The sequence below is a fragment of the Streptomyces sp. NPDC001407 genome (assembly GCF_042895325.1).
Lineage (GTDB): Bacteria > Actinomycetota > Actinomycetes > Streptomycetales > Streptomycetaceae > Streptomyces.
In genome coordinates this window covers 113,399-171,069 of sequence record NZ_JBIAWF010000012.1, presented here as the reverse complement: position 1 = coordinate 171,069, position 57,671 = coordinate 113,399, and the positions used below count along the sequence as shown (strand labels likewise).

Annotated in this window: 45 protein-coding genes (2 of these 45 running past the window's edge); 17 read left to right on the top strand and 28 right to left on the bottom strand. The window is 71.5% G+C overall.

Going from position 1 to position 57,671, the window contains the following annotated elements; genetic code table 11:
• The 3 genes from pcaH to ACFY1P_RS18530 all read left to right on the top strand — a co-directional run.
• Window positions 1-470, top strand: the 3' portion of a protein-coding gene (pcaH, locus tag ACFY1P_RS18540; protein WP_390751141.1) for a protocatechuate 3,4-dioxygenase subunit beta. Its footprint begins 262 nt before the window's first position; 470 of the gene's 732 nt are visible here — the last part of the coding sequence; the start codon falls outside the window, past its left edge; the stop codon is at window positions 468-470.
• Window positions 471-1,040: a protocatechuate 3,4-dioxygenase subunit alpha gene (pcaG, locus tag ACFY1P_RS18535; protein WP_390751140.1), complete on the top strand. Its 570-nt coding sequence runs from the start codon at window positions 471-473 to the stop codon at window positions 1,038-1,040.
• 66 nt (window positions 1,041-1,106) lie between these two features.
• Window positions 1,107-2,471, top strand: a complete 1,365-nt coding sequence (locus ACFY1P_RS18530) for an FAD-dependent oxidoreductase (protein ID WP_361530476.1) — start codon at window positions 1,107-1,109, stop codon at window positions 2,469-2,471.
• A 174-nt stretch (window positions 2,472-2,645) separates the two neighbouring features.
• On the opposite strand, the gene hemE is transcribed toward ACFY1P_RS18530, so the two are convergent.
• Window positions 2,646-3,731, bottom strand: a complete 1,086-nt coding sequence (gene hemE, locus ACFY1P_RS18525; protein ID WP_361530467.1) for a uroporphyrinogen decarboxylase — start codon at window positions 3,729-3,731, stop codon at window positions 2,646-2,648.
• A gap of 90 nt (window positions 3,732-3,821) precedes the next feature.
• Here hemE and ACFY1P_RS18520 point away from each other — a divergent pair, with 90 nt between their 5' ends.
• The 5 genes from ACFY1P_RS18520 (at window position 3,822) to ACFY1P_RS18500 (ending at window position 10,630) form a co-directional block, all read left to right on the top strand.
• Window positions 3,822-4,511, top strand: coding sequence for a DUF3000 domain-containing protein (locus tag ACFY1P_RS18520; RefSeq protein WP_361530470.1), 690 nt, complete (start codon window positions 3,822-3,824; stop codon window positions 4,509-4,511).
• Window positions 4,512-4,678: 167 nt separating this feature from the next.
• Window positions 4,679-5,341, top strand: coding sequence for a response regulator transcription factor (locus ACFY1P_RS18515; protein WP_116214433.1), 663 nt, complete (start codon window positions 4,679-4,681; stop codon window positions 5,339-5,341).
• A 100-nt stretch (window positions 5,342-5,441) separates the two neighbouring features.
• Window positions 5,442-6,719: a ribonuclease D gene (locus tag ACFY1P_RS18510; RefSeq protein WP_361530473.1), complete on the top strand. Its 1,278-nt coding sequence runs from the start codon at window positions 5,442-5,444 to the stop codon at window positions 6,717-6,719.
• A gap of 567 nt (window positions 6,720-7,286) precedes the next feature.
• A complete protein-coding gene (locus tag ACFY1P_RS18505) occupies window positions 7,287-8,504 on the top strand; it encodes an acetyl-CoA C-acyltransferase (RefSeq protein WP_361530641.1) in 1,218 nt (405 codons plus the stop codon).
• Entirely contained in the window at window positions 8,501-10,630 is a 2,130-nt protein-coding gene (locus ACFY1P_RS18500; protein WP_390751139.1) for a 3-hydroxyacyl-CoA dehydrogenase NAD-binding domain-containing protein, read from the top strand. The genes ACFY1P_RS18505 and ACFY1P_RS18500 overlap by 4 nt, the downstream gene beginning before the upstream one ends.
• Before the next feature lie 471 nt (window positions 10,631-11,101).
• Here ACFY1P_RS18500 and ACFY1P_RS18495 read toward each other — a convergent pair whose 3' ends face one another.
• From ACFY1P_RS18495 to ACFY1P_RS18470, 6 genes are all read right to left on the bottom strand, one after another.
• Complete coding sequence (locus ACFY1P_RS18495; protein ID WP_361530635.1) at window positions 11,102-12,022, bottom strand: UTP--glucose-1-phosphate uridylyltransferase; 921 nt, start codon at window positions 12,020-12,022, stop codon at window positions 11,102-11,104.
• Between the two features lie 113 nt (window positions 12,023-12,135).
• Window positions 12,136-13,479 (bottom strand): UDP-glucose dehydrogenase family protein, encoded by a 1,344-nt coding sequence (locus tag ACFY1P_RS18490; RefSeq protein ID WP_390751138.1) that lies wholly within the window; start codon window positions 13,477-13,479, stop codon window positions 12,136-12,138.
• A 57-nt stretch (window positions 13,480-13,536) separates the two neighbouring features.
• Complete coding sequence (locus ACFY1P_RS18485) at window positions 13,537-15,378, bottom strand: glycosyltransferase family 39 protein (RefSeq protein WP_390751137.1); 1,842 nt, start codon at window positions 15,376-15,378, stop codon at window positions 13,537-13,539.
• Entirely contained in the window at window positions 15,378-16,373 is a 996-nt protein-coding gene (locus tag ACFY1P_RS18480; protein ID WP_390751136.1) for a glycoside hydrolase family 26 protein, read from the bottom strand. The genes ACFY1P_RS18485 and ACFY1P_RS18480 overlap by 1 nt, the downstream gene beginning before the upstream one ends.
• The gene (locus ACFY1P_RS18475; RefSeq protein WP_361530644.1) at window positions 16,370-17,785 is read right to left on the bottom strand and encodes a glycosyltransferase family 2 protein; all 1,416 of its coding nucleotides are present in this window, start codon (window positions 17,783-17,785) and stop codon (window positions 16,370-16,372) included. The genes ACFY1P_RS18480 and ACFY1P_RS18475 overlap by 4 nt, the downstream gene beginning before the upstream one ends.
• Window positions 17,786-18,346: 561 nt before the next feature.
• A complete protein-coding gene (locus ACFY1P_RS18470) occupies window positions 18,347-19,429 on the bottom strand; it encodes a hypothetical protein (protein ID WP_361530624.1) in 1,083 nt (360 codons plus the stop codon).
• Between the two features lie 145 nt (window positions 19,430-19,574).
• Here ACFY1P_RS18470 and ACFY1P_RS18465 point away from each other — a divergent pair, with 145 nt between their 5' ends.
• Window positions 19,575-19,976 (top strand): NTP pyrophosphohydrolase, encoded by a 402-nt coding sequence (locus ACFY1P_RS18465; protein WP_390751135.1) that lies wholly within the window; start codon window positions 19,575-19,577, stop codon window positions 19,974-19,976.
• Here the strand turns inward: ACFY1P_RS18465 and ACFY1P_RS18460 are convergent.
• The 3 genes from ACFY1P_RS18460 to dxs all read right to left on the bottom strand — a co-directional run bounded on the left by ACFY1P_RS18460 (window position 19,948) and on the right by dxs (window position 25,240).
• Window positions 19,948-21,489 carry an ArnT family glycosyltransferase gene (locus tag ACFY1P_RS18460; protein ID WP_390751134.1) on the bottom strand — a complete coding sequence of 514 codons (1,542 nt, stop codon included), beginning with the start codon at window positions 21,487-21,489 and terminating at the stop codon, window positions 19,948-19,950. The two genes, ACFY1P_RS18465 and ACFY1P_RS18460, sit on opposite strands and share 29 nt — an antisense overlap.
• A gap of 89 nt (window positions 21,490-21,578) precedes the next feature.
• Window positions 21,579-23,075: an amino acid permease gene (locus tag ACFY1P_RS18455; protein WP_361530616.1), complete on the bottom strand. Its 1,497-nt coding sequence runs from the start codon at window positions 23,073-23,075 to the stop codon at window positions 21,579-21,581.
• A 224-nt stretch (window positions 23,076-23,299) separates the two neighbouring features.
• Window positions 23,300-25,240, bottom strand: a complete 1,941-nt coding sequence (dxs, locus tag ACFY1P_RS18450; RefSeq protein ID WP_390751133.1) for a 1-deoxy-D-xylulose-5-phosphate synthase — start codon at window positions 25,238-25,240, stop codon at window positions 23,300-23,302.
• A gap of 398 nt (window positions 25,241-25,638) precedes the next feature.
• Between dxs and ACFY1P_RS18445 the strand changes: the two genes are divergently transcribed.
• A complete protein-coding gene (locus tag ACFY1P_RS18445; protein ID WP_390751132.1) occupies window positions 25,639-27,663 on the top strand; it encodes a putative Ig domain-containing protein in 2,025 nt (674 codons plus the stop codon).
• A gap of 223 nt (window positions 27,664-27,886) precedes the next feature.
• Here ACFY1P_RS18445 and ACFY1P_RS18440 read toward each other — a convergent pair whose 3' ends face one another.
• The 6 genes from ACFY1P_RS18440 to ACFY1P_RS18415 all read right to left on the bottom strand — a co-directional run bounded on the left by ACFY1P_RS18440 (window position 27,887) and on the right by ACFY1P_RS18415 (window position 33,783).
• Window positions 27,887-29,227: a sugar ABC transporter permease gene (locus ACFY1P_RS18440; RefSeq protein WP_390751131.1), complete on the bottom strand. Its 1,341-nt coding sequence runs from the start codon at window positions 29,225-29,227 to the stop codon at window positions 27,887-27,889.
• Complete coding sequence (locus tag ACFY1P_RS18435; protein WP_361526129.1) at window positions 29,224-30,027, bottom strand: ATP-binding cassette domain-containing protein; 804 nt, start codon at window positions 30,025-30,027, stop codon at window positions 29,224-29,226. Before ACFY1P_RS18435 ends, ACFY1P_RS18440 begins: the two co-directional genes overlap by 4 nt.
• Window positions 30,028-30,070: 43 nt before the next feature.
• Window positions 30,071-31,174, bottom strand: coding sequence for a substrate-binding domain-containing protein (locus ACFY1P_RS18430; protein ID WP_361526127.1), 1,104 nt, complete (start codon window positions 31,172-31,174; stop codon window positions 30,071-30,073).
• 176 nt (window positions 31,175-31,350) lie between these two features.
• Window positions 31,351-32,550 carry an ROK family protein gene (locus tag ACFY1P_RS18425; RefSeq protein ID WP_390751130.1) on the bottom strand — a complete coding sequence of 400 codons (1,200 nt, stop codon included), beginning with the start codon at window positions 32,548-32,550 and terminating at the stop codon, window positions 31,351-31,353.
• Between the two features lie 139 nt (window positions 32,551-32,689).
• Window positions 32,690-32,938: a DUF397 domain-containing protein gene (locus ACFY1P_RS18420; RefSeq protein WP_361526121.1), complete on the bottom strand. Its 249-nt coding sequence runs from the start codon at window positions 32,936-32,938 to the stop codon at window positions 32,690-32,692.
• Window positions 32,935-33,783, bottom strand: coding sequence for a helix-turn-helix transcriptional regulator (locus ACFY1P_RS18415; protein ID WP_361526118.1), 849 nt, complete (start codon window positions 33,781-33,783; stop codon window positions 32,935-32,937). Before ACFY1P_RS18415 ends, ACFY1P_RS18420 begins: the two co-directional genes overlap by 4 nt.
• Before the next feature lie 155 nt (window positions 33,784-33,938).
• On the opposite strand from ACFY1P_RS18415, the gene ACFY1P_RS18410 reads away from it, so the two are divergent.
• Window positions 33,939-34,340, top strand: a complete 402-nt coding sequence (locus ACFY1P_RS18410; protein WP_390751129.1) for an ATP-binding protein — start codon at window positions 33,939-33,941, stop codon at window positions 34,338-34,340.
• A gap of 47 nt (window positions 34,341-34,387) precedes the next feature.
• On the opposite strand, the gene ACFY1P_RS18405 is transcribed toward ACFY1P_RS18410, so the two are convergent.
• Genes ACFY1P_RS18405 through ngcE form a run of 3 tightly spaced genes read right to left on the bottom strand, consistent with a single transcriptional unit; the run spans window position 34,388 to window position 37,725 of the window.
• Window positions 34,388-35,308, bottom strand: a complete 921-nt coding sequence (locus tag ACFY1P_RS18405; RefSeq protein WP_390751128.1) for a carbohydrate ABC transporter permease — start codon at window positions 35,306-35,308, stop codon at window positions 34,388-34,390.
• Between the two features lie 11 nt (window positions 35,309-35,319).
• The gene (locus ACFY1P_RS18400) at window positions 35,320-36,243 is read right to left on the bottom strand and encodes a sugar ABC transporter permease (protein WP_361526112.1); all 924 of its coding nucleotides are present in this window, start codon (window positions 36,241-36,243) and stop codon (window positions 35,320-35,322) included.
• A gap of 39 nt (window positions 36,244-36,282) precedes the next feature.
• Window positions 36,283-37,725 carry an N-acetylglucosamine/diacetylchitobiose ABC transporter substrate-binding protein gene (gene ngcE / locus ACFY1P_RS18395; RefSeq protein ID WP_361526110.1) on the bottom strand — a complete coding sequence of 481 codons (1,443 nt, stop codon included), beginning with the start codon at window positions 37,723-37,725 and terminating at the stop codon, window positions 36,283-36,285.
• A 449-nt stretch (window positions 37,726-38,174) separates the two neighbouring features.
• Between ngcE and ACFY1P_RS18390 the strand changes: the two genes are divergently transcribed.
• Both ACFY1P_RS18390 and ACFY1P_RS18385 read left to right on the top strand, forming a co-directional pair.
• Window positions 38,175-42,140, top strand: a complete 3,966-nt coding sequence (locus tag ACFY1P_RS18390; RefSeq protein ID WP_390751127.1) for a GH92 family glycosyl hydrolase — start codon at window positions 38,175-38,177, stop codon at window positions 42,138-42,140.
• A 91-nt stretch (window positions 42,141-42,231) separates the two neighbouring features.
• The gene (locus ACFY1P_RS18385; protein ID WP_361526105.1) at window positions 42,232-43,266 is read left to right on the top strand and encodes a VCBS repeat-containing protein; all 1,035 of its coding nucleotides are present in this window, start codon (window positions 42,232-42,234) and stop codon (window positions 43,264-43,266) included.
• A 66-nt stretch (window positions 43,267-43,332) separates the two neighbouring features.
• Here ACFY1P_RS18385 and ACFY1P_RS18380 read toward each other — a convergent pair whose 3' ends face one another.
• The 5 genes from ACFY1P_RS18380 to ACFY1P_RS18360 all read right to left on the bottom strand — a co-directional run bounded on the left by ACFY1P_RS18380 (window position 43,333) and on the right by ACFY1P_RS18360 (window position 48,629).
• Window positions 43,333-44,580 (bottom strand): hypothetical protein, encoded by a 1,248-nt coding sequence (locus tag ACFY1P_RS18380; protein WP_390751126.1) that lies wholly within the window; start codon window positions 44,578-44,580, stop codon window positions 43,333-43,335.
• Window positions 44,581-44,687: 107 nt separating this feature from the next.
• Window positions 44,688-45,029 (bottom strand): hypothetical protein, encoded by a 342-nt coding sequence (locus ACFY1P_RS18375; protein WP_361526100.1) that lies wholly within the window; start codon window positions 45,027-45,029, stop codon window positions 44,688-44,690.
• 32 nt (window positions 45,030-45,061) lie between these two features.
• Window positions 45,062-45,331: a hypothetical protein gene (locus ACFY1P_RS18370; RefSeq protein WP_361526097.1), complete on the bottom strand. Its 270-nt coding sequence runs from the start codon at window positions 45,329-45,331 to the stop codon at window positions 45,062-45,064.
• Between the two features lie 202 nt (window positions 45,332-45,533).
• Window positions 45,534-48,248 (bottom strand): aconitate hydratase AcnA, encoded by a 2,715-nt coding sequence (gene acnA, locus ACFY1P_RS18365; RefSeq protein ID WP_390751125.1) that lies wholly within the window; start codon window positions 48,246-48,248, stop codon window positions 45,534-45,536.
• Between the two features lie 210 nt (window positions 48,249-48,458).
• Window positions 48,459-48,629, bottom strand: coding sequence for a hypothetical protein (locus tag ACFY1P_RS18360; RefSeq protein WP_361526091.1), 171 nt, complete (start codon window positions 48,627-48,629; stop codon window positions 48,459-48,461).
• 321 nt (window positions 48,630-48,950) lie between these two features.
• On the opposite strand from ACFY1P_RS18360, the gene ACFY1P_RS18355 reads away from it, so the two are divergent.
• The gene (locus ACFY1P_RS18355) at window positions 48,951-50,480 is read left to right on the top strand and encodes a UDP-N-acetylglucosamine 1-carboxyvinyltransferase (RefSeq protein ID WP_361526090.1); all 1,530 of its coding nucleotides are present in this window, start codon (window positions 48,951-48,953) and stop codon (window positions 50,478-50,480) included.
• Window positions 50,481-50,520: 40 nt separating this feature from the next.
• Window positions 50,521-50,697 (top strand): Rmf/CrpP fold protein, encoded by a 177-nt coding sequence (locus ACFY1P_RS18350; RefSeq protein WP_361526087.1) that lies wholly within the window; start codon window positions 50,521-50,523, stop codon window positions 50,695-50,697.
• 8 nt (window positions 50,698-50,705) lie between these two features.
• Here ACFY1P_RS18350 and ACFY1P_RS18345 read toward each other — a convergent pair whose 3' ends face one another.
• Complete coding sequence (locus ACFY1P_RS18345; RefSeq protein ID WP_361526086.1) at window positions 50,706-51,134, bottom strand: RidA family protein; 429 nt, start codon at window positions 51,132-51,134, stop codon at window positions 50,706-50,708.
• The gene (locus ACFY1P_RS18340) at window positions 51,131-52,255 is read right to left on the bottom strand and encodes an acyl-CoA dehydrogenase family protein (RefSeq protein ID WP_361526085.1); all 1,125 of its coding nucleotides are present in this window, start codon (window positions 52,253-52,255) and stop codon (window positions 51,131-51,133) included. Before ACFY1P_RS18340 ends, ACFY1P_RS18345 begins: the two co-directional genes overlap by 4 nt.
• A gap of 141 nt (window positions 52,256-52,396) precedes the next feature.
• On the opposite strand from ACFY1P_RS18340, the gene ACFY1P_RS18335 reads away from it, so the two are divergent.
• Complete coding sequence (locus ACFY1P_RS18335) at window positions 52,397-54,037, top strand: AMP-binding protein (RefSeq protein WP_390751124.1); 1,641 nt, start codon at window positions 52,397-52,399, stop codon at window positions 54,035-54,037.
• Complete coding sequence (locus tag ACFY1P_RS18330; RefSeq protein WP_361526080.1) at window positions 54,030-54,866, top strand: PaaX family transcriptional regulator C-terminal domain-containing protein; 837 nt, start codon at window positions 54,030-54,032, stop codon at window positions 54,864-54,866. Before ACFY1P_RS18335 ends, ACFY1P_RS18330 begins: the two co-directional genes overlap by 8 nt.
• 15 nt (window positions 54,867-54,881) lie before the next feature.
• On the opposite strand, the gene ACFY1P_RS18325 is transcribed toward ACFY1P_RS18330, so the two are convergent.
• Together ACFY1P_RS18325 and ACFY1P_RS18320 are read right to left on the bottom strand one after the other, a co-directional pair.
• Window positions 54,882-57,140: a bifunctional salicylyl-CoA 5-hydroxylase/oxidoreductase gene (locus ACFY1P_RS18325; protein ID WP_390751173.1), complete on the bottom strand. Its 2,259-nt coding sequence runs from the start codon at window positions 57,138-57,140 to the stop codon at window positions 54,882-54,884.
• 2 nt (window positions 57,141-57,142) lie between these two features.
• Window positions 57,143-57,671 carry the 3' portion of an enoyl-CoA hydratase family protein gene (locus tag ACFY1P_RS18320; RefSeq protein WP_361526077.1) on the bottom strand. The gene runs 299 nt beyond the window's last position, so the window shows 529 of its 828 coding nt (coding positions 300-828); its start codon lies off the right edge, out of view; it ends in the stop codon at window positions 57,143-57,145.

Genomic DNA, 57,671 nt, shown 5'->3' with positions numbered 1-57,671 from the left:
TCCTGGACCGCGACGGCAGACCGGTGCGCGGCCAGCTGGTGGAGGTGTGGCAGGCCAACGCGGCCGGCCGCTACGCCCACCGGGCCGACCGGCACGCCGCGCCCCTCGACCCGAACTTCACCGGCGCGGGCCGCTGTCTCACCGACGACGACGGCCGCTACCACTTCACCACCGTGCGCCCCGGCGCCTATCCCTGGAACCTCCACACCAACGCCTGGCGCCCGCCGCACGTGCACTTCTCCCTCTTCGGCACGGCCTTCACCCAGCGGCTCGTGACGCAGATGTACTTCCCCGGTGACCCGCTGACGCCGCACGACGCGATCTGGCGGGCCACCGGCGACCCCGCCGCGAGAGCCCGCCTGGTCGCCGCCTACGATCCCGCGCTCAACGTGCCCGAGTGGTCGCTCGGCTACCACTGGGACATCGTCCTGGACGGGCCTTTTGCCACCCCGGCCGAAGGGAGCCGCTGAATGTCCCTGCCCGTCACGCCCTCGCAGACCATCGGCCCCTTCTTCGGCGAGGCACTGCCGGTGCCGGGCGGTGGTGAACTCGCGCCCGCCGGGCACCCGGACGCCGTCACCGTGCACGGGTATGTGTACGACGGCGAGGGCGCGCCCGTGCCCAACGCGCTGCTGGAGTTCTGGCAGGCGGCCCCGGACGGCTCACTCGCGGGCGCGCCCGGCAGCCTGGACCGCGACGGCGTCACCTTCACCGGCTTCGCCCGGGTGCCCACCCGCGCGGACGGCCGCTACGTCCTGCGGACGCTGCCGCCCGGCGGCGCGCCCTTCCTGTCCCTGTGCGTCTTCGCGCCGGGCCTGAACCGGGGCCTGTTCACCCGGGTCTACCTCGCCTTCCCGCAGGACGACCGGCTGCTCCAGGGCCTGCCGGCGGAGCGCCGGGCGACGCTCCTGGCGGCGCGGGCCCCTGGGGCGCACCGGGGGTACCGCTTCGACGTGCGCCTGAGCGGCGAGCGGGAGACGGTCTTCCTGACGTTCGCGAGCGCCGGCCCCGCGGAAGAATCGGGCCCGTCCGGCGGTTGAGGGCACATCAGCGCAGCCGCGTTCCAGGCACGGCGAGAGGGGACTGACGTGGTCGCACCAGAGCGCATGGTGGTCATCGGGGGCGACGCGGCGGGGATGTCCGCCGCCTCGCGGGCCCGGCGGCACAAGGGACCCGGCTCGTTGGAGATCACCGCCTTCGAGCGCGGACACTTCACCTCCTTCTCCGCCTGCGGCATTCCCTACTGGGCGGGCGGTGAGGTCGACGGCCCGGACGCGCTGATCGCCCGGACGGCCGAGGAGCACCGCGAGCGCGGCATCGACCTGCGGATGCGCACCGAGGTGACCGAGGTCGACGTGGCGCGGCAGCGCGTGCGGGCCCGCGACCTGGAGGTCGGCACGGACCGCTGGCACCACTTCGACCACCTCGTCGTGGCGACGGGCGCCCGGCCGGTGCGCCCGCGCCTCGACGGCATCGACGCCGCCGGGGTGTACGGGGTGCAGACCCTGGACGACGGCCAGGCCCTCATCGACGGGCTCACCCGGGCCGAGGGCCGGCGGGCCGTGGTCGTGGGCGCCGGGTACATCGGCGTGGAGATGGCGGAGGCGCTCGTGCGCCGCGGCTTCCAGGTGACCGTCGTCGACCGGTCCGCGCAGCCGATGGCCACGCTGGACGCGGACATGGGCGCGCTGGTGCACGAGGCGATGTGCGGGATGGGCATCGAGGTGGTGACGGAGGCCGAGGTCACCGGGATCGTCACCGGCCCGGACGGCCGGGTGAGCGCGGTCGCGACCGCGGCGAAGGAGTATCCGGCGGACGTGGTCGTGCTCGGCCTGGGCGTACGCCCCGAGACGACGCTGGCCGAGGCGGCCGGGCTGCCCCTCGGCGAGTCCGGCGGGCTGCTGACGGACCTGGCGATGCGGGTGCGGGGCCACGAGAACGTCTGGGCGGGCGGCGACTGCGTGGAGGTGCTGGACCTCGTCTCCGGCCGCACCCGGCACATCGCCCTCGGCACCCACGCGAACAAGCACGGCCAGGTCATCGGCACCAACATCGGCGGCGGCTACGCCACCTTCCCCGGCGTGGTGGGCACAGCCGTCAGCAAGGTGTGCGACCTGGAGATCGCCCGCACGGGCCTGCTGGAGGCCCAGGCGCGGGCGGTGGGCCTGCGCTTCGTGACGGCGACGATCGAGTCGACGAGCCGCGCCGGCTACTACCCCGGGGCCCGGCCCATGCGTGTGAAGATGCTGGCCGAGCGCGGTACGGGACGGCTGCTCGGCACGCAGATCGTGGGCCGGGAGGGCGCCGCGAAGCGGGTGGACGTGGCGGCGGTCGCGCTGACCGCCCGGATGACGGTGGATCAGATGACGGCGCTGGACCTGGGCTACGCGCCGCCGTTCTCGCCGGTGTGGGACCCGGTGCTGGTCGCGGCCCGCAAGGCGGCCACGGCGGTCCGGGAGGCGGGGGCGTAGCCGACCGGACCGGCACCGGACAGCCCGCACCCCGCTCATACGGTCCGCCGGACGGCCCGGCGAAGCGGTCTTGTCGAAGTGCAGTGCGGTACCGCGCCCCGTAAGGGGCGCGGGGAACTGCGCGACCAGCCCCCACCGGCCCGCAGCGACCGGACCGCACTTCCAGCGGAGCGCTTAGCGGGCCGTCCGCTCGTGGACGAACTCCACGAGGCGGGTCAGGGCGTCCGGGTCCGTCGTCGGGAGGACGCCGTGGCCCAGGTTGAAGACGTGGCCCTCCAGGTCGCGGGCGGCGGTGAGGACCTCGCCCGCCTTCGTCTCGACGGCCTCGCGGCCGGCGAAGAGGACGGCCGGGTCCAGGTTGCCCTGGAGCGCCTTGCCGGGGCCGACGCGGCGGGCGGCCTCGTCCATCGGGATCCGCCAGTCGACGCCGACGACGTCCGCGCCCGCCTCGCCCATGAGGCCGAGCAGCTCGCCGGTGCCGACGCCGAAGTGGATGCGCGGCACGCCGAGGCCGGCGACGGCGTCGAAGACCTTGGCGGAGGCGGGCATGACGGAGCGGCGGTAGTCGGCGGGGGCGAGCGCGCCGACCCAGGAGTCGAAGAGCTGCACGGCCGAGGCCCCGGCCGCGATCTGCACCTTCAGGAAGGAGGCGGTGATGTCGGCGAGCCGGTCGAGCAGGTCGGCCCACAGCTCGGGGTCGCCGTACATGAGCGCCTTGGTGTGCTCGTGGTTGCGCGAGGGCCCGCCCTCGACCAGATAGCTGGCCAGGGTGAAGGGCGCCCCGGCGAAGCCGATGAGCGGGGTGGCGCCGAGCTCGGCGGTGAGCATGCCGATGGCCTCGGTGACGTAGGGCACGTCACCGGCGTCGAGCGGACGGAGCCGGTCGAGGTCGGCGCGGGTGCGGATCGGCTCGGCGACGACCGGGCCGACGCCGGGCTTGATGTCCAGGTCGATCCCGATGGCCTTGAGCGGGACGACGATGTCGCTGAAGAAGATCGCGGCGTCGACGTCGTGCCGCCGGACCGGCTGGAGGGTGATCTCGGTGACGAGGTCGGGCCGCATGCAGGAGTCCAGCATGGGGATGCCCTCGCGGAGCTTGCGGTACTCCGGCAGCGAGCGGCCCGCCTGACGCATGAACCACACCGGTGTGTGCGGCACCGGCTCGCGTCGGCACGCCCTCAGGAACGCCGAGTCGTACGCCGCGGTGCGGCCGGTCTGCTGCTGGCTGGCGGGCTGGCTGGGCTCCCTGCGCTCACTCATGCCCCAAATCTTCGCACGGGCCGAACGAGTGACCCGCCCATGTGGGTGTCCTACCCGGAACAGGGCCACCTTCCGCCTAGTCTTCCGGGCATGGCTGCGGCGCAGGGACACCTCTCGGACGGTCCGGACGACGCGGATGGGGAGGACTCCCCGTCCGTCTTCCGGCAAGCGGTCGCGGGACTGCAAGGAGTGCGGCTGCGGCCCGAGATCGAGCTGGACGCGACGCCGCCGCCCCAGCGGCTCGCCCCCTTCTCGTACGCGCTGGAGGCCGCGGTCGTCGTCGACGACGAGGAGCTGGCGGACGGCCGGCTGATCCTGCTGCACGACCCGGCGGGCCACGAGGCGTGGGGCGGTACGTTCCGGCTGGTCACGCTGGTGCACGCCGATCTGGAGCCGGAGATGGCGGCGGACCCGCTGCTGCCGGAGGTGTGCTGGTCCTGGCTGACGGGGGCACTGGAGGCCCGGCGGGTGCCGTACGGGGCGCCGAGCGGGACGGTGACCCGGGCGAGCTCGCACTACTTCGGGGGGCTGCGGGAGCGGGAGCCGTCGACGCGCATCGAGATCCGGGCCTCCTGGTCGCCGGCGGAGCCGCCCGCGAGCCCGGCGGGGCAGGCCGCGGGCGGCCAGGGCGCGGCGGGGGCCGGCGGCGTGCCGGACACGGCGGCGCACCTCGCCGCCTGGTGCGACCTGCTGTGTCAGATCGCGGGACTGCCGCCGGGCGGGGGCCCGGAGGCCGGGGTGGTGACGCTTCCCCAGCGCCGCGATCCGCAGAGTCGTTGATCGACCAACCGTCCGAATTGCCCGAATTGTTACTCATCAATTCGTGATCATTCCCTAAAGCCGGGACGCTTCGCTGCCGAAGAGGCTTGTGACCCTTCCCATACGGATCGCCCCGGCACACCCCCCACGCCGGCACCGTCCCCCCGCCACTCCCCCCTGGAGGCTTGGTGTCCGTTCTCCTCGAGCAACCTGCGAGCCTCGCCTACCGCCCGAACAAACCGACGGCCATGGTCGTCGTCGCCGACCCCCGCGTCCGCTCCACCGTCACCCGCCACCTCTGGGCGCTCGGCGTGCGAGATGTGATCGAGGCGTCGTCCATCGCGGAGGCGCGCCCCCGCGTCGGCAACCCGCGCGACATCTGCGTGGCCGACGTCCACCTTCCCGACGGCTCGGGGCTCACCCTGCTGTCCGAGACCCGCGCCGCCGGCTGGCCCAACGGCCTGGCCCTGTCCGCCGCCGATGACATCGGCGCCGTGCGCAACGCCCTCGCAGGAGGCGTCAAGGGCTATGTCGTCACCGGCACCCGCACCAACCTGGGCCTGCCCGGCCGCCCCGGCGCCGCGCCCATCGGCTCCGCCGCCGCGGCCCGCATGCACCGCCGCCCGCCCGGCGCCCCCGGCCACCCCGGCGGCTACCGCGAGCTCTCCGGCCGGGAGGTCGAGGTGCTGCGGCTCGTCGCGGAGGGCCAGTCCAACAAGGCCATCGGCGTCTCGATGGGCCTGTCCGCGCTCACCGTCAAGAGCCACCTCGCCCGCATCGCGCGCAAGCTCGGCACCGGCGACCGCGCCGGGATGGTCGCCGTCGCGCTGCGCACCGGCATCATCCACTGACCGCTCCCGGCGGGCGCCGCACGCCCCTGGAATCGGCACCACGCCCGTCGAGGGGACGTACCGTCGGCGGGCGCTTGCCATACACAGATACCCTTGACCGGTGACCGACGCCCAAGAGACCGCAGAAGACACGACACTGCGAACCACCGGGGGCGCTCCCCCGGACGACGTCGATTCGGCGCCGATCCCCCTGCTGGAACCACGCGAAGGCATCCCGCCGGTCGTCGCTGACAACGATGCCCTGGCCGAGGTCGTCGCGGCGTTCGCAGCGGGCACGGGCCCCGTCGCCGTCGACGCGGAGCGCGCCTCCGGCTACCGCTACGGCCAGCGCGCCTACCTCGTGCAGCTCCGCCGCGAAGGCGCGGGTTCCACCCTGATCGACCCTGTGGGCTGCCCCGACCTCACCACGCTCGGCGCGGCCATCGGCGACGCCGAGTGGGTGCTGCACGCCGCCACGCAGGACCTGCCGTGCCTGCGCGAGATAGGGATGACGCCGTCGCGGCTCTTCGACACGGAGCTGGCGGGACGGCTCGCCGGATTCGCCCGCGTCGGGCTCGGCGCCATGGTCGAGAACGTGCTCGGCTACGCCCTGGAGAAGGGCCACTCCGCCGTCGACTGGTCCACCCGCCCGCTCCCCGACCCCTGGCTGCGCTACGCCGCGCTCGACGTGGAACTCCTCGTCGACCTGCGGAACGCCCTGGAGGAGGAGCTGAACCGGCAGGGCAAGCTCGAGTGGGCCCGCGAGGAGTTCGCGGCCATCGCCGCCGCCCCGCCCGCGCCGCCGCGCAAGGATCCGTGGCGCCGCACGTCCGGCATGCACAAGGTCCGGCGGCGCCGGCAGATGGCCGTGGTCCGCGAGCTGTGGACCGCGCGCGACCTGATCGCGCAGCGGCGCGACGTCTCGCCCGGCAAGGTGCTCGGCGACGCCGCGATCATCGAGGCCGCCCTGAACCTGCCGCCGAACGCGCACGCCCTCGCGGCGCTCCCCGGCTTCGGGCACCGCATGAGCCGCAAGCAGCTGGAGGGCTGGCAGGCCGCGGTCGACCGGGCCCGCGCGATCCCCGACGCCGAGCTGCCGCAGCCCGGCCAGCCGCTGACCGGCCCGCCGCCGCCCCGCGCGTGGGCGGACAAGGACCCCGCGGCCGCGGCCCGCCTCTCGGCCGCCCGCACCGCGGTCTCCGCGCTGGCGGAGGAGCTGAACATGCCGCAGGAGAACCTGATCGCCCCGGACACGGTGCGGCGCCTGTGCTGGGAGCCACCGGCGGAGCCTTCTCCGGAGTCGGTCGCCGGGATCCTCTCCGCGCACGGTGCGCGTGCGTGGCAGGTCGAGCAGGTGACACCACTGCTGGTGACGGCGCTTCGGGCACCGGCGGGCTGAGCCCTGGCTGCGGGCCCGTTGCCGCCTGCGGCGGGCTTTGCTTCCCCTACCCCGCCCCTTCCCGGCTGCATCTGATGCGCGGCTCCGCCGCGGCCGGGGCTCCGCCCCGGACCCATGCCCCGGTGCGGGCCGGGGGATTTGTTCCCCTACCCCGCCCCTTCCCGGCTGCGTCTGATGCGCGGCTCCGCCGCGGCCGGGGCTCCGCCCCGGACCCATGCCCCGGTGCGGGCCGGGGGATTTGTTCCCCTGCCCCGCCCCTTCCCGAAACCGGGGAGACCCCGGACCCCAGCGCCCTTCGGGCGCGTCCTCACACTCCCCCAGCTACCTCCCCCAGACTCCGTCCGGGGGTGCCCCCAGAGGTGCCCCCAACGGGCTGGATTTGGCTGATGTGAGTGCCAATCCAGCCCGTCCGGCGTTTGAGGACGCGCCCGATGTGACGTTCGCCGCCCCGCAAGGGGACTGGGCAGCTTGGTTACCCGCAAGTAGCATGACGGCATGAGTCCGCGTCGCGGCGGAGCCGTACCGGCATGCCCGCGCGCAGCGATCCGCACCTGGAGGAGAGCCAACGTGCCTCGTACCGCTAGGGACGTCGTTTTCGTCGACGGCGTCCGCACCCCGTTCGGCAAGGCGGGCCCGAAGGGCATCTACCACGAGACCCGCGCGGACGACCTCGTCGTCAAGTGCATCCGTGAGCTGCTGCGCCGCAACCCGGACCTGGATCCCGCCAGGATCGACGAGGTCGCGATCGCCGCGACGACGCAGATCGGCGACCAGGGCCTGACCCTGGGCCGCACGGCGGGCATCCTCGCGGGGCTGCCGCAGTCCGTGCCGGGCCTGTCCATCGACCGCATGTGCGCCGGTGCGATGACGGCCGTGACGACCGTCGCCGGTGGCGTCGCGTTCGGCGCGTACGACCTCGCGGTCGCGGGCGGCGTCGAGCACATGGGCCGCCACCCGATGGGCGAGGGCGTGGACCCCAACCCGCGCTTCGTGTCGGAGAAGCTGGTCGACGAGTCGGCCCTCTTCATGGGCATGACCGCGGAGAACCTGCACGACCGCTTCCCGCAGCTCACCAAGGAGCGCTCGGACGCCTACGCGGTCCGCAGCCAGGAGAAGGCCGCCAAGGCGTACGCCGACGGCAAGATCCAGCCCGACCTGGTGCCCATCTCGATCCGCCGCACCTCCCCCGAGGGCGGCGAGCTCGGCTGGGGCCTGGCCACGGCCGACGAGCCGATGCGCCCGGGCACCACCATGGAGGGCATCGCCAACCTCAAGACGCCGTTCCGCCCGCACGGCCGGGTGACCGCGGCCAACTCCTCCGGCCTCAACGACGGCGCGACCGCCTCGCTGATCGCCGCCGAGGACGTGGCGCGCGAGCTGGGCCTGCCGGTCCGGATGCGCCTGGTGTCGTACGCCTTCGTCGGCGTCGAGCCCGAGGTGATGGGCTACGGCCCGATCCCGGCGACCGAGAAGGCACTGGCCAAGGCGGGCCTGTCGATCGACGACATCGGCCTGTTCGAGATGAACGAGGCGTACGCGGTGCAGGTGCTCGCGTTCCTCGACCACTACGGCATCGCGGACGACGACCCGCGGGTCAACCAGTACGGCGGCGCGATCGCCTTCGGCCACCCCCTCGCCTCCTCCGGCGTGCGTCTGATGACGCAGCTGGCCCGGCAGTTCGAGGAGCAGCCGCACGTCCGCTACGGCATCACCTCGATGTGTGTCGGCTTCGGCATGGGCGGAACGGTCATCTGGGAGAACCCGCACTTCGAGGGGGACAAGTGAGCACCACCGCTGAGCTTTTGAAGGGTGCGGCCGAGCTGTTCCCCGACGAGGTCGTGACCCAGGCGCACGTGCGCCACCTCGACCTCCCCCTGGGCGCGGGCAACTTCGCGCTCATCACGCTGGACAACGGCCTGGACCACACCAAGCCGACCACCTTCGGCCCGCAGTCGCTGGCCAACCTGGACGCCGCCCTCGACCAGGTCGAGGCGGAGGCCAAGGCGGGGAAGATCGTCGGCGTCGGTGTCACCGGCAAGCCGTTCATCTTCGCCGTGGGCGCGGACCTCAAGGGCGTGGAGCTGCTGCGGCGCCACGAGGACGCGGTGGCCATCGGGAAGGGCGGCCACGACGTCTTCAAGCGCCTGTCGGCGCTGGCGGTCCCGTCGTTCGCCTACTACAACGGCGCGGCGATGGGCGGTGGCGTCGAGGTCGGACTGCACTGCTCCTACCGCACGGTGTCCAAGGCGATCCCCGCCTTCTCGCTGCCCGAGGTCTTCCTCGGTCTGGTCCCGGGCTGGGGCGGATGCGCGCTGCTGCCGAACCTCATCGGCGCGGACCGCGCGATCTCGGTCGTCATCGAGAACTCGCTCAGCCAGAACCGGCAGCTGAAGGGCAAGCAGGTCTTCGAGCTCGGCATCGCCGACGCGATCTTCGAGGGCGCCGACTTCCTGGAGCAGTCGCTGCTGTGGACCGCGTCCGTCCTCAAGGGCGAGACCGAGGTCGTGCGCCCGGAGATCGACCGCGGCGAGGCCTGGGACCAGGCCGTCGAGCGCGGCCGGGCGATCGCCGACTCCAAGGTGCACGGCGCGGCCCCGGCCGCCTACCGCGCGCTGGACATCATCGCCGCGGCCAAGAACGGCGACCTGCGCCAGGGCTTCGAGGCCGAGACGCAGGCCCTCGCGGACCTGATCATGGGCGGCGAGCTGCGCAGCGGCATCTACGCCTTCAACCTGGTGCAGAAGCGCGCCAAGCGCCCGGCCGGCGCGCCGGACAAGTCGCTGGCCCGCCCGGTCACCAAGGTGGGCGTCGTCGGCGCCGGTCTGATGGCCTCTCAGCTCGCGCTGCTCTTCGCGCGCCGCCTGGAGGTGCCGGTCGTGCTGACCGACATCGACCAGGAGCGGATCGACAAGGGCGTGGGCTATGTCCACGGCGAGATCGACAAGCTGCTCGCCAAGGGCCGGATCAACCGGGACAAGGCGAACCGCCTGAAGGCCGCGGTCACGGGCTCCCTCGACAAGGCCGCCGCCTTCGGCGACGCGGACTTCGTCATCGAGGCCGTCTTCGAGGAGATGGGCGTCAAGCAGCAGGTGTTCGCCGAGGTCGAGGCGGTCGTCCCGGCCCACACGATCCTGGCGACCAACACCTCCTCGCTGTCGGTCAGCGAGATGGCGTCGAAGCTGAAGCACCCCGAGCGGGTCGTCGGCTTCCACTTCTTCAACCCCGTCGCGATCCTCCCGCTGCTGGAGATCGTGCGCGGCGAGCAGACCGACGACGCGGCGCTGGCCACGGCCTTCGGCGTGGCGAAGAAGCTGAAGAAGACCGCGGTGCTGGTGAAGGACGCCCCGGCGTTCGTCGTCAACCGCATCCTCACCCGCTTCATGGGCGAGATCCAGAACATCATCGACGAGGGCACCCCGGTCGAGACCGCCGAGAAGGCCGTCGAGCCGCTGGGCCTGCCGATGTCGCCGCTGGTGCTCCTGGAGCTGGTCGGCCCGGCGATCGGCCTGCACGTCTCCGAGACGCTGGCCGGATCCTTCCCCGACCGCTTCAAGGTGTCGCCGAACCTGTCCGCCGTGGTCAAGGCCGGCAAGCGGGGCTTCTACGTCCACGATTCCGGCAAGCCGGAGCTGGACCCCGAGGTGCTCGCCCTCCTGGTGCAGGGCGACTCCGTCCTCACCGAGGAGCAGGTGCGCGACCGGGTCCTGGACGCCGTCGCGCAGGAGATCGGCCTCATGCTGGACGAGGGCGTCGTCGCCGAGGCGCAGGACATCGACCTGTGCCTGATCACGGGCGCGGGCTGGCCGTTCCACCTGGGCGGCATCACGCCGTACCTGGACCGCGCGGGCGTCTCCGAGCGGGCCGTCGGCAAGCGGTTCCTTGCCGACGGGATCGCCAGCGTTCCGGCCTAGCCACTTGGCCTGCGGGCCGCGCGTGTACGGGTTTCCGTGCCGCGCGGCCCGTTCGCGTTTCTGTCCTGGGCCTCCGCCCCAGACCCCTGACCGCGCTTCGCGCGGTGTCCTCAATCGCCGGACGGGCTGAATTGCACGGACCGTGGGTTCGTTGCCTGCGGGCCGCAGGCTACGGACTACGGTCCGCACATCCAGCCTGTTCGGCGTCGCAGACTACGGACTACGGTCCGCAAAACCAGCCCGTTGGGGGCACCTCTGGGGGCACCCCCGGACGGAGTCTGGGGGAGGTAGCTGGGGGAGTTCGAGGACGCGCACGCAGTGCGCTCCCGCCGCAGGCGGCGAACCGGCCCGCAGCTCGGGGTCTGGGGCAGCGCCCCCCACGCGGCGGAGCCGCACATCAGACGCAGCCGGGAAGGGGCGGGGTAGGAGAACAAAACGCCGCAGGCGGCAACGGACCCGCACCCGGGAAAATCAGCCGCGGTCCGCGGACGAAAGCTCCGTAGCCGCGAATTCGCGGAGCCACGTACGGAACTCCGGCCCAAGATCCTCGCGTTCGCAAGCCAGCCGGACCGTGGCGCGCAAATACTCGCCACGGTCCCCCGTGTCGTAGCGCCGGCCCCGGAAGACCACACCGTGCACCGGCCCCCCGGCACCCGACGTCGCCAACTCGTGCAGCGCGTCGGTCAGTTGGATCTCGCCGCCCCGGCCGGGAGCCGTGTGCCGCAGGACGTCGAAGACGGCGGGGTCGAGCACGTACCGCCCGATGACCGCGTAGTTGCTCGGGGCCGTGCCGGGCGCGGGCTTTTCCACGAGCCCCGTGATCCGCAGCTCCTCGCCGTCCCCCGTCGTCGGCTCCACCACGGCGCAGCCGTAGAGGTGGATGCGGTCGGCGGGCACCTCGGTGAGGGCGATCACGCTGCCGCCCAGCCGCTCGCGCACGGCGATCATGCGCGACAGGAGCGGGTCACGGGGGTCGATGAGGTCGTCACCGAGCAGGACCGCGAAGGGGCTCTGCCCGACATGCGCCTCGGCGGCCAGCACCGCGTGCCCCAGGCCCAGCGGGTCGCCCTGGCGGGCGTAGTGCAGGGTGGCCAGGGTGCTGGACTCCCGTACGAGCGAGAGGCGTTCGCGGTCGCCCTTGGCCTCCAGTACGGTCTCCAGCTCGTGCGCCCGGTCGAAGTGGTCCTCCAGAGCACGCTTGTTGCGCCCGGTGATCATGAGGACGTCGGTGAGCCCAGCCGTCGCCGCTTCCTCCACGACGTACTGGATGGCCGGCTTGTCGACGACGGGCAGCATCTCCTTGGGTGTGGCCTTGGTGGCCGGCAGGAAACGGGTGCCCATGCCGGCGGCGGGGATGACGGCCTTGACCACGGGGGTGGTGGGTGTCTGCATGACGGGGCGTGGCCGAGGCCACTCCTTCCTCGTGTGGGGTCTGCGCGGCGCGCGCGCCGCGAAGGCGGGTGCCGGAGCGGGTCCGGCCGACGGCCGCGGGGCCGCCGCGGTGTTCACCGGGCGGTCCCGAACGCGCCGGGGGCGCGGCCGAGGGAGTGGAAGTCCCAGCCGGCCTCGGTCCAGGCGGCACCGTCCAGGGCGCCGCGGCCGTCCACGATCCGGGGCCGGCGCGCCAGCGGTGCCAGTGCGGCGGGGTCCAGCTCCCGGTACTCCCGCCATTCGGTCAGGTGCAGGACGACGTCCGCTGCGCGCACGGTGTCCTCGGCCGACATCGCGTAGTCCAGCAGGGGGTGGGCCTTGCGCGCGTTGTCCATAGCCTTGGGGTCGTGGACGCTCACCTCCGCGCCGTCGAGCCGGAGGCGGGCGGCGACGTCCAGGGCGGGTGAGTCGCGGATGTCGTCGGACTCCGGCTTGAACGCGGCACCGAGCACCCCGACGCGCTTGCCGAGGAGCGAGCCGCCGCACAGCTCGCGGGCCAGCTCGACCACGCGATCGCGCCGCCGCAGGTTGATCGCGTCCACCTCGCGGAGGAAGGCCAGCGAGCGGCCGGTGCCCAGCTCCTCCGCCCGTGCCGCGAAGGCGCGGATGTCCTTGGGCAGGCAGCCGCCGCCGAAGCCGACCCCGGCGCGCAGGAAGCGGGCCCCGATGCGTTCGTCGTGGCCGATGGCCCGCGCCAGCACGGACACGTCCGCGTCCGCCACCTCGCACACCTCCGCCATGGCGTTGATGAAGGAGATCTTGGTGGCGAGAAAGGCGTTGGCGGCGGTCTTGACCAGCTCGGCCGTGGGGAAATCAGCGGTGATCACGGGGGTCCCGGCGGCGATGACCGGTGCGTAGACCTCGCGCAGCAGCGTCTCGGCGCCGGCGGAGCGCACGCCGAGGACCAGCCGGTCGGGCCGGAGCGTGTCCTGCACCGCGAAACCCTCCCGGAGGAACTCGGGGTTCCACGCCAGCTCGGCGCGCGGGCCGGCCGGAGCCAGCTCCGCGAGCCGGTGGGCCAGCCGGGCCGCGGTGCCCACCGGCACGGTGGACTTGCCGACCACCAGCGCGGGCCGGGTCAGGTGCGGGCCCAGGGCCTCGACGGCCGCGTCCACGTAGGTGAGGTCCGCGGCGTCGGAGCCCTCGCGCTGTGGCGTACCGACGCACAGGAAGTGCACCTGCCCGAACTCCGCCGCCTCCTCGTAGGACGTGGTGAAGCGCAGCCGGCCGGACGCCGTGTGCTCGGCCAGCAGCCGCTCCAGCCCGGGCTCGTAGAAGGGGACCCGCCCCGCACGCAGCGCGCCGATCTTGTCCGGATCGACGTCGACCCCGAGCACCTCGTGCCCGAGCTCCGCCATGCAGACGGCATGGGTGGCACCGAGATAGCCGGTGCCGATGACAGTGAGCCGCAAAGACACGGCTTCTCCTTGTGACGTTTTCTCGGGAGCGGACAGCCCCTGGGAGCGGACGGTTCGCTAGCGCTTGGTCCACACGCGGTAGGTCCCGGTGCCGGACGAGTTCTCGAAGGGGATGGTGGCCAGCAGCCGGTAGCGCGGGTTCGCCTTGAGGTTGTCGGCGATGACGGCATCGGTGCCGCCGGTGGAGAGCCCGTCGAGCACGACGAGGTCGAACCACCCGTCGTCCAGCGCCCGCTTGTAGCCGTCCTCGCCGGTGTGCGTGGCACCGCGGGAGTCCTGGTAGCTGATGTTGTCGGTGGGTGTCCACTGCCGCTGGCCGGTCTGCTCGCGGAGGTAGTACACCGCCACTTCGTGCGCGTCGCCGAGGTAGCGCCCCTTGTCGTTCACGTACGGGCGGAGCACGTCGACGAGTTGGGTGGAGTTCGGCCAGACGCCGAAGCGCCAGGTCGACTGGGCCAGCCCGACGCACAGCATCACGACCCAGAGCAGGATGCCCAGTTGGGGATAGCGGAAGTGCGCGCCGACCAGGCGGCTCACGCCGATTCCGGCCATGGGGGCCGCGAAGAGCAGTCCGAACCCGATGTGCTTGAACAGGGACACCCCTGTGCCGAGATACATCTGGTAGGCGGGGGCCAGCAGGGCCGTGCCGCAGAGCACGAGGCCGATCATGACCCGTCGGCGCCGGCCGGGGCCGCTCATGCTCAAGGAGCGGGGCGACTCGTTCATGCGGCCGCGGTGCGCGTAGGAGACGGCCCCGACGCACGCGGTGGCGAACAGCAGCCCGCCCCAGCCTGCCGACCTCGTCAGAAGGTCGAAGGCGCTCTCCGTGCCGTGCGCACGACCGGTCGTGGTCTTCTGGATGCCGGTGAGCACATCGGAGGCGAGCAGCGCGATGCCGAGCAGCGCGACGATGCCCGCGGCCAGGGCCGCGGCACGCCACAGGGACCGCTTGCCCCGGTGCGGCCAGGCGGTGAGCACGGCGAGCACGAGGACGGTCGGAAGGTAGAGCGCGGCGGCGTATTTCACCCCGACGGCCAGGGCGGCGACAGGGGCCGCGAGCAGCACGGCGGCGACGCGCGCCCGGTCCGTCCGCACGACGATCCAGGTGGCCAGGGTGAGGAGGAAGAGCGCCGCGGCGTCGTACGTCGCGAAGTTGCCCAGCACGATCGTGGACTGCGTCACGGCGAACAGGGCCGCCGCCGCCAGCGCCACCCGTTCGTTGAACATCCGCCGGGTGAAGGAGTAGAGCAGCGCCGTGGTGCCCAGCATGCAGGCGAGGCTGAGGGCGCGCGCCCCGGCCAGCCCGAACGCGGAGTCGGCGAGGGCGGCCAGCACCGGATACAGCGACGCCGAACCGGAGAAGTAGGCGTTGTAGTCGACCGGGAGCTCGGCGCCGTGGAGCAGGTGGTCGAGCTGCATGTGCCCGGCGTAGAGGTAGAGCGCCTCGTCCTGGAACGCCGTGTTGTCCAGCCGCAGGGAGAGCACCGCCTGGATGGCCAGGACGCACAGCAGCACGGCCCGGCTGACCCAGCCGCGGCGGCGGCTGTGGGCCATGTCCCAGCCGGCGTCGGGGGTCGGCGGGATGCGGTAGGCCGGCTCGGCTTCGGCAGCGGGGGCCGAGGGCTCCTGCCACGAGCGCTGCTGCGGTACGTGCGGTGCCTGGGCCACCTGGTGAATCTGATGAGTCTGCTGAACCTGCTGCTCCGGCGCGGGGTACGGCGCGTACGGCCCGGTGGCCGGGGTGGTGTACGGGTCGTACGTCTGCTGCTCGGGCCCGGTCACCTGGCCGCCGGCCCAGCCCATGTCGTAGTAAGGGTCGTTGTGGTCGGGCCCGGTGCCGCCCTGCTGCTGCGGCACTCGGTACCCGCGTCCCCTGGGGTCGTCGATCGAAGGTTCCATCACGGTTTCCGCACGTCGAAGCCGAAGGCGTCGTCGGCTGCCAGTCGTTTGAACTCGGCCAGCGCCAGCGGGCTGACCTCCAGCCGCCAGTCGGCGCGCTTGTTGTGGTCGAACCAGACGAAACCGATGATGTCGTCCCGGTCGGTGACGCCCTTGAAGAGGTTCTGCACGTCCGCACGGCGCCGGGCGCCCGGCTCCGCCGCGGTCTCGAGGATGAGCACGGGCTTGTCGCTGAAGGTGCGGACCTTCTTGAGGGTCGGGCCGAAGACGTGGTCGAAGGCGCCGCTCTCGGACGTGGTGAAGTAGCCGACCAGGCCCACCCAGTCGACGTAGGCGTCACCGGGGTAGAACTGCTCGATGTCGACGTTCTTGACCGAGTTGACGATGTTCGGCGACCAGGCCCAGATGACGTTGGTGGCACCGGCCTCGTCGAAGACCGCGCGGAGGTGCTTCCAGGCCCGGACGTAGTCCGCGGGCTTGACGTGCTTGGTGCCCCACGTCTCCCAGTGGCCGTTCATCTCGTCCGCGAAACTGATGGCGACAGGCAGCCCGAGCTTGCGCACGGCGCCCGCGTAGTCCTTGAGATAGGCGTCGGACTTGCCGTCGGCGATGTCGGCGATCGTGGTGTCGGCGGGCTCCCAGGAGACCACCGTCAGGGCGCCGGAGTCCCAGGCGTTGCGCACGCCCGCGGAGTTGAAACCGTCGCCCCACGCCGCGTAGTACTCCAGCAGGTTCGGCCTCTTGCCCACCATGTCCGCGTACTTGTCCACCGGGGCCATGGAGGTCGGCGCCTTGTCGACCGCCGCGCCGAAGAACTTCTTGCGCGGCTGGATCAGGGGGCGGAGGTCGTGGGGCTTGACGAATTGTGTGGTGGCCCCGGCCGTGGGCCGCGCTCCCCGCGCCCCGGCTTCACCGGAGGTGCAGGCGGCGAGGGGCGCGGCCACCGTGGCGAGCAGCGCGGCGGTGGTGACCGTGCGGGCTGTACGGGATCTCATGCGGCACTCTCCGCTCGGGGCTGGACCAGCACCCGGCCGACGACCAGGGCGTAGAACAGGCCGGAGGACAGGATCAGGGCGAAGTCGGGGGGATACATGGTGAACATCCGCCAGACGGCGGCGCCCACCCACAGCAGCGCGGTGCCGCCGCTCCACACCCACATACCGATCCAGAAGCGCCGGGTCTTGTTCTTCTTCGCGCCGGAGGAGCCGGTCGGCTGCCACCCCATGCGGTTCTTGCGGAGGATGTCCCAGATGGCGAAGACGTGTGCCCAGCCGTACATCATGCGGGCCGACCACGCCTCCAGCCGGTAGGGCGCCTTGTGCCAGACCGGGAAGATGACGGTGGTGTAGACGATGCTGGGCAGGACGAGCAGCAGGTGCTCGACCTTCAGCTTGTCGGGCATGCCCAGCAGCAGCACGATGGGAATCACCGGCGCCGCGAAGGTGAACAGCGCCGTGTGGATGTAGTAGAAGAATCCGGACAGATAGCAGAGCCGGCTGGAGAGCCGGATCTTCGCCTTCCAGAATTTCCGGCTGGACATCAGGCTCATCGACCCGGAACACCAGCGGTACTGCTGGTTGAAGAATGCTCCGGCGGTGTCCGGGCACACCCCGGTCGACACCGCGATCGGCACATAGCGCAGGTCCCAGCCCAGGCCCCGCAGGTCGAAGCCGGTGTGCACGTCCTCGGAGTGCTCGATCAGCGTGGTGCCGCCGTTGGTGTCGAGGGCCGCCCGCCGGTAGACCGCGCAGCTGCCCACGCAGATCGCGCCGTCACTGCCCTGCCGCGAGACCTGGACCGAGCGGTAGAAGAGCTCCTGCACGGCTCCCGCGCCGCGCTCGATCCAGTTCTGCGAGTCGAGCACCCGGAAGAACTGCGGCGACTGGACGATTCCGATCCGCTCGTCGTCCTCCATGTACGGAAGCAGTTCTTCCAGGAGGTCGGAACGCGGCGCGAAGTCGGCGTCGAGGATGAGGATGTACTTTCCGTCGGACTGCCCGTAGCCGAAGTGCATGTTCCCGGCCTTCTTGAACCAGCCACGGTTCGGCCGGGTGCCGTAGCGGAATCCGAAGTCGGCCGCCATCGCGGCCAGTTCGGGATCGGCGGCGTCGTCCATGACGAACGGCACACAGACACCCGGATAGCGGTCCGCGAGAGCGCGCACATGCGTCCAGGTGTTGTGGAGCACCTCGATGGGCTCGCCGCACACGGGCAGGAAGACGTCGACGGACGGATATTCGTCGGGCTTCCAGTTCCGGACCAGCCGCTTATGGTTCTTGAGGTCGAAATCGCGGGTGACGGCGTTCACCCGGAGCGAAATCAAGTAGTAGATGACGGTAAAGACCAGCAGCGGCACATAGACCCACAGCAGCGGCGTGGAGGCCGCCAGCTTGAACTGACTCAGCACGAGACAGACGAAGCTGACCAGTGAGCTGAGCGTCAGCACCCACAGGTGCCGCTTCACATACGCGTACTTCTCACGGTCGGTGGGCGGCTGCGGCAACAGCCCGCCGTGCACGGGCCCTCCGCGCGCCGCGTGCCGCCGGCCCCCACCGGAACGCGCGCGATGCCCACCCGTACGGGCAGGCCGAACTGAACTCATCTGAACCCCTCCGGGCCGACCGGCCCGCCTCTTCCCCACCCCGACACCGAAACGCCCACTGGTCTGAACCAATGGACATCGAAAGTATATAACTCGTAAAGAGGTGTCAAAGTGGCAGTAGCGGAGTAACCCATTCCTCCAGCCCGAATCCAAGATCGTCACCCATGAACAGACATGACAGACTTGTCTGGTTCGTGGGTACGGCAAGGGGGGCGGCCGTGGCTACGCGGCCTGGGGGCCACGAAAAGACACCCCCGGACAGAGTCCGGGGGTGTCAGTTGAGGGAGATCGAGGACAAGGGACGCGGCCGTGCGGGGACCCAGGGGGCTCACGGCTTCGGGAAGGGGGCGGGAACGCCCCCGCCGACTACACCCGCACCCAGTCCCCCAGCGCGAGGCCCGGCTCGGACATGCGCTGGCGGGCCACCCGCAGATGGCCGTCGGCGCCGAGCACCGCCAGGGTCACCCGGCCGAGGGCGTCCAGGGCCAGCGCGGGGGCGCCCGCGAAGTCCTCGCCGGTTTCGGACCATTGGCCGCCGGCCGGTTCGTCACCGGTGGGGAAGACGGCCACGGCCGGGACGCCGGAGGCGGACCGCTGGGCGAGGACCGTGCAGTCGAGGCCGTCGAGCGGCGTGCGCAGGGCCGCGGCGGGGCCGGTGCCGACGGCGCCCAGGGACGCGCTGACCGGCTCGTCGTCGGCCGCGCCGACCGGGGGCAGGACCGTGTGGAGCGCGGAGTCCGCGGCCTCGCGCCAGAAGTGGGTGATCCGGTCGTCGCCGGTCGCGACGGCCGTGGCGGTCGCGGCCGCCGGCTTCGCGGGGGTGTTGCGGACGCGCCGGAGCGGGCCACCGGGCTCGTCCTGCTGCCAGCGCAGCACGAACTCGGCCGCCGGGGCGAGGAGTTCGACGCGGCCGGTGGAGGTCGCGGCCGCGGTCATCCCGTCGAGGACGTGACTGCCCTTCAGGTCCGTCCAGGGGCCCCAGATGCCGCGCGCGTCCATGTGACGGCCGCACACGCCGCCTCCGGCGTTGCGCACGAAGACGTGGAGGCCGACGGAGTCCACGACGGCCGTCGGGGCGCCGACCTGCGCCGCCCGGTCCCAGTCCTGGCCGTGGGGCGTGCCGATCGACCGCCAGTTCGTGACCGGGCGGCCCGACTGGAGCTGCGTGGCGTAGACCACCTCGGTGGCAATCCAGTCGCCCGCGTCGCTCGGGACCTCACGGCGGCGGACACCGACCAGATAGACATAGCCCTGCGCGTTCTGCGCTATGGACAGGTGCGGGTCCAGGCCCGGCGCGGGCAGGAGCTCCGGACCGGTCCACTCGGGGCCGCCGGGCCGGGTCTCGGTCCAGCGCGCGACACCGCCCTCGGCGGGAGCGTAGGCGGTGAGACGGCCGTCACTGCCTCGCAGTAGCCAGCCGGTTACCGGGGTGGCGGTACGCACTGCCATGTCTCGCTGCCAGCCTTTCTCGCACTCGGGCCTTTCCGCGCCCGGCCGCAATTGCGCGCCGCGCGGACCCCTTTTGTCGACCCTCGACAATAACATCGTGGGCGCCGCCGAATTCCGCGCGGAATTGACGTGGGAGGCTGGTCGCATGACTGCTCTCCTCGTCGTGGACGGCGCGAATGTCGTCGGTTCGGTGCCCGACGGCTGGTGGCGCGACCGCCGTGGCGCGGCCCGGCGGCTGCGGGACCGGCTCGTCGCGTACTCGGCGGAGGGCGACGGCGCGGCCCTGCCGCCGGGAGCCGTCGAGCCACCGCTCGCGTCCCCGCCGGAGATCGTACTGGTGGTGGAGGGCGCGGCACGCGGCGTCGAGCCGGTGCCCGGGGTGCGGGTGGCGGAGGCGGACGGCAGTGGCGACGACCGGATCGTCCAGGTGGTCGCGGAGCGGGCACCGGGCCGGCGCTGCGTGGTCGTCACCGCGGACCGCGAACTGCGCGGGCGCGTAAGGGCACTCGGCGCCGAGGTCACGGGGCCCCGCGCGGTCCTCCCGTAGCGGGCGGGACGTCCGCGGCCGCGCCCGCCGGGGCGTAGAGGACCGCGCCGTCGGCCGTGCCCACCCGCTCGTAGCCCCGGTCCAGGACCGCCCGCAGCGAGGGCAGCCGGGCCGGGCCGTAGGGCTTGCCGCGTGAGTCGTCGACGATGAGCGCGGGCGGACGGCGGGTCAGCTCGCGGCGGAAGACGGGCCAGGAGCCCGGCACGCCGTACGCCTCGCCGACGTGTGAAGGGCCGCGTCCCCCGCTGTAGTTGGTGAGCAGCCCGGCGGTCAGGAAGCGGCCGGCGGGCGGGCGGTCCGCGAGCCAGTACGTCTCGGGGTGCATGCCCCAGCACAGCACCCGGGCGGTGGGCGCGGTGCGCTCGCGGACGGCGCGCGCCACCTTGAGGGTGTGCGGCAGGTCGGGCGGCTGGTCGGCGAGGCCCCAGGCCAGGAAGAACGCGCAGGAGAGGGCGGAGAGCGCGAGCGAGGTGCCCAGCAGCCGCCCGTCGAGGGCGGCCAGCGCCGAGGTGCCCAGCAGGGTGAGCGGCGGGATCAGCTGGAGGTAGTAGTGGCCGAAGAAGTGGAAGCCGGTGGCGACGGCCACGGCCGAGGCGGCGAGCCAAAGCCACAGCTCGGGCGGCGCGGCGCGGCAGCGGTCCAGCAGCCGGCGGGCGACCGGCAGCAGCAGCCCGGCGCAGCCCACGGCGAGGGTGCTCGCGTTGGACACCGCCTGGCCGGCGGCGAGCGCGACGGCACCGGCCGCCGAGGCGTACGTCCCGGAGCCGGTCACGGACCAGAACAGCAGCCGGGCGGGGCCGGTGGCGCAGGCGACGGCGGCGGTGGGCAGGAGCACGCCGAGGGCCAGGGCGGTGGCGCCGACGGCCCGGTGGCGCGCGGTCCACAGCAGCAGGAGTACGGGGGCGAGGACCGCTCCCCCGGTCTGCTTGGTGAGCATGGCGGCGGCGACGGCGAGCCCCGCGGCGCCCCAACGGCGGCGGTCCGCGCACCACATGGCGGCGACGGTCCACGGCACCATGAACACCTCGAAGGCCGCGGCCTGGGTGTCCTCGGGGGCGAGGGCGATGGACGCCAGGAGATAGAGCGCGCCGGCCGCGCGCCCGGCCCGTTCGCCCCAGCGGCGGCGGGCGAGCGAGGCGAGCAGGACGGCGGTGAGCAGCTGGGCGAGGACCGCGAGGGCCTTGAGGGGCAGCAGGGTGCGGTCGCCGAAGAGAGCGAAGCACAGTTCGTAGAGCCAGGGCAGCACGGGCGGCTTGCGGTCGACGACGGTGCCGTAGAGGACGGCGCCGTGGGCGAGCATGCGGGCCTCGGTGGCGAGGAAGCCCTCGTCGGGGTTCCACAGCGGGTGCAGGAAGGACGGCAGCCGGGTGACGGCGGCGAGGGCCGCGAGGAGGGGCAGCAGGCGTGGCCAGAAGGCGTCGCGGTTCCCCGGCGGGGCCACGGGCCCGTGCGGGGCCCGGACGTGCGGTGCGGGGGCGGCGGCCGGGGCGGCCGCGCGCTGTGCGACGGGCATGCGGGTCAACCTAGGGGTAACGGCCTTGGGGGTGGCGCGGTCCGCACGGGGCGGGCGGGCGCGTGGTGGCGCCCGCCCGCCCCAAATGCTCAGGGCACGCGGCTGTGCCGGCGCCCGTAGACGAAGTAGATGACGAAGCCCAGCGCCATCCAGGCCGCGAACCTCAGCCAGGTCTCGGCGGTGAGGTTGAGCATGAGCCACAGCGAGGCCAGGACGGAGAGCACCGGCACGAGGGGGACGAGCGGGGTGCGGAAGGCCCGGTGCAGGTCGGGGCGGCTGCGGCGGAGGAGGATGACGCCGAGGGCGACGACGACGAAGGCGAAGAGCGTGCCGATGTTGACGAGTTCGGCCAGGACGTCGATGGAGGTGAAGCCGGCGAGCACGGCGACGACGACGCCGAGCAGGATCGTGGAGCGGTAGGGCGTGCCGAAGCGGGGGTGGACGCGGGAGAAGATCCTCGGCAGCAGCCCGTCCCGGCTCATCGCGAAGAAGACCCGGCTCTGGCCGAGCAGCAGGATCATGCAGACGGTGGTGAGGCCGACGGCCGCGCCGAAGCTGATCAGCCCGGCCCAGAAGGGGTGGCCGGTGGCCTTGAAGGCGTCGGCGAGCGGGGCGTCGGTGGAGAGCTCGCTGTAGCGCTGCATGCCGGTGACGACGACGGAGACGGCCACGTAGAGGACCGTGCAGATGGCGAGCGAGCCGAGGATGCCGCGAGGCACGTCGCGCTGCGGGTTGCGGGTCTCCTCGGCGGCGGTGGCGACGATGTCGAAGCCGATGAACGCGAAGAAGACGACGGCGGCGGCGGAGAAGATGCCCATGAGGCCGAAGTTCGACGGCGAGAAGCCGAACATCAGCTGCACCAGCGGGGCCTTGATGTCGCCGCCGGCCTTGGTGGGGACGGACGCGGGGATGAACGGGTGGTAGTTGGCGCCCGAGATGAAGAACGCCCCGACGATGATCACGATCAGGACGACGGTGACCTTGATCGCGACGACGACCGTCGTCACCCGGGAGGACAGCTTCATCCCGAGGACCAGGATCCCGGTGAGCACGAGGACGAGCGCGCAGGCGAGGATGTCGAAGCCGAAGCGGCCCGCGTGGGTGCCCTGGAGGCCCACCGGCAGGTGCCAGCCCGCGTTGTCCAGCAGCGAGCGGATGTACCCGGACCAGCCGACGGCGACGACCGCGCAGCCCAGGGCCAGCTCCAGGACCAGGTCCCAGCCGATGATCCAGGCGGGCAGCTCGCCGAGGGAGGCGTACGAGAAGGTGTACGCGGAGCCGGCGACCGGCACCGTGGAGGCGAACTCGGCGTAGCACAGCGCCGCGAGCCCGCAGACGACGCCCGCGAGGACGAAGGCGAGGGCCACCGAGGGGCCCGCGTTCTCCTTGGCGACCTTGCCGGTGAGCACGAAGATGCCGGTGCCGATGACGACACCGACGCCGAAGACGGTGAGATCGAGGGCGGTGAGGGACTTGCGGAGGGCGTGCTCGGGCTCCTCGGTGTCCCGGATGGACTGCTCCACCGACTTGGTCCGGAAGACGCCGCGCCTTCCGGGGCTGTTCCTGAGGGGTTGTTCCGTACTCATCGGCCCACCTCCTGCTCGACCCGTCGCTCATCCGTGAACTGAGCGAGTGTCCGCGATGTTCGGGCCCACGCGGGGCGGGGCCCGGCCACCGCTCTCAGGATTCACCCGATGGGACGCACCCGGCAGTATGCGGACGGGTCACGCTTCCACCCGGATAGGGGGCGCACGCGCGCAGGCCGGGCTCGTCGGAACGAGCCCGGCCTGCGCCGGATGGAGCGGGACCGCTAGTCGCGGGCGACCTCGGCGGCCGGCTCGGCCTCCTCGTAGCGGCCGTCGAGCTTCGAGACCAGACCCGTCACCTGGCGTGCGATGTCCGGCGCGGTGAGCCCGATCTCCGCCATGACCTCCTTGCGGGAGGCGTGGTCGAGGAAGCGCGGCGGGATGCCGAAGTCGCGCAGCGGAAGGTCGACGTCCGCGTCGCGCAGCGCCTGCGCGACGGCCGAACCGACGCCGCCCACACGGCTGTTGTCCTCGACGGTGACCACGACCCGGTGGCGCGCGGCGAGCGGCGGCAGCGCCTCGTCGACCGGCTTGACCCAGCGCGGGTCGACGACGGTCGAGGAGATGCCCTGCTGGTCGAGCAGGCCGGCGATCTCCAGGCACATGGGGGCGAGGGCGCCCACGGACACGATGAGGACGTCGGGGCGGGCGGTGCCGGCGGCGGGCTCGCGCAGGACGTCCATGCCGCCGATCCGGCCGACGGCCTCGACGGCCGGGCCGACCGCGCCCTTGGAATAGCGCACGACGGTCGGCGCGTCCTTGACCTCGACGGCCTCGCGCAGCTGCGCGCGGACCTGGTCGGCGTCGCGCGGGGCGGCGATCCGCAGGCCGGGGACGACCTGGAGGATCGACATGTCCCACATGCCGTTGTGGGAGGCGCCGTCGGTGCCGGTGACCCCGGCCCGGTCCAGCACGAAGGTGACGCCGCACTTGTGCAGCGCCACGTCCATCAGCACCTGGTCGAAGGCACGGTTGAGGAAGGTGGCGTACACCGCGAAGACCGGGTGCAGGCCGCCCGTCGCCAGACCGGCCGCCGACGTCGCCGCGTGCTGCTCGGCGATCCCGACGTCGTAGACGCGGTCGGGGAACGCCTTGGCGAACTTCTCCAGGCCGACGGGCTGGAGCATGGCCGCGGTGATCGCGACGATGTCCTCCCGCTCGCGCCCGAGCTCGACCATCTCGTCGCCGAAGACGGAGGTCCAGTCGGCACCGCCCGAGGAGACCGGCAGGCCGGTGTCCGGGTGGATGACGCCGATGCCGTGGAAGCGGTCGCCCTCGTGCTGCTCGGCGGGCTTGTAGCCGCGGCCCTTCTGGGTGAGACAGTGCACGATGACGGGCCCGCCGAAGCGCTTGGCGCGCTGGAGGGCGGATTCGAGGGCCTCGATGTCGTGGCCGTCGATCGGGCCGATGTACTTCAGGCCCAGGTCCTCGAACATGCCCTGCGGGGCGATGAAGTCCTTGAGGCCCTTCTTGGCGCCGTGCAGCGTCTCGTAGAGCGGCTTGCCGAGGACGGGGGTGCGCTCCAGCAGGTCCTTGCCACGGGCCAGGAAGCGCTCGTAGCCGTCGGTGGTGCGCAGCGTGGCCAGGTGGTTGGCGAGGCCGCCGATGGTCGGGGCGTAGGAGCGCTCGTTGTCGTTGACGACGATGACCAGCGGGCGGTCCTTGGCGACCGCGATGTTGTTGAGCGCCTCCCAGGCCATGCCGCCGGTCAGCGCGCCGTCACCGATGACGGCGACGACGTGGTCACCGGCGCCGCGGACCTGGTTGGCCTTGGCGAGGCCGTCGGCCCAGCCGAGCACGGTGGAGGCGTGGCTGTTCTCGATGACGTCGTGCTCGGACTCGGCGCGCGAGGGGTAGCCGGACAGGCCGTCCTTGGCGCGCAGCCGGGAGAAGTCCTGGCGGCCGGTGAGCAGCTTGTGCACATAGCTCTGATGGCCGGTGTCGAAGAGGACCTTGTCCTTCGGCGACTCGAAGACGCGGTGCAGGGCGATGGTGAGCTCGACCACGCCGAGGTTGGGGCCGAGGTGGCCGCCGGTCTTCGCCACGGCGTCGACGAGGAAGGAGCGGACCTCCGCGGCCAGCCGGTCGAGCTGCTCCGGGCTCAGCCGGTCCAGATCGCGCGGTCCCCTGATGCGGGTCAGCAGCGCCACCCGTGCCTCCTTCATCGAGCTGTACGAGCCTGTCGAGCTTGCCGGTCTGTCGAGTCTAATGTTCCGCCCGCGGTGGCGGTGAACGGGTGGTGCGAGCTATGTCACGCGATCGGCCCAGCGAGGCCGCGAACCGTGTGAAATGCCGGGTGGGATCCCTTTCGGGGCACATGGCCACCCCGTGCCGCAGAGGTGTGCGGGGATCCCGCCGATAGCAAGCCTTTGCTGTTCGCTCGGTTGTCCCTTGGGAACGGTCGTCGCTACGTTCGACGCATGCCACCACCCACCGGGGTGGCACTTTCCGAGGGGGAATTTGTCATGCACTCGACATTTCCCTGCGCTCCGGCGACCCGCCGGCTCCCCCTCGGCCTCTTTCATTCACGGGCGACATCCGACCCCCCATGGAGGGCTGTTCCGTGCAAGCCAAGAGACGGCAGACGAAGAGAACCTTCCGCTCCAGACGGCCGTCGGGCCGTGCCACCACCGCGCTGCTCTCGCTCGCGGCGCTCGTCACCGGCGGCCTGACAGCCGCCTCCCCCGCCGCCACCGCGGCCCCGCACACCACCACCGCCACCGCCACCAGCAGCACCGCCGCCCACACCAAGCGGCTCTGCTCCCAGGCCACCGCGCCCGGCAGGATGTCCTGCCTCGCCCTGGCCCGTACGGACATCCAGCAGCACCAGGGCATCTCGCCCGGGATCATGCCCTCCGGCTACGGCCCGGCCGACCTCAGCAGCGCCTACGCCCTGCCCGCCGGGGCCGGCTCCGGCGCCACCGTGGCCATCGTCGACGCCTACGACGACCCCAACGCGGAATCGGACCTCGCCGCCTACCGCTCGCAGTACGGGCTGCCCGCCTGCACCACGGCCAACGGCTGCTTCAAGAAGGCCGACCAGAACGGCGGCACCTCCTACCCCACGGCCGACTCCGGCTGGGCCGGTGAGATCTCGCTCGACGTCGACATGGTCAGCGCCGTCTGCCCGCAGTGCCACATCCTGCTGGTCGAGGCGAACAGCGCGAACATGGACGACCTCGGCGCCGCGGTGAACCGCGCCGTGACCATGGGCGCCAAATACGTCTCCAACAGCTACGGCGGCAGCGAGGACGCGACCGACCCGACGTCCGACTCCTCCTACTTCGACCACCCCGGCGTCGCGATCACCGTCAGCTCCGGCGACAGCGGCTTCGGCGTCGAGTACCCGGCGGCCTCACGCTTCGTGACGTCCGTGGGCGGCACCTCGCTCAGCCGCTCGGGCAACGCGCGCGGCTGGACCGAATCGGTGTGGGGCTCGAGCGCGGGCGGCCAGGGCGCCGGATCCGGCTGCTCCGCCTATGACGCCAAGCCCGCCTGGCAGCACGACAGCGGCTGCGCGAAGCGGACCGTCGCGGACGTCTCGGCCGTCGCCGACCCCGCCACGGGGCTCGCGGTCTACGACACCTACCAGGCGGCAGGCTGGAACGTCTACGGCGGCACCAGCGCCTCCTCGCCCATCATCGCCGCGGTCTACGCCCTCGCGGGCACACCCGCCGCGGGCAGCTACCCGGCCTCGTACCCCTACGCGCACCCCTCCGCGCTCAACGACGTCACCAGCGGCGCCAACGGCAGCTGCAGCCCGTCCTACCTGTGCACCGCGGGCACCGGCTACGACGGACCGACCGGGCTCGGCACCCCCAACGGCACCGGCGCCTTCACCTCCGGTTCCACCGGCGGCAACACCGTCTCGGTGAGCAGCCCCGGCGACCAGAGCAGCACGGTCGGCACGGCCGTCTCCCTCGCCGTCAAGGCCACCGACTCCGACACCGCCCAGTCGCTCACCTACAGCGCGACCGGGCTGCCCGCCGGGCTGGCCGTCGACGCGAGGACCGGCGTCATCAGCGGCACGCCGACCACCCCCGGCACGTCGCACGTCACCGTGACCGCCCAGGACACCACCAAGGCCACCGGCAGCGCCTCCTTCACCTGGACCGTCAACACGGCCGGCGGCGGCTGCACGGCCGCCCAGCTGCTGGGCAACGCGGGCTTCGAGAGCGGCACGGCGGCCCCCTGGACCGCCACCTCGGGCGTCATCGACAACAGCGCGTCCCAGCCCGCCCACTCCGGCTCCTGGAAGGCATGGCTCGACGGCTACGGCAGCACCCACACCGACACGCTCGCCCAGACCGTGAGCGTCCCGGCGGGCTGCCACGCGAGCCTGAGCTTCTGGCTGCACGTCGACACGAAGGAGACGGGGAGCACGGCCTACGACACCCTGACCCTCAAGGCGGGCACCACCCAGCTGGCCTCCTTCTCCAACGCCGACAGCAAGAGCGGCTACGTGCAGAAGACCTACGACCTGTCGTCGTACGCGGGGAAGACGGTGACGCTGACCTTCACCGGCACCGAGGACTCCTCCCTGGCGACCGACTTCGTCATCGACGACACGGCGCTGAACGTGAGCTGAGGTGATTGGGGGGCTGCCCCCGGACCTCCTGGCACCTCGATCGCCGGCCCGGCTGCTCCAGCCGGGCCGGCGATCGGGGCCGCCTGCCGTCGGCGGAGTGAATCACGCATCCACACCGGCCACATCCAGCCCGTCCGGCGATTGAGGACACCGCCGCGCAGCGGTGGTGCGGGAACAACACCACCCGCACCCCACCACAGGATCCGCCGGCCGGGCGCGAGCGCTACGCGCGCCCCGCGCTCCGCTGTGTGCGGCGCGACAGCGAGTCGATGACCACGGCCGCCAGCAGCACCGCACCCGTGATCATGTACTGCACCGCGGACGCGATCCCCAGCAGCGCCATGCCCGAGGCGATGGACTGGATGACCAGCACGCCCAGCAGCGCGGACCACGTCTTGCCCCGGCCGCCGAAGAGGCTCGTACCGCCGATGACGGCCGCCGCGATGGCGTTCATCAGCAGGCTGCCCGACCCGGAGGACTGGTTCGCGGCGTTGATCTGCGAGGCCAGGAACATCCCGCCGAGCGCCGCCATCGTCCCGGAGAGCGCGAACACCGAGATCCGGACCGCCGGGACGTTCACACCCGCCCGGCGGGCCGCCTCGACACTGCCGCCGAGCGCGAAGACCTTGCGCCCGTACGGCGTGCGGCGCAGCACGAAGTCGAGGGCGACCACGACGCCGAGGAAGATCACCACGGCCAGCGGCAGGCCCTTGTACTGATTGAACAACCAGGCCACCACATAGGCCGGGACCGCCAGCGCCGCCGTGCGCAGGACAATCTCGCTGAGCGGCCGGCTGGGGACGCCCGCGGCCTCGCGGCGCCTGCTGTCGCGGAACGACAGCAGGAAGAACGCGGCCACGGCCAGGGTCGCCAGGCCGTAGGCCGCGGAGATGTCGGTGAAGTAGTGGTTGGTGAGGTCGGCGACCAGACCCGTGTCGTCGAGGTTGATGGTGCCGTCGGAGCCGAGCACCTGGAGCATCAGGCCGTTCCAGCCGAGCAGACCGGCCAGGGTCACCACGAACGCGGGCACGCCGATCCGGGCGAAGAAGAAGCCGTGCAGCGCGCCGATCAGCGCCCCCGAGAGGAGCGCGAGCACGAACGCGAGCCACTCCGGCATGCCGTGATGGACGTTGAGCACGGCGAAGACGGCGGCCGCCAGGCCGCTCACCGAGCCCACGGACAGATCGATCTCACCGAGGATGAGGACGAAGACGATGCCGACCGCGATCAGGCCCGTGCCGGCGGCGGTGACGAAGAGGTTGGAGAGGTTCTCCGCGCCCAGGAAGGCCGAGTCGCGCAGCTGGAAGATGACGGCGATCATGATCAGCCCGACGACGACGGGGAGCGAACCCAGCTCCCCGCTGCTCAGCTTGCGGCCGAATTCGCTCCAGTACCCGGCGAAACCCTCCTGCCGGACCAGCAGCCTGGGGTCGACGGGGATCACGGTGCCCTCGGCGGGCGCCTGGCCGTTGCCGCCGGGAGCCCCGCCGTCGTGGGACTCGCCGTTGTGGGACTCGCCGTTGTGGGACTCGCCGTTGTGGGACTCGGACAGATTCGTGCTCACGGATTCCCCTCCGCCCTCTCGCTGTCGCCCTCGCCCTGCCGACGGGCCACACGGCGCGTGACAGCGTTGTCAGTGGCACCGGTGATGGCGGAGATGATCTCTTCCTGGGAGGTGGCGCGCACCTCGAAGGTGCCGTTGTTGCGGCCGAGCCGGAGCACGGCGACGCGGTCGGCCACGGCCCGCACGTCCGCCATGTTGTGGCTGACGAGGATCACGCCGAGGCCGCGCTCCCGCAGCCGTTCGACGAGGTCGAGGACCTGCGCGGTCTGCTCGACGCCCAGCGCCGCGGTGGGCTCGTCGAGGATGACGACCTTGGGCTCGCCGAGCAGGGAGCGGGCGATGGCGACGGTCTGGCGCTGCCCGCCCGAGAGCGAGGCGACGGGGATGCGGACACTGGGGATCCTGATGGACAAGGTGGCGAGCAGTTCCCGGGCGCGGCGCTCCATCTCGACCTCGTCGAGCACCCCGGCACGGACGATCTCCCGGCCGAGGAAGAGGTTGCCGACGACATCGAGGTTGTCGCACAGCGCGAGGTCCTGGTAGACGGTCGCGATGCCCAGTTCCTGGGCGATGTGCGGCCGGTCGACGGTGACCTTCCGGCCCTCCCACTCGATCACCCCGTCGTCGGCGGGGCCGACTCCGGCGATGGTCTTGACCAGGGTGGACTTGCCGGCGCCGTTGTCGCCGACCAGGGCGACCACCTCACCGGGAAGGATCTCCAGCTCCACGTCGGTGAGCGCCTGGACGGCACCGAACCGCTTGGAGATCCCGCGCAACGCCAGCACGGGCGCAGCGGACACGTTCATCAACTCCTTCGCCGCCTCAAGACGGCACGCTGGGGGCTCACTTCAGTCCGGCCTTGTCGCACTGCGCCTTGTATTTCGCGGTGCAGATCTCGTCCAGGGTGAAGAAGCCCTCCTTGCCGACGTACTGCGCGATGTCGGGCTTGGTGAGGGCGAAGGGGGTGACGATGACGGAGGGAATCCTCTTCTCGGAGCCGCTGTCCACGGCCGACTTGGCGATGCCGTCGGTCTTCTCGCCCTGTGCGAGGGCTACGGCCAGTTCGGCGGCGGCGTCGGCCTCGGGCTTGTAGGGCTTGTAGACGCTCATGAACTGTTCGTCGGAGAGGATGCGCTGGACCGCGGAGAGCTCGGCGTCCTGGCCGGTGACCGGTGGCAGCTTGGCGAAGCCGGCGCTCTTGAGGGCCGTGATGATGCCGCCCGCCATGCCGTCGTTGGCGGAGTAGACGCCCACGATCTTGTCCTTGCCGAGCGAGGAGATGGCGCCCTTCATGTTGTCGTTGGCGTTCTCCGGCTTCCACTCCTTGGTGTCGTACTCCTTGCCGATGGTGACCTTCCCGTCGAGCACGGAGTGGGCGCCGTCCTTGTACATCTTGGCGTTGGGGTCGGTGACGGAGCCGTTCATCATGACGATGTCGCCCTTGGCGGCGTTGTCGCCGAGTTCCTTCAGCAGGGATTCGCCCTGGATCTTTCCGACGCGCTCGTTGTCGACGGAGGTGTACGCCTTGACGGGACCCTCGGCAAGCCGGTCGTAGGCGACGACGGGAATTCCCTTGCCGTTCGCCTTCTTCACCGAGCTGGCTATGGACTTCGCGTCGACCGCGTCCACGATGAGCGCGTCGACCTTTTTGGTGATCATTGTGTCGACCTGCTGCTGCTGAACCGAGGCGTCCTGTTTGGCGTTCTCGTAGAGGACCGTCGTCCGCGTGCCCGCGAGTTCCTTGATCTTCTTCTCGATCAGCGGTTTGTCGAATCGCTCATAACGGGCGGTCTGGTTTTCCGGCAGAAGGAGGCCGATGGTCAGCGAGCCCTTCTTTTCCTTCTTGTCCCCGCCACCGGCTTGTTTGGCACTGCCACAGGCCGCGAGACCCGCTGCCATCGAGACGGCCGCCACGACGACGGCAGCACGCCGCATATGCGTGTTCACTTGCAGATACCTCCCTGACGAGGCCGCGTCGTCGCGGCCGAGGTGGCTGGAAGTCAACTCGGCCCCCAAGGGGGCGTCAAGAAGTAAATCCTTAACGAGATGGCAACGGTGCCATTCGTTATCTGCGTGAACTCAAGATACGGCCGTGGCGTGCTGTCGGAAAACGCTGACGGCCGTCAGGAGGGGACCGGAGCGTCCGCGGGGCGGGAATCGTCCAGCAGCGTGGAATCGCCCATTTCGCTCAGGACGAGCGCCAGCGCGCCCAGCACCTCGGCCCGGCCGCCCAGCGCGCCGGGGACGACGTCCAACTGCCGCGCGGCACTCGGAATGGCATAGCGTGACACGGATTCGCGGATCGGGCCGAGCACCAGCTCGCCGGAGTCCGCGAGATCGCCGCCGAGCACCACCCGGCTGGGGTTGAGGAGGTTGCAGAGGTTGGCCACGCCGCTGCCGATGTGCCGGCCGACGTCCCCGATCACCCGTCGGCATCCGGGGTCGCCCTCGCGCGCGAGCTCCACCATGCGGGCCACGGTCAGATCGGTGCCGTGGGCCGAATGGAGCAGGGGCAGCACATAGCGGGCCGCGGTGAAGGTCTCCAGGCAGCCGCGGTTGCCGCACCGGCAGACCGGCCCGGCCTCGTCGAGCGTGATGTGCCCGATCTCGCCCGCGGTGCCGCCCGGGCCTCGGTAGATCTGCCCGTTGATCACCAGGCCGGCGCCCACGCCGCTGGCGACCTTGATGTACGCGAGGTCGCCCGCTCCGCGGCCCGCGCCCCAGACCAGCTCGCCCAGCGCGCCGAGGTTGGCATCGTTGTCGACGTGCACGGGGACGCCGATGCGGGCGGCGAGGTCGTCGCGGGGGTTGGTGCCCGCCCAGCCCGGCAGGATCGCGGTCGAGCCCAGCGTCCCGGAGGCGACGTCGATCGGGCCGGGCACGCCCAGCCCCACTCCGACGATCTTGGCGGGGTTGATGCCCGCCTCCGCGATCAGCCGCTTGACCAGGTGCTCGGCCCGGTCCAGGCCCTGGGCCGCGGAGGCGTCCACGTCCAGCGGCTCGGCGTCCTCGGCCAGCACCCGGTGCGCGAGATTGCCGATCGCCACCCGCAGGTGCGTGTGCCCGAAGTCGACGCCCACGACGATCCCGGCGTCACCGGACAGGGAGACGCTGCGGGCCCGGCGGCCGCCGGAGGAGGTGGGGGTGACCTCGACGGTCCCGCCGTCCTTGAGCTCCCGCACGATGTTGGAGACCGTGGCCGCCGAGAGGCCCGTGGCGCGGGCGATCTCCGCCTGGGTGAGCGAGCCCGCCATGCGCACGGCCCGCACGACCCGCTCCAGGTTGGCCCGGTGCAGCGACGACTGCGACCCCGGAGTCTCCACGATTGCCCACTCCCGCCTCGCCGGGTACGGCACGACCGCCGCCCCGCGGCCGGGCCACAGCACTGGAGCCCAGCCATCCGTACAACATATGAACTCTAAGCTGAGCTGTCCGGGGTAACCCCCGTCAAGGCCCTGAACCCTATCGAGCGCCCGCACGTGGCCTGTGGGCGGGCCGGGGACCGTCCAGGACGCCGGATCTCACCGCCCGCAGCAGGGCCGCCCAGGCGTCCGGCGCGGGCGTCAGGACGGTGCGCGGCCGGTCGCTCTCGCGGAACCGCAGCCGCCCGCCGGGGCCGGGCGCGGCCTCCAGGCACTCCTGGCCGCCGCCGCTGCCGGAGAAGCGGGACCGCTGCCACCGCACGGGGGCGCCGGGGCGCGGGGCGGTCACGCCCGTACCGCCAGCTTCTTGATCATGTCGAGGGAGGCGTCCGGGGCGAGCGCGAGGGACCGCAGGGAGTCGAAGAGCACGCGGTAGCGCCGGACGTCCTCCTCACGGTCCAGACAGGCGGCCGCGGCGAGGCTGTCCGTCATGACGACGTCCATGCCGGACGCGAGCAGGCCGTAGATGACGAACGGCCCGTCCAGTCCGCCGTGCACCCCCGCGTCGAACGGCAGCACCTGGATCCGCGCCCGCCCGCTCTCCGCGACGCGGGCGAGGTGCCCCAGCTGGCCGCGCATCACGTCCGGCCCGCCCACCTCGCAGCGCAGCGCCGCCTCGTAGACCACCGCGGTGAGCTCGGGGGCGTCCGGCTTGTCGAGCACCGCCTGCCGGGTGGTGCGGGCCGCGACGCACCGCTCGGCCGCGTCGTCGCCGTAAGCGTGCCGGCCGCCCTTGAACAGCGCGCGCATATAGCCGGGGGTCTGGAGCAGACCGGGCACGAGCACGGTCTGCCAGACCTGCACGGAGACGGCCTTGGACTCCAGGTGCGCGAGGTCGGCGATGCCGGGAAAGGCGCTCACGTAGGTGTTCCACCAGCCCTGGCGGCGGCCCTCACGGGCGAGGTCCACCAGCGAATCGACCAGCGCCTGATCGGTCACCCCATATGCCTTCAGCAGGCCACGTAGCTCGAATGGGCGAATCCCATTGGTGCCGGTCTCGATGCGGCTGATCTTCGCCTGTCCGCACTCCAGCGCCTCCGCGGCATCTTCACCTGACATACCCGCCGCTTCGCGGAGCTTGCGGAGCTCCGCACCGAGGCGCTTCTGCCGGATAGTTGGGGGCTTCTGCGGCATGACAATCCTCCCTTCCTTTGGGCAGAGAGTCTGCCTGCACACACCCCGTGAGCACAGTCACTCACAGGGACGAAAGCCCACCGAATTTATGCACTCGCGGTCGATCCCATCCCACTCTTGATGCCCCTCCTGTTTCCCCCCGAACGGAGCCCACAATGTGCGAGGACCCCCAACTGGCCACCGCGGACTGGTGGTACACACACCGGATCCCTGCTCAGCCCTGGATGATCAGCATCGTGCGCGACTCCCTGCGGCTCGCGCTGCAACGCCACGGCCGCCTCGATCTCGCCGACACCGCCTGCCTGTTGGTCACGGAGCTGGTCACCAATGGCGTGGTGCACACCAAATCACCGGTGACCGTGGACCTCAGCTGCCGCTCCGGTGTCCTGCGGGTCGACGTGCACGACACCAGCCCCGAGGTCCCGGCCCTCGTCAGCGCGGGCCGGGACGACGAGTCGGGCCGCGGGCTCACCCTCATCGACAGCTGCGCGAGATCCTGGGGCGTCCGCCCGGCCGCGCAGGGCTCCGGCAAAGCGGTCTGGTTCACGCTCCACTGATGATCCGGTACGGCCCCGGCGCGACCCCGACGGCCCTTTTCCCACGGCTATTTCAGCGCGCCCGCCGTCAGGCCCGCCTGGACCTGCCGCTGGAAGAGGAAATAGACGACGAGGACCGGCAGCATGGCGATCACCATGCCGGCCATCAGACCGCCCCAGTCCCCGTCGTAGCCCTGCTGAAGGGCGATCTGGGCGAGACCCTGCGTCAGGACGTACCGGTGCTCGTTCTGGTTGAGGACCATGGGCAGGAGGTACTGGTTCCACTGGCCCAGGAAATTGAAGATGCCGATGCTGATCAGGCCCGGCTTGGCCATCGGCAGCATGACCTGGAAGAACGTCCGGGTGTGCGAGGCCCCGTCGATCATCGCGGCCTCGGCGACCGAGGTCGGCAGCGTACGGAAGAAGGCCGTCATGAAGAAGACGGTGAACGGCAGCGAGAAGGCGATGTAGACCAGGATCAGCCCGGGGTACGTCGCCAGCAGGGACACTCCGGGGAAGTCCCGCAGCACGAAGAACAGCGGGATGACCAGCATGAAGACCGGGAAGGACATCCCGGCCACGAAGAGGTAGTAGATGAAGCGGTTGCCGGGGAAGGAGAAGCGGGCCAGCACATAGCCCGCCATCGAACCGAGCACCATCGTGCCGGTCACCGAACACCCCACGACGATGATGGTGTTGGCGAAATACCGGCCGATATTGGCCCGCTCCCAGGCGTGCGCCCAGTTCTCGAAATGGAACGAGCGCGGCAGCGACCACGGTGAGCTCAGGATGTCACCGCTGCTCTTGAAGGAACTCCACAGCACCCAGATCAGCGGCAGCCCCACCATGACGGCCCAGAGGACGAGAATGCCGTGCGAGAAGACGTTCAGCACCGCGCCCTCGGACCGGGGGCGCCCGGCGTCCCGCCCGCGCCGCCGCCCGGTCTCGGCCGCTTCCTTCGCGGGTACCGCGCCTGCTTCCGTCGTCATTCGTCGTACCCCTAGAACTCGATCCGCTCACGACGCGCGAAGCGCATGGTGAGCACGGCGAACAGCAGAGTCACGATGAGCATGGCGATGCCCATGGCCGAGGCGTAGCCGAATTGGCTGTCGCGGAAAGCGGTTTGATAGAGCCGCAGCGGGACGACGTCGGTCGCGCCGTCCGGGCCGCCCATGTTCACCGACATGATCTGCACCAGCGCGAAGGCGTCCATCGCGATGATGCCCATGTAGACCCAGCCGGTCTGCACGGTGTCCCACAGCAGCGGCAGGGTGATCCGGAAGAACGTATGGGCGCGGCCGGCGCCGTCCAGCAGCGCCGCCTCGTAGATGTCCCGGGGGATGGAGGCCATGGCGGCCGAGAAGAGGACCACATAGAAACCGACGTTCGCCCAGACCATCACCAGCATGATGCAGGCCAGCGCGATGCTCTTCTCCCCCAGCCAGGCGCTCTGCAGGGAGTCCAGACCCACGGACCCCAGCAGGGAGTTGAGCATGCCGTCCGAGGGATCGGGGTTGTAGATGTTGAACCAGATCACCGAAATGATGGTGATGGAGATGACCTGGGGGAAGAAGAAGACGAATTTGTAGAACTTCGATCCGCGCACCCCGGTGACCACCGCGCCCCGCCGTGCCCTGCCGCCGACATTGAGCATGAAGGCGAAGAACAGGCCGAGCGCCAGGGTCACGATGGGCACGAGCACCAGCATGATGACGTTGTGCTTGAGCGCGTTCCAGAATTCGTCGCTGTGCACGAGCTTGTCGTAGTTGTCGAACCCGATGTATTTCGCCGCACCCTTGAGACCGCTCCAGTCGGTCATCGCGATCTGGAACGCCTGGACGAACGGCGATATCACAAAGATCGCGTAGACCGCCAGCGGCAGGGCCAGGAACCCCGCGATGAACCGGTACTTGCCGTGCTGCATGCCGCCTCCCGGCCCTTGTCTCATCGGCCGCCGGACCCGTCAGGCCGACCGGTGGAACTTGGTGACGGAACTGTCCTTGGCGGTCTCGTCCGCGTACTGCTGCGTCTTCTTGATCCACTCGGCGGCCTTGAGGTCACCGGTGAGCAACTGGCTGGTCAGGCCGCCCATCTTCTCGTCCGTCAGCTTGGGGTACCACTCCTGCAACTGGATCATCAGCAGGTTCTGGTTGCCGCCCGCGCCCTTGACGGCCTGCGCGGCCGAGGCCAGGCCCGGGGAGAGCGAAGCGCCTTCGGCACCCTGCATGTTGCTGGTCAGGGAATGGACCTTCTGCGCGAAGTTCTGCGCGTGCTTCTTGGAGAGCATGATGCGCAGCAATTCCATGCCGCCCGTGGGGTTCTTGCCGCCCTTGGCGACGATGAACGGCTCGCTGGGCTCGGCGCGCAGCGTGCCGTGCGGCATCTTGTCGCCGGAGCCGCCGTCGAAGAGCGGGCCGACGGCCATGCCGAAGTCCTTGGGGGTGGTCGGGGTCGCCTCGTTCTCCACCCAGGAGCCGTTGGGGATGAAGACGGCCTTGCCCTTGGTCCAGGAGGTCTGGGCCTGGATATGGGTCAGGCCCTGGCTGCCCGCCAGGAAATACCCCTTGGCGGCGAGCTCCTCGTAGTGCCCGATGACCTGCTTGACCGCGTCGTTGGACGTCCAGGCGTTGGGCTCCAGATTGTCGATCGCGATCCACTTGTCCAGGCCGCCGATCTTGGCGATCTGCGGGAAGATGTTGAAGTGGACGTAGTAGGGGTACTTGCCCGGGTAGGTCCAGGGCGCGATGCCCGCCTTCTTGATCTCCTCACAGAGCTTGATCATGTCGTCGAGGGACTTCGGGTAGCTCCATCCCTTGTCCGACAGCAGCTTCTGGGAATACCAGGTGCCGTAGACGGTGAAGGCGTAATAGAGGACGTCGAAGGCGTCCTTGTGCTTGCCCTTCTCGATGGCGCTCGGATAGAGGATGTCCCGGACCTTCTTCTTGGGATCGTCCGGCGAGGCCGCGTCGAGCAGCGGGGTGAGGTCGAGCAACTGCCCTTGTGAGGACAGCTTGTTCATGTCCAGGTGGTCGGCGCCGGAGTTGTCGATGACATCCGGAGGATTGCCGCCGGCGAAGCGGGGCTGGAGCTTGGGGCCGATCTGCTGGGTGCCGGTGTGCTTGACCTCGGCGCCGTAGGTGGACTTGTAATCGGCCTCGGCGTCCTTGGCGTACTGATCACCCAGGCCGCCCTTGAAGATGAACGCGTCGAGCGGGGCGCCGTTCTTGACGCCGAGCGGATTCTTCTCCGACTTCTTGCCCTGATCGCCCTTGTCATCGCTCTTGTCGTCGCTGCCACCACCGGTGGCGCACGCGGTGAGCACACTCATGGACGGCACCGCGATCAGACCGAGTGCCGCGGTCCGCTTGACCAGATCTCTCCGGCTGAATTCCGATGTGGATCCCATGCTCAAGTCCTCGCCTTCTCCAGGACTCAGGCGGTGTGGCGGTCTTTCCCTCGCGCACCGTGCGAACCGGCCAAGGACGAAGGGCCCGACACCGCGGGTCAGTTGAAGCTTGGTGTGCTGGGTGTGCGCCGGGATCGGTGCCGCTCCCACGGCGCTCCCGTCCGCCGCTCTCCCCCGGATCCGCCGCGGCGGCCTGCGGGCCGCCCCGGACGCCGACAGGTATAGTCCACTTCACATCAACTGGGCAAGATCGAAAGCGGCTTTGACCGTCAGTCTTTCCCGAGTTGAGACCTCCTCAACCTACGCCGCCCCACGGCGACACCAACATCCGGACCCTTGACACCACTGGCGTCTCACGCCCTACTTATTTCTGCGCGACTCGGTTGACAACGTTGTCGGTGATGGCCGGTGGCTTGTCGGTGGCTGTCGGTTTCGTGGAGAGGCGAGGGATGCGGCAGAGTCAGCGACAGGGATTCCGCCACCGGTGGCGTACGCTCACCCGCCCCCTGGCCCTCCTCACCGCCGCCCTGGTGGTGACGACCACTCAGACTCCGCACGGGGCCGCGGCCCTGGCCGCGGCGGCCGCCGCGCGGGAGCAGGCCGCCTCCCAGCGCTTCAGCTCCTCCTTCGAGCCGGGCGAGCCGCAGCCCGATTGGCGCAACGCCGTGGAGAGAGGGCCCGACGGCCGGCCGCGGGCTGCCGGGATAGACGGCAGCGACGCCGCGGGCATCCCCGGCAACATCACCGACAAGGTCACCGCCGTCCGGGCGAGCGGGGAGAACGCCGGGGCCGGGGAGGTCAAGGAGAACCTGATCGACGGCGAGCCCACGACCAAGTGGCTCACCTTCGACCGGACGCCCTGGCTGGAATTCGAGCTGTCCGAGCCGGCCACGGCCGTGCGCTACGCGCTGACCTCCGCCAATGACGCCCCCGGGCGGGACCCCAGGGACTGGACGCTCAAGGGCTCCGACGACGGACACAGCTGGACGGTGCTGGACGAGCGCAAGGACGTCCTCTTCGGAAAGCGCCTCCAGACCAAGGAGTTCTCCTTCACCAACCGCACCGCCTACCGGCAGTACCGGCTGGACATAACGCGCAACGACGGGGACGGCATCACCCAGCTGGCCGACCTCCAGCTGGCGACCGCGGACACCGGCGGCCCACCGCCCCCGGACATGCGCAGCTACGTCGACAGCGGGCCCACCGGCTCGTCGACGGCCAAGCCGCGCGCGGGCTTCACCGGCACCCACGCCCTGCGCTACGGAGGCAGACACCAGGCCACCGGGCACGCGTACGCCTACAACAAGATCTTCGCCGTGAAGGTCGAGGTCACCCCGGAGACCCTGCTCTCCTACAAGATCTTCCCCTCGATGCCCGAGGCCGATCCGCGCTATCCGGCCACCCATGCCGCGCTCGACCTCGCCTTCACCGACGGCACCTATCTGAGCGAGCTGGGCGCCGTCGACCAGCACGGCGCGCGCCTCACGCCGCAGGGCCAGGCCGACTCCAAGACCCTCTACGTCAACCAGTGGAACGCCAAGGAGTCGCGGATCGGCGCGGTCGCCGCGGGCAAGACCGTCGCCCGGGTGCTCGTCGCCTACGACTCGCCGGTCGGCCCGGCGCGCTTCCGCGGCTGGGTGGACGACATCTCGCTCGCCCCCGCGCCCGTGGAGAAGCCCGCGGCGCACCTGGCGGACTACGCCGTGACCACGCGCGGCACGCATTCCAGCTCGACCTTCTCGCGCGGCAACACCTTCCCCGCCACCGCCGTCCCCCATGGCTTCAACTTCTGGACCCCCGTCACCAACGCCGGCTCGACGGACTGGCTCTACCAGTACGCCGCGGCGAACAACGCCGACAACCTCCCCACCATCCAGGCCTTCAGCGCCAGCCACGAACCGAGCCCCTGGATGGGCGACCGGCAGACCTTCCAGGTGATGCCGTCGGCCGCCACCGGCACCCCGGACGCCGGGCGGACGGCCCGCGCGCTCCCCTTCCACCACTCCCACGAGATCGCGAAGCCGCACTACTACGGCGTCACCTTCGACAACGGCCTGAAGTCCGAGATCGTCCCCAGCGACCACGCGGCCCTGATGCGTTTCACCTTTCCGGGTGAGAACGCCAGCGTCATCCTGGACAACGTCCGGGACCAGGGAGGGCTGACGCTCGACCCCGGCCACGGCGTGATCACCGGCTACTCCGACGTGCGCAGCGGGCTCTCCACCGGCGCGGGACGACTCTTCGTCTACGGCGTCTTCGACGCGCCCGTCACCGCCGGCGGCAAGCTCGGCGGCCCTCCCGACCTCCCGTCCAGCGCGATCAGCTCGGCCGACCCGGACGGCACGCGGCGCGCGGACGACGAGGGCAGCCGGGGTGACGGCGTCACCGGCTATCTGCGCTTCAAGCCGGGCCAGGACCACACGGTGACGCTGCGCATCGCGACCTCCCTCATCGGCGTCGACCAGGCGAAGGCCAACCTCGACCAGGAGATCCCGGCCGGCAGCTCCTTCGAAGAGGTCCACGACCGCGCCCGCGCCGCGTGGGACGAGGTCCTGGGCCGGGTCGAGGTCGAGGGAGCGAGCCGGGACCAGCTCACCACGCTCTACTCCAGCCTCTACCGCCTCTACCTCTATCCCAACTCGGGCTTCGAGAACACCGGCTCGGCCGCGCATCCCCACAGCCGCTACGCCAGCCCCTTCAGCCCGCCCGCCGGCGAGTCCACCCCGACCCGTACCGGCGCGAAGATCGTCGACGGCGAGGTCTACGTCAACAACGGCTTCTGGGACACCTACCGCACCGCCTGGCCCGCGTACGCCCTGCTGACCCCGGGGCGGGCGGGCAAGCTCATCGACGGCTTCGTCCAGCAGTACAAGGACGGCGGCTGGATCTCCCGCTGGTCCTCCCCCGGCTACGCCGACCTGATGACCGGCACGAGTTCGGACGTCGCCTTCGCCGACGCCTACGCCAAGGGCGTCGGCTTCGACGCCGAGGCGGCGTACGCGGCGGCGCTGAAGAACGCCACGGTGGCGCCGCCCAATCCCGGCGTGGGCCGCAAGGGCATGGAGACCTCCGTCTTCCTCGGCTACACCAGCACCACGACGCGGGAGGGCATGTCCTGGGCGCTGGAGGGCTATCTCAACGACTACGGGCTCGGGCGGATGGGCCAGGCGCTGTACGCGAAGACCCACAAGGCCCGCTACCGCGACGAGTCGGCCTATTTCCTGAACCGCGCCCGGAACTACGTCAAGCTCTTCGACCCCGCCGTCGGCTTCTTCCAGGGCAAGGGCCCGGACGGCACCTGGCGGCTGCCGCCCCAGCAGTACGACCCCCGCGTCTGGGGCAACGACTACACCGAGACCAACGGCTGGAACTTCGCCTTCCACGCCCCGCAGGACACCCGGGGCCTGGCCGGTCTCTACGGCGGCAGGGCCGGCCTCGCGAAGAAGCTCGACGCCTTCTTCGCCACTCCCGAGACCGGCTCTCCCGAGTTCGCCGGTTCGTACGGCGGGGTCATCCACGAGATGACCGAGGCCCGGGACGTCCGCATGGGGATGTACGGCCACAGCAACCAGGTCTCGCACCACATCGCCTACATGTACGACGCGACCGGCCGGCCCTGGCGGACGCAGGAGAAGGTCCGCGAGGTGCTGTCCCGCCTCTACCTCGGCAGCGAGATCGGCCAGGGCTACCCGGGCGACGAGGACAACGGCGAGATGTCGGCGTGGTACGTCTTCAGCGCCCTCGGCTTCTATCCGCTGGTGATGGGCAGCGGGGAGTACGCGATCGGGTCGCCGCTGTTCACGCGGGCCACCGTCCATCTGGAGAACGGGCGCGACCTGGTCGTGAAGGCACCGCGCAACAGCGCCCGCAACGTCTATGTGCAGGGCCTGCGGGTGAACGGCGAGAAGTGGACGTCGACGGCGCTCCCGCACTCCGTGGTGGCGAAGGGCGGGACGCTGGAGTTCACCATGGGCCCCCGGCCCTCGTCCTGGGGCAGCGGCAAGGACGCGGGGCCCACCTCCCTCACCCAGGGCGACGCGGTGCCGGAGCCGGAGGGCGATCTGACGGCACCGGGCACCTCGGCGCTCACGGACAACACCTCGGCCACGGAGGCGACGTTCACCGTGGCACCGCTGGAGGTGCCGTCCGGCTCGCGCGTGACCTCCTACACCCTCACGTCGGCCGACCGCACCAAGGCTCCGGGCGGCTGGGTGCTCAAGGGGTCGACGGACGGCGAGACCTGGACGGAGGTCGACCGGCGCGCGGGCGAGTCCTTCGCCTGGGACCGGCAGACCCGGGTGTTCTCGGTGCGCACACCGGGCTTCTTCCGCCACTACCGCCTGGAGACGGTGGCCGGTGAGGGCACACTCGCTGAGATCGAGCTGATCGGCCCGAGATCCCCACATAGTGATTGACAGGTAAAGAAAATGTGAAAGATCATGGAGTCTCTGCGGCGGGCCCGGACCGGGCCCGCCGTTCTTCACCTGAGACCTCCTGGAGACCCACGTGGCTCGACTCCCCGGCCGTACGCGCGCCGCGCGTCGCATCGCGACCGCGGCCATAGCCGCCGCCGTGCTCGGCACCACCGCCGGCACGGCCATGGCCGACGGCCCCTCGGCCGCTCCCGCCCAGGGCGCGGCCAAGTCGGCGGCCAAGCTCGCCGCCGACACCTCCGCCAAGCACCGCTCCGAGGCGCTGCGCGGCGAGGCGAAGTCCGGCGACTACCCCAAGTCGGGCGCGCAGGCCCCCAGGTCCGCCGCCCCGCGCCTGGCCGCCCCGCGCAGCAAGGTCAAGGCCGACGGCCCGTCCGTCGACGCCCCGTTCTTCCCGCTGAGCGCCGTCAACAACGACGACCTCTACTTCTACTGGCCGGACGGCAAGGGCGGCATCACGCCCAAGGAGTTCGTCACCGGCAACTGGGGCAGGATCAACGCCGCGGCGCGGGTCGACAACGACCGGGACGGCCTGAGCGAGGCCCTCTACGTCCGGGACAACGACCAGAACATCATCTACGCCACCGCGAACAACTCGAAGGTCGTCGCGGACGACTGGGGCCAGTACGACCAGTTCATCTCCCCGGGCAACCTGGGCGGCGCGGGCGAGTCCGACATCCTGGTCCGTGACCGCGAGGGCGTCCTGTGGCTCTACCTCGCCTACCCCGACGGCACCCTGACGGGCCGTAAGAAGGTCGGTCCGGGCTGGGGCCAGTACACCGAGATCCAGGGCCGCGGCGACCTCACCGGTGACGGCAAGACCGACATCGTCGCGCGCGACAAGGACGGTGTGCTGTGGCTCTACAAGGGCACCGGCGACTACACCAAGCCCTTCGAGACCAAGCAGCGCATCGGCGGCGGCTGGAACCAGTTCAACAAGCTGGCGGCCACCGGTGACGTGGACCAGGACGGCAAGGCCGACCTGATCGCCCGCGACAACGACGGTGCCCTGTGGCTCTACCGCGGCACGGGCAAGGCGTCCCAGCCGTTCGAGACCAAGGTCAAGATCGGCAACTCCGGCTGGAACCAGTACCGGATGCTCTTCTGATGGCGCGTCACTTCAGGTGACCTCCGCGCGGCCCGGATCGAAGTGATTCCGGGCCGCGCCCCGCCCTCACGCGGTGCGGCGGCGACGCAGGGCCAGGCGGACCAGTGACCGCACGGGCCGCCCCAGGGCCAGCGCCAGACCGGCGACGGGCAGCGTGAGCAGCACGATCTGGAGGCACGCCGAGACCGTGCCGAGGACGGGGAAGCCGGCCGTGCCCGCCCGTGTCACCAGCAGGCCGGCCGTCCGCCAGTCGGAGCGCAGCAGTTGGGGCAGGTTGACGAGCACCATGCCCAGCTGGAGGGTGAGGGCCGGCACCAGGAACATGACCCACACCGCGACGACGACCTGCGGCCACCGCTTGAGCGCCCGGAGCCGCTCGTCCTGCGGGCGGCGGAGCACGAAGCGCTTCAGGATGGGCCCGATGTATTTGAAGAGGTCGGGGATGCCGACCAGGTCCGCGACGATGTAATAGCCGTCGAAGCGCAGCGTGGGAAGAAGCTGCTGGATCATTTCCAGGTGGACGGAGAGGATCGCCACCAGGAGCAGCGGGTTTCCGGTCGGCACGTACAGCGCGAGCAGGCCGAGGACGAAGAGCGCGTTGAAATAGACGCCGCCCAGGTCGGCCCGGATCCGCCCGGCGCGCCCCAGGCGGTAGGAATCGGTGATGTCGGTGTAGAAGGCGGGCCACACCAGATAGATGCCGCATCCCATCGCACCCGGCCGGGCGCCTCCGTAGCGGCAGGCCGCGCCGTGGCCCATTTCGTGGAACACGCAGGAGGCGATGGCCAGGAGGACGACGAGCAGCACGTCGGCCGGGGACGTCAGGACCGCCCGCAGCGCGGCTCCGCTGTCCTGGGTCATCCACAGCCACACCTCGCCGCCGGCGAACGTGCCGAGGGCGGCGAGCACCGGCACCGGGTGGAACAGCCAGGCGAACAGCCCGGAGAGGAACCATGTGACGCGCCGCGGCAGCACGGCCAGCCGGAAGCGGAAGGCGAGGAAAGGGTCGCTCTTGCGCGTGGGCGGGGGCGGTGAGCCGTCGCTGTAGGTCGTCAGGCCGAGCGGGACGAGCTTCTTGTCGATGAGGTAGACGATGTGTTCCGCGGTGAAGCCCCGGCCCGTCTCCCGGCTGAGCTGCTCGGCGACGCGCTCCAGTGGCTGCCCGTCGAGTGCGCGGGCGAGTTGGTAGAGCAGGGCCGGCAGGCGTACGACCTGCCCGTCCGGGCGGCAGACCAGGTGGGGCGGCTCGCGGTATCCGGAATCCTCGAACTCGCCGACCAGTTCCGTGCCGGGCACCAGCGCGGGCAGTGACATGGGCGCTCTCCGTAGGGGGACAGAGTGCGGGGGAGGACCGGGCGCGCCCGGTCCTCCCCCGTGCGTACGACGTGCGGGTGGCGCGCGTACGACGGACCGTCAGACGGTCAGTGGCTGGAGATGGCCGCCGGGGTGCAGGTCACGGTGGCGGCGGGGTTCTCGGAGCCGAGGCCGAGCGAGCCGAGGAGGCCCGGGGTGCCCTGCCGGTCGATGGACTGGCAGTTGGACAGGATCGTGGTGCCGTGGTCGCTCGGCGGCACGGCGACGAGGTTGCCGCCGCCAGCGGCCGTGGCGGAGCTGCTGCTGGAGCTGCCGGCGCCCGCTCCGGCGCCGCCGCCGTCCGGGTCGCCGAAGCCGAGCGGGGTGGCCATGATGCCCATGACGGTCCGCTCGGGCAGCACCTCGCCCGCCACGTCGGCGAGTTCCTCGAAGCTGATGGTGTTGTCCATTCCATTCCCCTTCTGTAAGTGCCTGAATTGGCTCAATGACTGGAGATGGCCGCGGGAATGCACGTCGTCGTATAGCCGGGATCCCGGGAAGCGAGTCCCAGGAAGACGAGGAGCGGAGGACTTCCCGCGTTCTGCCGGTACTGGCAGGCGTAGGCGACCGTCGTGCCGTGGTCGGACTTCACCATGGCCGGGTAGACCGGCTGGTCGGATCCCGCCGACAGCACACTCGACAGCACGAGCCGCTGGGGAAGCTCCTCGCCCGAAAGGCAGGCGAGCTCCCCGAAAGTGATGGCGGTTCCCATAGCAATTTCCCTCCCTGGGGAGCGACATCGTCCCGGCATCGACCCCTGTCGGAGACTAACCAGGAATGGAATGGCCAACACTTTCCCAACCCCCCGATCACCCTTACGAGTTGGGAGAGCCTCACGGGGTTGTCGAAAACGCGGCGAGGGCCGCACCCCGTACGAGACGGGGTGCGGCCCTCGATCGGCCTTGCGGAGCCGCTTACTTGCGGATCAGCGAGCGCAGCACGTACTGCATGATGCCGCCGTTGCGGTAGTAGTCGGCCTCACCGGGGGTGTCGATGCGGACGACCGCGTCGAACTCCACGCCGGTGTCGGTGGTGACCTTGACCGTGCGCGGGGTGGTGCCGTTGTTCAGCTCCTCCACGCCGGTGAAGGAGAAGGTCTCCTCGCCGGTCAGGCCGAGCGACTCGGCCGAGGCGCCCTCGGGGAACTGCAGGGGCAGGACGCCCATGCCGATGAGGTTCGAGCGGTGGATGCGCTCGTAGGACTCGGCGATGACGGCCTTGACGCCGAGCAGCGCGGTGCCCTTGGCGGCCCAGTCGCGGGACGAGCCGGAGCCGTACTCCTTGCCGGCCAGGACGACCAGCGGGATGCCCTGCTCGATGTAGTTGCGCGAGGCGTCGTAGATGAACGACACCGGGGCGTCGGCCTTGGTGAAGTCGCGGGTGAAGCCGCCCTCGGTGCCCGGCGCGATCTGGTTGCGCAGGCGGATGTTGGCGAACGTGCCGCGGATCATGACCTCGTGGTTGCCGCGGCGCGAGCCGTAGCTGTTGAAGTCACGGCGCTCGACACCGTGCTCGGTGAGGTACTTGCCGGCCGGGGTGTCGGCCTTGATGGCACCGGCCGGGGAGATGTGGTCGGTGGTGACCGAGTCGCCCAGCTTCGCCAGGACGCGGGCGCCGGCGATGTCGGAGACCGGGGTGGTCTCCATCGTCATGCCCTCGAAGTACGGGGGCTTGCGGACGTAGGTGGACTCGGCGTCCCACTCGAAGGTGTTGCCGGTCGGGATCGGCAGCGCCTGCCACTGGGCGTCGCCCGCGAAGACGTCCTGGTAGGACTTGTTGAACATGTCCTCGCCGATGGCGTTGGCCACGACGTCGTTGACCTCGGCCTCGGAGGGCCAGATGTCCTTGAGGAAGACCGGGTTGCCGTCGGTGTCGGTGCCCAGGGCGTCCTTGGTGATGTCCACCTTCATGGAGCCCGCGATGGCGTACGCGACGACCAGCGGCGGGGAGGCCAGGTAGTTCATCTTGACGTCGGGGTTGATCCGGCCCTCGAAGTTGCGGTTGCCGGAGAGCACCGAGGTGACGGCCAGGTCGTGCTCGTTGACGGCCTTGGAGACCTCCTCCGGCAGCGGGCCGGAGTTGCCGATGCAGGTGGTGCAGCCGTAGCCGACGAGGTTGAAGCCGACCTTGTCGAGGTAGGGGGTCAGGCCCGCCTTGTCGAAGTAGTCGGTGACGACCTTGGAGCCCGGGGCGAGGGTGGTCTTGACCCACGGCTTGCGGGTAAGGCCCTTCTCGACCGCCTTCTTGGCCACGAGCGCGGCGGCGACCATGACGTAGGGGTTCGAGGTGTTGGTGCAGGAGGTGATCGCGGCGACGGTGACGGCGCCGTGGTCGATCTCGTACGTGCTGCCGTCGGGGGCCGTGACCGTGGTCGGGCGGCTCGGGACGCCGTTGGTGGAGGCCGGGGCGTCGGAGGCCGGGAAGGACTCCTTGCCCGCCTCGTCGTCGTCCTCGACGTAGTTGCGGACGTCCAGCGCGAACTGCTGGGCGGCGTTGGCCAGGACGATGCGGTCCTGCGGGCGCTTCGGGCCGGCGATGGAGGGGACGACGGTTGCGAGGTCCAGCTCCAGCTTCTCGGAGAAGTCCGGCTCGGCGGCCGGGTCCAGCCACAGGCCCTGCTCCTTGGCGTACGCCTCGACGAGCGCGACCTGCTGCTCGGAGCGGCCGGTGAGCTTGAGGTAGTTCAGCGTCTCGCCGTCGATCGGGAAGATCGCGGCGGTGGAGCCGAACTCCGGCGACATGTTGCCGATGGTGGCGCGGTTGGCCAGCGAGGTGGCGGCGACGCCCTCGCCGTAGAACTCGACGAACTTGCCGACGACGCCGTGCTTGCGCAGCATCTCGGTGATGGTGAGCACCAGGTCGGTGGCGGTGGTGCCGGCGGGCAGCTCGCCGGTCAGCTTGAAGCCGACGACGCGCGGGATGAGCATGGAGACCGGCTGGCCGAGCATCGCGGCCTCGGCCTCGATGCCGCCGACGCCCCAGCCCAGCACGCCGAGGCCGTTGACCATGGTGGTGTGCGAGTCGGTGCCGACGAGGGTGTCGGGGTACGCCTGGCCGCCTCGGACCATGACGGTGCGGGCCAGGTGCTCGATGTTCACCTGGTGGACGATGCCGGTGCCCGGGGGGACGACCTTGAACTCGTCGAAGGCGGTCTGGCCCCAGCGCAGGAACTGGTAGCGCTCCTTGTTGCGGCCGTACTCCAGCTCGACGTTCTGGCCGAAGGCGTCCTTCGTGCCGAACTTGTCGGCGATGACGGAGTGGTCGATGACCAGCTCGGCCGGGGCCAGCGGGTTGATCTTCGCCGGGTCGCCGCCGAGCTCCTTGACGGCCTCACGCATGGTGGCGAGGTCCACGACGCAGGGCACGCCGGTGAAGTCCTGCATGATCACGCGGGCCGGCGTGAACTGGATCTCCTGGCTGGGCTGGGCCTGCGAGTCCCAGTTGCCCAGCGCGCGGATGTGGTCGGCGGTGATGTTCGCGCCGTCCTCCGTGCGGAGCAGGTTCTCCAGCAGCACCTTCAGGCTGTAGGGAAGGCGCGCGGCGCCCTCGACCTTGTCCAGCCGGAAGATCTCGTACGACTCGTCGCCCACGCGCAGCGTGCTGCGGGCGTCGAAGCTGTTCGCCGACACGACAGTCTCCTTCATGCATGAATTCGCGTACTGCGGCAATCCTGCCGTCACGGGTTCGCGCCAATCCGCTAAGGTGTGCCTTAGTTAGGCATGCCTTACTGGCGCGACAGCGGTACGCCTCTCGGCAGATATCTCGATGTCGAGATAACTCTAGTACATCGCCGCGTCACGGTCATGTCCCGGCTGGCCCCGATACGCCCCGGCAGGCCGTCACCGGTCGTCGTCGGCGTCGTCCCGGGCGGCGCGCGAGCCCGCCTCCTCCTGCCGGCCGCGCTGCCGCTCCTGCTGGTGCTGGCGCTCCTGACGCTCCTGCTCCTTGGCGCCGAGCGTCTCCTCCGTCATGTCGTCCACGTACCGCGGGTCGCGCTCCCTGTCGGTCATGCCGGCCCTCCTCGACGAGGTGGATCAGGCGGGTCAGGCGGGTCGCCCCCGCCCCGATCAGCGTGGCACGGGGGCCTCCGGGTGCGCATGTCGGGCGGCCCCGCCCACCGGAGGACCGGCCACCCCGGCGCACGGAGGCGAGCACCCGCTCGCGACGGCATGCGATGCGCCCGGCGGGTGGGAAAGGAGCGGCGGCGGTGTCTGGTCGCGCGTCACACGGGGAAGGCAATGACCGTCAGGAATACGACACAACACGACAGCTCGGCGGCAGGTCAGAGCCCCCACAGGAAGAAATCTCATATCTGAGATACCGTCTGACTCATGACAGACGCCTACCTCGCCCGCATCGGCAAGCTCATCCGTGACGCGCGGCAGCACCGCGGCTGGACACAGTCCCAGCTCGCAGACGCCCTCGGCACCAGCCAGAGCGCCGTCAATCGCATCGAGCGGGGAAATCAGAACATCAGCCTTGATATGATCGCCAGGATCGGCGAGGCGCTGGACAGCGAGATCGTCTCCCTCGGATACGCGGGACCCATGCATCTGAGGGTCGTCGGCGGCCGCCGTCTCTCCGGCGCCATCGACGTCAAGACCAGCAAGAACGCCTGTGTGGCGCTGCTGTGCGCGACGCTCCTCAACGCGGGCCGCACGACGCTGCGCAGGGTCGCCCGGATCGAGGAGGTCTACCGCATCCTGGAGGTCCTCGGCAGCATCGGCGTCCGGGCCCGCTGGATCAACGACGGCAACGACCTGGAGATCGTCCCGCCCACCGAGCTCGACCTCGCGGCGATGGACACCGAGGCCGCCCGCCGCACCCGCAGCGTGATCATGTTCCTCGGGCCGCTGCTGCACCGGATGGACCACTTCAAGATCCCGTACGCGGGCGGCTGCGACCTCGGCACCCGGACCGTGCAGCCGCACATGACGGCCCTGCGCCACTTCGGCCTCGAGGTCACCGCCACCGACGGCACCTACCACGCGCAGGTCGACCGTTCGGTCGCACCCACCCGGGCGATCGTGCTGACCGAGCGCGGCGACACCGTCACCGAGAACGCGCTGCTGGCCGCCGCCCGCCACGACGGCGTGACCGTCATCCGCAACGCCAGCTCCAACTACATGGTCCAGGACCTCTGCTTCTTCCTGGAGGAGCTCGGCGTCAAGGTCGAGGGCATCGGCACCACCACCCTCACCGTGCACGGCGTCGCCACCATCGACCGGGACGTCGACTACGCGCCCTCCGAGGACCCGGTGGAGGCCATGAGCCTGCTGGCCGCCGCCGTCGTCACCGAGTCCGAGCTGACGATCCGCCGCGTCCCCGTGGAGTTCATGGAGATCGAGCTCGCCGTCCTGGAGGAGATGGGCCTCGACCACGAGCGCAGCCCGGAATACCCGGCGGACAACGGCCGCACGCGCCTGCTCGACCTGACCGTGCGCCCCTCCAAGCTGCGGGCGCCGATCGACAAGATCCACCCGATGCCGTTCCCCGGCCTCAACATCGACAACGTGCCGTTCTTCGCGGCCATCGCCGCCTCCGCGCAGGGCCAGACCCTCATCCACGACTGGGTCTACGACAACCGCGCCATCTACCTCACCGACCTCAACCGCCTCGGCGCCGACGTCAAGCTCCTCGACCCCCACCGCGTGCTCGTCGAGGGCCCGACCCGCTGGCGCTCCGCCGAGATGATGTGCCCGCCCGCGCTGCGCCCCGCCGTGGTCGTCCTGCTGGCGATGATGGCGGCGGAGGGCACGTCGGTGCTGCGCAACGTCTATGTGATCAACCGCGGCTACGAGGACCTCGCGGAGCGGCTCAACTCGATCGGCGCGCAGATCGAGATCTTCCGCGACATCTAGGACGGCCCGGACGCGACGGATCTGAAAGGGAGTGACCGGCGTGGCGACACGTGCCGATCTGGTGGTGGCCCTCAAGGAGGGGCGGCTGGCCTTCGAGCTCGGGGAGGGGACGGGCGACTGCCCGTACGGCCCCGGGGACCCGCTGCGGGCCGCCTGGCTGCGCGGGTTCGCCGCGGCCCGCGAGGAGCGGGCGGCCGAGGAGGAGCACGGCGGCTGACGGCCCGGCTACGGCAGTACGGCGATGCCGTCCAGCTCGACCAGCGCCGCCTCGTCCCAGAGCCGGGTCACGCCGATGACCGCCATGGCCGGGTAGTCCCGGCCGGCCGACCGGCGCCAGATGCGGCCGAGTTCGGCGGCGTGGGCGCGGTAGGCCGCGACGTCGGTGGTGTGGACGGTGACCCGGGCGAGGTGGTGCGGTGCGCCGCCGGCGGCGCGGAGCGCGGCGAGGAGGTTGGCCAGCGCCCGCGCGAACTGCTCCGGCAAGCCGCCCGGCACCACCGCCCCGGCACCGTCGAGCGCCGTCTGCCCCGCGAGGAACACCAGCCGCCCGCCGGTCGCCGTCACCGCGTGCGAGAAGCCGGAAGGGGGCGAAAGCTCGCCGGGGTTGACCCGGCACAGGGCGCCGTCCGGATCCGGCGCGGGCGGTGGGTTCATCGGTAGAGCTCCTTCGCGATGACCGTGCGCTGGACCTCGGTGGCACCTTCGTAGACGCGCGGGGCGCGGACCTCGCGGTAGAGGTGTTCGAGGAGGTGGCCGCGGAGCAGCGCGCGGGCGCCGTGGATCTGGACGGCCGCGTCCACCACGTACTGCGCGGTCTCCGTGGCGAACAGCTTGGCCATCGCCGAGCGGGCCGCGACGCCGGGCTCCCCCGCGTCGAGAGCCGCGGCCGCCGCGTACACCAGGAGGGCCGCGGCCTCGGTCCGGGTGGCCATCTCGGCGAGCTGGTGGGAGACGGCCTGGAGGTCCTTCAGCGGGCCGCCGAACGCCCGGCGTCCGCCCGCGTGGTCCACGGCCGCGCCGAGCGCGGCCCGTGCCATGCCGACGGCGAACGCCCCCACGCTCGGCCGGAACACCTCCAGCGTGCCCATGGCGACGCGGAAACCGCCGCCCACCTCCCCGACGACGTCCTCCGGCTCCGCGCGGACCCCGTCGAAAGTGAGCGTGCCGACCGGGTGCGGGCTCAGCATCTCCAGCGGACGCCCGCCGAGGCCCGGCCGGCCACCGGGGACCAGGAAGGCGGTGATGCCCCGGGAGCGGGCGCCGGGTCCGGTACGGGCGAAGACGGTGTGCAGGTCGGCGTCGGGCGCGTTGGAGATCCAGCACTTCTCCCCGGTGAGCCGCCAGCCGCCACCGTCGGGCTCGGCCCGCAGCTCCAGGGCGGCCGCGTCCGACCCCGCCCCCGGCTCGCTCAGCGCGAACGCGGCGACGGCGCGGCCCGCCACCACCTCGGGCAGCCAGCGCGAGCGCTGCGCCTCGGTGCCGTAGCGGGCGACCGGCGCGGCACCGAGACCCTGGAGGGCGAGGGCCGTCTCGGCCTCCGTGCACTCCATGGCGAGCGATTCGCGCAGCAGGCACAGGTCCATGGCGCGTACGTGCCGGTCCGCCGGGAAGAGCCGGGCCAGGAGCCCGAGTTCACCGAGGGCGGCGACGAGCGGGCGGTTGACCCGGCCGGGCTCGCCCGCGGCGGCGAGCGGCCGCAGCCGGCGCGCGGCGAGGGCCCGCAGCTCCGCGCACCAGGCACGCTGTCCCGGGTCGAGGGCGAACGAAGGGGGCACCGGCGACCTCCCTCCCGGTCTGCTCGGTCGCTTATCGCGCTGTGTTGACTGCCGTCACCAACTCGCTACGCTGACAGCGGATCCCTGCGGCTGGCAAGACCCCGTCCCTCCCATTCCTCGGCACGAGGGGGCGCCTCGGCGATGGAGCTCGAGCCGTCGGCCCATGTCGACACCTTCCCCCGCGACCACCTCCCGCCCGCGGGCCAGTGGCCCGTGCTCCGCTTCGACCTGGCCGGCTCTCCCCCGCTGCGCTACCCCGCCCGGCTCAACTGCGGTGCGGAGCTGCTGGACACGACGGTGGACCGGCTGGGCGCTGACCGGCCCGCGGTGCTCGACCGAGCGGGCGGCGGCTGGTCGTACGGGGAACTGAGCGGGCACGTCGACCGGATCGCCCACACGCTCACCGGCGACCTCGGTGTGGTGCCCGGCAACCGCGTGCTGCTGCGCGGCCCCACCACGCCCTGGCTCGCGGCCTGCTGGCTGGCGGTGATGAAGGCGGGGGCCGTGGCGGTGACCGTGCTCGCCGCGCACCGCCCGCAGGAGCTGGCGACGGTCTGCGAACTCGCCCGGATACGGCACGCGTTGTGCGACAGCCGGTCGCTGGCGGACCTGGAACGGGCGTCCGTGGCCTCCTTACGGGTCACGCCGTACGGCGGAAGCACACCCGGCGACCTTCTGCGGCTGGCCGCGGACAAACCCTCATCGTACGCACCGGTCGCGACCTCCGCCGACGACGTCGCCCTGATCGCCTTCACCTCCGGCACCACCGGACGGCCCAAAGGCTGCGTCCACTTCCACCGGGACGTGCTCGCGGTCGCCGACACCTTCTCCGCGCGGGTGCTGCGGCCCCGCCCCTCGGACGTCTTCGCGGGCAGCCCGCCGCTCGGCTTCACCTTCGGGCTCGGCGGCCTGGTGCTCTTCCCGCTGCGGGCGGGCGCGGCGGCGCTGCTCGCCGACTGGCACGGCCCCGAACGACTGCTGGAGGACATCGAACGGCACGGCGTCTCCGTGCTGTTCACCGCGCCGACCGCCTACCGCGCCATGCTCGCCCGGCTGGGCGCCTACGACACCTCGTCCCTGCGCCGGTGCGTCTCCGCGGGCGAACACCTGCCGGCCGCGCTCTGGCACGCCTGGCGGCGGGCCACCGGCCTGCGGCTCATCAACGGCATCGGCGCCACCGAGATGCTGCACATCTTCATCTCCGCCGCCGACGAGGACGCGCGGCCCGGCACCACCGGCCTCCCGGTGCCCGGTTACGAGGCACGCGTCGTCGACACGGACGGGCGGCCCGTGCCGGACGGCGAACCGGGACTGCTGGCCGTACGCGGCCCCACCGGCTGCCGCTACCTCGCCGACGACCGGCAGCGCGCGTACGTGCGGGACGGCTGGAACCTCACCGGCGACACCTATGTCCGCGAGCCCGACGGCTACTTCCGCTACGTCGCCCGCGCCGACGACATGATCGTCTCGGCAGGCCACAACATCGCGGGCCCCGAGGTCGAGGAGGCGCTGCTGCGCCATCCCCACGTGCTGGAGGCGGCCGTCGTCGGACGGCCGGACGAGCGGCGGGGCGAGGCCGTCGTCGCCCATGTGGTCCTGCGGGCGGGTGTGCCCCGCACCGCGGAAACCGTCGAGGCGCTGCGGGAGTTCACCAAAAAGGAGATCGCCCCGTACAAGTGCCCTCGCGAGATCGAGTTCCACGATGCCCTGCCCCGCACGCCCACCGGCAAGCTGCAGCGCTTCCGACTGCGTACCGGAGCTTTACAGTTTCCCCGTGACTGACCAGCAACCACCCCATACTCCCCGGTCCCTCATCGTCACTTTCTACGGCGCGTACGGACGCACGCGCGCCGAACAGCCGGGCCGCACCGTGCCGATCGCGGCACTGATCCGGTTGCTGGCCACCGTGGGCGTGGACGCGCCCTCGGTACGGTCCGCCGTCTCACGGCTCAAACGCCGCGGGCTGCTGGTCGCGGGCCGCACCCCGCAGGGCGCGGCGGGATACGGGCTGTCCGACGCGGCCCGGCAGCTGCTCGACGACGGCGACCGGCGCGTCTACGGCCGCGCGGCGACGCGCCCGGCGTCCGGCTGGCTGCTGGCCGTCTTCTCGGTGCCCGAGGAGGAGCGGCACAAGCGGCACCTGCTGCGCTCCCGGCTGGCCCGGCTGGGCTTCGGCACCGCCGCGCCCGGGGTGTGGATCGCGCCCGCGCACGTCCACGAGGAGACCCGGCACACCCTGGAGCGCCTCGAACTGTCCCGCTACGTCGACCTGTTCCGCGGCTGCCACCTCGGCTTCGAGCCGACGGCGGAGGCGGTGGCCCGGTGGTGGGACCTGGAGGCGCTGGCCGGCCGGCACCGCGGCTTCCTGGCCGCGCACGAGCCCGTGCTCCACCGGTGGGCGCGGCGCCGGACCGTCCCGCCACAGGAGGCGTACCGCGACCACCTCCTCGCCCTGGACTCCTGGCGCCATCTCCCCTACGCGGACCCGGGCCTGCCGCCTTCCCTGCTCCCGGCGGACTGGCCGGGGGTGCGGTCCGCGCGCGTCTTCGCGGGGCTGCACGCGCGTCTTCGCGCGGCGGGGGCACGGTTCGTGGACGCGGCTCTGGCGTGAGCCGGGGGGTGCGGCCTACGTCCCCCGCCCCGTGGGCGGCTTCCGGCTGCCCGCGCGGTACTGGGGCGGCCAGGGCGCGGACGCGCCCTCGTAGCCCTGTTCCGCGGCCGCGTGCAGCGTCCAGTGCGGGTCGTAGAGGTGGGGGCGGGCGAGGGCGCAGAGGTCGGCGCGGCCCGCGAGGATCAGGGAGTTGACGTCGTCCCAGGAGGAGATGGCGCCCACCGCGATCACCGGGACGCCCGCCTCGTGGCGGATCCGTTCGGCGAACGGCGTCTGGTAGGAGCGGCCGTAGGCGGGCTGTTCGCCGGGGACGACCTGGCCGGTGGAGACGTCGACTGCGTCGGCGCCGTGACCGGCGAAGGCGCGGGCGATCCCGACGGCGTCCTCGGCGGTCGTCCCGCCGTCCGCCCAGTCGGTGGCCGAGATCCGCACGGTCATGGGCCGGCCGGCGGGCCAGACGGCCCGGACCGCGTCGAAGACCTCCAGGGGGTAGCGCAGCCGGGCGGCGAGGGTGCCGCCGTAGGCGTCGGTGCGCCGGTTGGTGAGCGGGGAGAGGAAGCTGGAGAGCAGATAGCCGTGCGCGCAGTGGAGTTCGAGGAGGTCGAAGCCGGCGCGGGCGGCGGCTTCCGCGCTGCGGACGAACTCCTGCCGTACGGCGGCCATTTTGGCGGTGGTCAGCGCCTCGGGCACCTGGTTGACGCCGGGCCGGTAGGGCAGTGCGGAGGGGGCGACGACGGGCCAGTTGCCGTGCGGCAGCGGCTGGTCGATGCCTTCCCACTGGCGCCGGGTGGAGCCCTTGCGTCCGGAGTGGCCGAGCTGGACGCCGATGGCCGTGCCGGGTGCCTGAGTGTGGACGAAGTCGGTGATGCGGCGCCAGGCACTCTCGTGCTCCGGTGCGTACAGGCCCGTGCAGCCGGGAGTGATGCGCCCGCGGGGGCTGACGCAGACCATCTCGGTCATCACCAGCCCGGCGCCGCCGAGGGCGCGGGCACCGAGGTGGACGAGGTGGAAGTCGCCGGGGGTGCCGTCGACGGCGGAGTACATGTCCATGGGCGAGACGACGACGCGGTTGCGCAGGGTCAGCCCGCCCAGCCGGAAGGGGGTGAACATCGGCGGGGTGCCTGGCGGTATGCCCGCCTCTTCCTCCACCGAGGCGACGAAGTCCGCGTCGCGCAGGCGGAGGTTGTCGTGGGTGACGCGGCGGCTGCGGGTGAGGAGGTCGAAGGCGAACCGGCGGGGCGGCCGGCCCACGTGGACCGCGAGGTTCTCGAACCATTCGAGGCTGGCGCGGGCGGCCCGCTGGGTGGACTCCACGACCGGGCGGCGCTCGGCCTCGTACGCCGCGAGCGCCTCCGGGACCGAGGCGGCCCGCTGGAGGTGGGCGGCGAGGGCGACGGCGTCCTCGACGGCGAGCTTGGTGCCCGAGCCGATGGAGAAGTGGGCGGTGTGGGCGGCGTCGCCGACGAGCACGGTGTTGCCGTGGGACCAGCGGGCGTTGGTGACCGTGCGGAAGGCGGTCCAGGCGGAGCGGTTGGCGCGCAGGGTGCGGCCCTTGAGGAGGCCGGCGAAGTAGGCGCCGCACCGCTCGGCGGAGGCGGCCTCGTCACAGCGGTCGAGCCCGGCGCGCCGCCAGACCTCCTCGCGCATCTCGACGATGACGGTGCTCGCGCCGGGCCCGTCGGCCGTGGGGCGGGCGTAGGGGTAGGCGTGGAGCTGCATCAGGCCGTGCTCGGTCTCGGCGATCTCGAAGCGGAAGGCGTCGAGCGCGAAGTCGGCGGAGAGCCAGATGTAGCGGCAGCGGTGCGTGGTGAGGGCGGGGCGGAAGTGTTCGCGGTGGGAGTCGCGGGTGATGCTGTGCACGCCGTCGGCGGCGATGACGAGGTCGTGGGAGGAGGCCAGTTCGGCGGCGGGCGGTGCCTCGGTGCGGAAGCGGAGGCCGACGCCGAGCTCGCGGCAGCGGGCGTGGAGGAGCTCCAGGAGCCGGTGGCGGCCGAGGGCTGCGAAGCCGTGGCCGCCGGAGGTCAGGGTGCGACCGCGGTGCACGATGTCGATGGCGTCCCAGCGGACGAACTCCTCGCACAGCGCGGCGTGGACGGCCGGGTCGGCGGTCTCGATGCCGCCGAGTGTCTCGTCGGAGAGGACGACCCCGAAGCCGAAGGTGTCGTCGGGGGCGTTGCGCTCCCAGAGGGTGATCCGGCTGTCGGGGGCGAGACGTTTCAGCAGGGCGGCGGCGGTGAGTCCGCCGGGGCCGCCGCCGATGACCGCGACCCGCATGCTCACCGCCCGCGCCAGACCGGCGGCCGCTTCTCGGTGAACGCGGCGTGGAACTCGGCGTAGTCGGCGCTGTTCATCAGCAGCGCCTGGGTGGCGGCGTCGAGTTCGACGGCCGCGGCGAGCGGCATGTCGAGCTCGGCGGTGAGCAGGGCCTTGGTCTGGGCGTGGGCGAGTGCGGGGCCGTCGGCGAGGCGGCGGGCGAGCGAATGCGCCGCCGCGGCCGCCCCGCCCTCGTCGGTCAACTGGGTGACGAGGCCGATGCGTTCGGCCTCGTCGGCGCGCACGGGCTCGCCGAGCATCAGCAGCCGGGTCGCGTGGCCGAGGCCGACGACGCGGGGCAGGAGGTAGGCGGCGCCCATGTCACCGCCGGAGAGGCCGACCCGGGTGAAGAGGAAGGCGAAGCGGGCGGTGGGGTCGGCGACGCGGAAGTCCGCGGCGAGCGCGAGGACGGCACCGGCGCCCGCGGCGACGCCGTGCACGGCGGCTATCACGGGGAACGGGCACTCGCGCAGGGCGCGCACGACCTGTCCG

What these genes read in the sequence shown, in the direction of transcription:
- ACFY1P_RS18485 (WP_390751137.1), bottom strand. Translation starts at nt 15,378, where the DNA reads ATGGAACCTTCGATCGACGACCCCAGGGGACGCGGGTACCGAGTGCCG.
- ngcE (WP_361526110.1), bottom strand. Translation starts at nt 37,725, where the DNA reads ATGGGATCCACATCGGAATTCAGCCGGAGAGATCTGGTCAAGCGGACC.
- hemE (WP_361530467.1), bottom strand. Translation starts at nt 3,731, where the DNA reads ATGAGTGAGCGCAGGGAGCCCAGCCAGCCCGCCAGCCAGCAGCAGACC.
- ACFY1P_RS18345 (WP_361526086.1), bottom strand. Translation starts at nt 51,134, where the DNA reads ATGAACCCACCGCCCGCGCCGGATCCGGACGGCGCCCTGTGCCGGGTC.
- ACFY1P_RS18370 (WP_361526097.1), bottom strand. Translation starts at nt 45,331, where the DNA reads ATGGGAACCGCCATCACTTTCGGGGAGCTCGCCTGCCTTTCGGGCGAG.
- ACFY1P_RS18415 (WP_361526118.1), bottom strand. Translation starts at nt 33,783, where the DNA reads ATGCCGCAGAAGCCCCCAACTATCCGGCAGAAGCGCCTCGGTGCGGAG.
- ACFY1P_RS18405 (WP_390751128.1), bottom strand. Translation starts at nt 35,308, where the DNA reads ATGACGACGGAAGCAGGCGCGGTACCCGCGAAGGAAGCGGCCGAGACC.
- ACFY1P_RS18465 (WP_390751135.1), top strand. Translation starts at nt 19,575, where the DNA reads ATGACTGCTCTCCTCGTCGTGGACGGCGCGAATGTCGTCGGTTCGGTG.
- ACFY1P_RS18390 (WP_390751127.1), top strand. Translation starts at nt 38,175, where the DNA reads ATGCGGCAGAGTCAGCGACAGGGATTCCGCCACCGGTGGCGTACGCTC.
- ACFY1P_RS18355 (WP_361526090.1), top strand. Translation starts at nt 48,951, where the DNA reads ATGACAGACGCCTACCTCGCCCGCATCGGCAAGCTCATCCGTGACGCG.
- ACFY1P_RS18380 (WP_390751126.1), bottom strand. Translation starts at nt 44,580, where the DNA reads ATGTCACTGCCCGCGCTGGTGCCCGGCACGGAACTGGTCGGCGAGTTC.
- ACFY1P_RS18335 (WP_390751124.1), top strand. Translation starts at nt 52,397, where the DNA reads ATGGAGCTCGAGCCGTCGGCCCATGTCGACACCTTCCCCCGCGACCAC.
- dxs (WP_390751133.1), bottom strand. Translation starts at nt 25,240, where the DNA reads ATGAAGGAGGCACGGGTGGCGCTGCTGACCCGCATCAGGGGACCGCGC.
- ACFY1P_RS18375 (WP_361526100.1), bottom strand. Translation starts at nt 45,029, where the DNA reads ATGGACAACACCATCAGCTTCGAGGAACTCGCCGACGTGGCGGGCGAG.
- ACFY1P_RS18360 (WP_361526091.1), bottom strand. Translation starts at nt 48,629, where the DNA reads ATGACCGACAGGGAGCGCGACCCGCGGTACGTGGACGACATGACGGAG.
- ACFY1P_RS18520 (WP_361530470.1), top strand. Translation starts at nt 3,822, where the DNA reads ATGGCTGCGGCGCAGGGACACCTCTCGGACGGTCCGGACGACGCGGAT.
- ACFY1P_RS18495 (WP_361530635.1), bottom strand. Translation starts at nt 12,022, where the DNA reads ATGCAGACACCCACCACCCCCGTGGTCAAGGCCGTCATCCCCGCCGCC.
- ACFY1P_RS18325 (WP_390751173.1), bottom strand. Translation starts at nt 57,140, where the DNA reads ATGCGGGTCGCGGTCATCGGCGGCGGCCCCGGCGGACTCACCGCCGCC.
- ACFY1P_RS18460 (WP_390751134.1), bottom strand. Translation starts at nt 21,489, where the DNA reads ATGCCCGTCGCACAGCGCGCGGCCGCCCCGGCCGCCGCCCCCGCACCG.
- ACFY1P_RS18470 (WP_361530624.1), bottom strand. Translation starts at nt 19,429, where the DNA reads ATGGCAGTGCGTACCGCCACCCCGGTAACCGGCTGGCTACTGCGAGGC.
- ACFY1P_RS18480 (WP_390751136.1), bottom strand. Translation starts at nt 16,373, where the DNA reads ATGAGATCCCGTACAGCCCGCACGGTCACCACCGCCGCGCTGCTCGCC.
- ACFY1P_RS18455 (WP_361530616.1), bottom strand. Translation starts at nt 23,075, where the DNA reads ATGAGTACGGAACAACCCCTCAGGAACAGCCCCGGAAGGCGCGGCGTC.
- ACFY1P_RS18400 (WP_361526112.1), bottom strand. Translation starts at nt 36,243, where the DNA reads ATGCAGCACGGCAAGTACCGGTTCATCGCGGGGTTCCTGGCCCTGCCG.
- ACFY1P_RS18530 (WP_361530476.1), top strand. Translation starts at nt 1,107, where the DNA reads ATGGTGGTCATCGGGGGCGACGCGGCGGGGATGTCCGCCGCCTCGCGG.
- ACFY1P_RS18410 (WP_390751129.1), top strand. Translation starts at nt 33,939, where the DNA reads ATGTGCGAGGACCCCCAACTGGCCACCGCGGACTGGTGGTACACACAC.
- pcaG (WP_390751140.1), top strand. Translation starts at nt 471, where the DNA reads ATGTCCCTGCCCGTCACGCCCTCGCAGACCATCGGCCCCTTCTTCGGC.